We start from the raw sequence: 43,601 nt of genomic DNA on the forward strand, positions 1-43,601 counted from the left end.
GGAAAATACCGTGAAGATGATCGATACCGCCATGATGATCACCACGATGACTTCGTAGATCGTCAATTCTGTCAATTTAGCGAAGTCAATATAAAGATTGACACCTTGGTAAAGCCTGTAACCCAACAGCAAGGTGAGAAATCCCAATATGGTAATGACATAATTTCTCAGGTAGCCATTTTGGAAAAATCCAGTCCAATACTGTGCAAGAATGATAAATACCCCCCTGAATTTTTCTGCCAAAGTTTTTGGGGAAATGATTTCGAACTTTAAAGTTCTATTGAACAGGGTCTCGGATGGTTTGAGTCTCCAATACAACATCGCACCAAGAGTCAAGGTCAACATACTCAAACCTAAGACGACATTGAACCCATGCCAGAGTTTGATATGGATGATAGTGTCATTATTCACCAAGCTTGTGAATACCGGTTGGATAAGACTCGTTTCAATCAATGTGGGGAACAACCCAAAAACCAATCCCAATCCTGCCAAAATCAAAGGTGGTACCCACATGGTAGGGTGGGGAAGGTGTACTTTTTCGAATTGCTTTGGAAGTGCGCCCACAAAAGGTTTGTACCCAGCCAATAGTCCTGCAAAAAGCAAGCAGACATTGGTAAGTATGGCAGCCCCAGTTAGCACATAAGCCCAATCACCTAAGTGGAGCGTTGCCTCATAGATCAGGTCTTTTCCTATAAAACCAAAGAATGGAGGGGCACCGGCATTGGACAATGCTGCAAGAAATGCTGCAACCGCTACTGGCATCATTACTTTTCCCAATCCTGAAAGGACACTGACATCCCTTGTTCCTGTCTCATGGTCTACGATTCCCGTCACAAGGAATAGTGTCGCTTTATATAAAGCGTGCACCAAAATAAATACCCCGGCAGCAAGTAGGGCCTGATCTGTACCCAGTCCGATCAAAAACACCAAGATCCCTAAGGCTGAGATTGTGGAATATGCCAAAATCCCCTTCATGTCTAGTCTAAACAAAGCATGGATGGCAGCATATGTCATCGTTACGGCACCCACAATGATCAATGTCGTATTCCATTCTGCCGTACCGCCCAATACAGGTGTGAATCTTGCCAAAAGGTAAATACCTGCCTTTACCATCGTGGCGGAATGTAGGTAAGTACTCACTGGGGTGGGAGCTTTCATAGCACCTGGCAACCAGAAATGGAAAGGAAACTGTGCTGACTTGGTGAAAGCGGCAATAAATATCAAAAATATAATCCAGCCATAATTCCCCGAACTTTTCAACATTTCTGATTGGGAAAGCAGCTCCTGGATAGAGTAGGATCCTCCTGTAGCACCCAAAAGTAATACTCCTGCCAGAAGGAATAATCCTCCCAACCCAGTTATGCTTAAGGCTAGCAAAGCTGATTTTCTTGAGCTTGGATCTTCGTTGTTGAAGCCGATGAGGAAAAACGAACTGATACTGGTCAATTCCCAAAAGATGAATAAGGTGATGATATTATCAGAAAGTACCAATCCCAACATGGATGCCATAAACATGCTGAGGTAGCCATAGAACCTATCCAGATATGGATGCCCTTTCAGATAACTGTAGGTATAAAAAAACACAAGCGCACCTATTCCTGTTATCAACAAAGCAAACAATAAAGAGAGTCCATCCAAATGGAAAGAAAGGTCGATTCCAAAACTGGGAACCCAAGAGTAGATTACATCTACAGGCTTTCCGTTGCTGACCTGGGGAATGAAACTGATAAAATATGCAAAGAGGGCCAAAGGAAGGAATGGTAATATAATAGATCCTTTGCCTTTGATTGATTTACTCAAAATAGGAATCAATGAAGCAACAATGAATCCTGACAGTATAGCTATGATCATGTATCTCGGAAATTTCTTTTTGGGGTTAAAAACCCTAAATTACAAAAAAATGGCAAAGGTGCTTTCACCATTTGCTTTAATCTGACTTTATTTCCCTTTCAATGAAAATCAATGAATATTGTGTTTTTTGATTGATTCAGTAAGGAAGCGGTGTTTTTGATGATAAAATGTCATAAAAAAGTCAGATTCTCTGAAAATAATATAAAATTTATGTAATTTCACGTCTCTCAAACCATTAAACCTAAAAATGTCAAAGAATAATTATCAAACCGAAGTAGCCAAAAGATTTACAATTTACAACAGTCTTTTTCTGGACTTGCCATTCAGCGATATCAACAGAACAGGGACTTTGTTGCCAATTCTTGCGACCAAGTGTGAAGAAGGATATCAAAAGGACAAGAAACCCAATGAAATAATCAGGGGATTTTTTGATGAATTGATGGCAAAACATTCTGAGGAAGAACGTCACAACCTATTGTTCAAGATGGTGCAATATGTGGAACGCCAAGTTGTATTGTTTGATTCGATAGAAGATGCTGCATTTGACAAAATCCATGATGCCAAAGGTAAGGGGACTGTGAATGCACTCATTACCAGAGTGGACAATGACAGGAAAAGGGAGGCTTTGATTGAAAAATTGAAGAATTTTTCTGTTAGGCTTACTTTGACTGCGCATCCTACGCAATTTTATCCAGGAAATGTACTTGGTATTATTACGGATTTGGAAACAGCGATCAAAAACAATGATCTGGGCAGTATCAACCTATTGCTACAGCAATTGGGGAAAACTGGATTTATCAATAAAGATAAACCGTCTCCATTGGATGAGGCTGTGAGTTTGATCTGGTTTTTGACCAATGTATTTTACAAAAGCATACCGGATATCCTCACCCGATTGCTCAACAGTCTTGAAATTCCGCTGCATGAGTGGGACAATCCTGGTCTACTCAAAGTAGGTTTTTGGCCAGGTGGTGATAGGGATGGGAATCCATTTGTGACACATGATATTACAGTGAAGGTAGCTGAGAGACTTCAAAAATGGATTCTTAGATGTTATTATAGAGATGTGAGGGTTATCAGGAGAAGATTGACATTCAAACATGTCGAGCCGATCATGTTAAAGGTGGAGAATGGCCTTTTCAATTCCCTCTTTGAAGAAAAAAGTTACTACAATGCCAAAGATGACTTGCTGAATGATCTGATGGAGGCTAGAAGATGCCTTGTCGAGTATCATGATGGGTTGTTCTTGGAGCAGTTGGATGAATTTATCCTTAAAGTGAAGATTTTCGGATTCCATTTTGCAAATATGGATGTGCGTCAGGATAGCAGAAAGCATGATGGACTTTGGGATGAAGTGATTGAATTGAAATTTGGAGCCGAACAACTGAAGGCATACCATCAAATGACAGACGATGAGAAAATCAGTTTCTTGTTTGATATTGATAAGCTTCCGGAAGGAACTAAGCTTCAGGATGATTTCCATAAGGAAATGCTGAAGAGTTTTGATGCAATCCAGACTGTGCAGAAAGAAAACGGGGAAGATGGATTACATCGTTATATCATATCCAATTGCCAATCTGCTTTGCATATCCTAGAGGTATTTCAATTGGCCAAATTGAATATTGATCACAAAGAGGGGGAATTGCCGTTGGATATTGTACCATTGTTTGAGACGATAGATGATCTTGCCCAAGCTCCAAAAATCATGGAGCAGCTCTATAAAAACAAAGCTTACGCCGAACACCTGAAGTTCAGGAAGCAGAAGCAGACGATTATGCTAGGCTTCTCGGACGGTACCAAAGATGGCGGCTATATCAGGGCCAATTGGTCTATACTTCAGGCAAAAGAAGAATTGACAAAAGCCTCAAGGATTCATGATGTTAGCGTTGTCTTTTTTGACGGAAGGGGTGGGCCTCCGGCAAGGGGTGGAGGAAATATGCATAACTTCTATGCTTCACTTGGTCCACAGGTTGAGAATGAAGAGATCCAGATCACCATACAGGGACAGACAATCTCTTCAAATTATGGCAAGCCGATTTCCTGTACCTACAATTTGGAGCAACTTCTTTGTGCAGGTGTAGAAAACGAACTTTATCCATCCTCAGAAAAAACGCTTACGGATGATCAAAGGGAATTGATCAATAAAATGGCCGATGTTTCCTATCAGTTTTATAAGGACTTCAAAAATCACCCACAGTTCTTGCCATACTTGGAGCATGTCACTCCTTTGAAATATTTTGGTAAGGTGAACATTGGTTCCAGACCATTGAAAAGGGGCAAGGATTCCGGTTTGAAGTTTGACGATTTGAGGGCGATCCCTTTTGTGGGATCTTGGGCTCAGATGAAGCAGAATATCCCTGGTTTCTTTGGGGTAGGTGCAGCATTGGAGGCTTTGGAAAAAGAAGGGAAGTTTGAGCAGACAAAAGCTTTGTACAATGATTCCCTATTCTTTAGGTCTCTTTTGGGGAATTCTATGCAATCACTTGCCAAATCCTTCTATAAGTCAACTGCATACTTGAAAGACAACCCTAAATATGCGGATTTGTGGAATTTGATGTTCAGTGAGTACCAGAGAACACTCCATTACATATTGGAAGTGTCTGGGATGGAGCATTTGCTACAGGATAACCCTACTTCCAAAGAGTCAATTGCCATCAGGGAGAAAATTGTGTTGCCGCTGATTACCATTCAGCAATATGCAATCCAAACGATGCTCGAAACGGGTGAAGATGATCCGGTTTTACAAAAACTGATACTCAGAACCATGTTTGGTATCATCAATGCAGCCCGAAACGCAGCTTGATCTTAATACGGAATACAATATTGTTTATAAAAAAACCCGCCGAAAGGTTGGGTTTTTTTATTGTTCCTCTTCCGTTTCAGGTTGAGGGATTTGTAACGTCAAGTAGACATTGGTTAGGCTTGTTTCATTTTCAGCCAGTACCAGTAGTTGATCGTTGGCCAAGATTTCGGTCGTCCCTTTCGGGGTGATAAATTCTCCCTCTCTTTTCAGCATGGCAATGATGGCGTTTTTTGGGAATCCCAAATCCAATATTTTTTTGCCAACAATATGGTGGTTGAGAGGGATGTCAATTTCAGCCATGGCTGTTTTTGGCGCTTCATTGGTAATGTAATCTATCGGTGATTTCGGTTTGAGTTTTTCAGGCAAAGCGACTTTCAGCCATTTTGCAACCACAGATAAAGTTGTTCCTTGTACCAAAACAGAGGTAAGGGATATGAAAAATACAATATTGAAGATTGTGGAAGCTTTGTCAATCCCCGCAATCAAGGGATAGGTAGCGAACACAATCGGCACTGCCCCTCTCAGGCCGACCCATGATACATACCACTTTCTTCGGTTTTTCATCTTGAAAGGCAATAAAGTCAAAAAGACACCAAATGGTCTGGAAACAAAAATCAGAAATGCCGAGGCAGCCAATCCCAGTCCCAACAATGGAATAATGTCCGTCGGGTTTACCAAAAGCCCCAAAGTCAAGAAAAGAACAATCTGCATCAACCAGGCAATCCCATCAAACATTTTCAGAATGGTATTCTTGTGGATCAATTCCTGGTTTCCCAAATACACAGCACAGAGGTAGACTGCCAAGAAGCCATTTCCTCCAACCAAGTCGGTGAATGAAAAAGTGATGAACATCAGGGAAATCACCAATACAGGATAAAGCCCCTCAAATCCAAGATTGATTTTATTGACAGCCATTTTACTTAGCCAACCAAAACCCAATCCCAGTGCAGCTCCAAGCAGCATTTGTTGAAAAAACAATACAATCAATGATCCGAACCCCATGTTTGGGTTGAGTACCAAGCCCAAACATGCAATGGTCATGACATAAGCCATCGGGTCATTACTGCCGCTTTCCAATTCCAGCGTGGATCTCAACCTATATTTCAAAGCCAAACTCTTCGATCTTAATATTGAAAATACTGCCGCTGCATCTGTGGATGATACGATAGCACCCAAAAGAAGCCCTTCATATATCGTAAAGTCTGAGATTGCCCATACAAAAATCCCCAATGAAGTGGCGGTCAAGAGTACCCCCACTGTAGATAATGCAATCCCTTGTCCCAGTACGGGTTTGATTGATTTCCAGTTGGTGTCCAAGCCACCGGAAAAGAGGATGAAATTCAAGGAAATGATACCTATAAACTGGGCATTTTCGGGATTGTTAAACTGTATGCCCAGACCGTCAGAACCTGCAAGCATCCCAATCAAAAGAAACAATACCAATGTAGGAACACCGAATTTATAGGAAGTCTTGCCGGCAAGAATGCTGAGAAATAGCAGGAGGGATCCTATGAAAAGGATGTTTTCAATGGTGAGGGTCATAACATGCAATTGGTTTAATTGATTGTAGAATAGGTGATTCTTAGATTGTAGTCTTATTTCATCTCAATAAATACTGAATAGATGAAGCAAATTTACACTAAATAAAAGTCTGATCTTTCTTACCATATAAGTAATTTGGATGATAATTATTTATATTTATCCAAAATCATGCAATTAAACCACAAATAAAAATATTGGAAAACATGAAGTTATTTGTCTTTATTGATTTTTCGGATTTTCAGGATACCCAAGTAAAAATCGCCAATGATTGGTGTGTTAATTTTGGGTTGAAGATGATTCTCGTACATAAAGTAGACTTGACGCTTCCTTCCTTGACAAATGCAGACGCAAGGCTTAAAATAGAATATAGTCTGAAAAGGGAAGTTTTTCAGAAAATGGAGAAATTGAAAAACGATTTTGTAAACCCGAGTGTGGATGTCAGTTATGAGATCATCGCAAGTCCACTTGTAACATATTTTAAAGATGAATCAAGGGTTGGGCAAGGTGATGTCTTTCTTTTGGGTTTGAAAGGTACGGGAAAATTGAAGCAGATTTTCATTGGTAGTACAGCAACCAGATTAATTGACGAATTCAATCAATTGACGATAACTGTTCCCCTGAAAACAAAGCATCATTTACCCAGAAAACTAATAGTTGGTGTGCACTATCTCACTCCAATCAATGAAGCTGAATTGGAGAGATTGCTGATTCTTACCAATCCGGTTGTGGATGAAGTCGAATTTGTGACGATTGTTCAAAGCCAATCAGAAATGAAGGATGCAGAATCTTATTTAGGCTTACTGAAATCAAAATTCGGCAAGTCGATCCCATGTATTGCCATGGTTTTCTCAGGCGAAAATGCCATGCAAAAGCTTAAGGATTTTTCTTCACCCCAAGAAACATCTTTTCTTGTATTGCAAAAAGGGTCTCGGGCTTTGGTTGATAGGGTGTTTAGAAAATTTATGATCAATGAGATGGTATATGATGCATCCATCCCACTAGTTATTTTACCGTCATGAGTTGGCTGGTTGACTTGGCGCAAAACCCATTTTATGAATTTGCAATTATCCTTACGCTGGCAGCAATATTAGGTGGTGTTGGGCAAGTTTTAAAGCAGCCATTGATCGTCATGTTTATTGCATTGGGGATATTGGTGGGGTCATCAGTTCTTGGTGTGGTTCAGAGTAAGGAAAATATTCAATTATTGGCTGAAGTTGGGATTGCAATATTACTTTTCATTGTAGGGCTTAAGCTGGATTTTCGATTGATCAAATCAATTGGGATTATAGCTTTGACCACTGGATTGGGACAAGTGGTATTTACTTCGTTGATTGGATACTTTATTGCTATTGCCTTGGGCTTTTCCAGCTTGCATAGTTTTTATATTGCAGTAGCATTGACTTTTTCCAGTACGATTATCATCGTGAAGCTTCTTTCGGACAAGAAGGAAATAGACTCGCTCCATGGTCAAATTGCCATCGGGTTTTTGATTGTCCAAGATATCGTAGTCATTATGGTGATGATCGTGCTATCAACGATCGGAAGGGGAGGAGAAGAATCCCAGCTGCTCATTGAGATTGGAAAGACATTATTGTATTCTATTCTTTTGTTGGCGATGACCGTCACCATGATGCGGTTTATTATTCCGAAACTTAGTTTTTTCCTTGCCAAGTCAGTTGAGTTGTTGACTCTGTTTGCCATAGTTTGGGCAGTTCTGTTTGCTTCGGTCAGTGAGTTGATTGGGTTTAGTGCGGAGGTAGGTGCATTTTTGGCTGGAGTGAGTTTGGCAGCATCCCCATTCAAAGAAGTAATCAGTGGTAGATTGGTCAGTTTGAGGGATTTCTTGCTCTTGTTTTTCTTTGTAAACCTTGGGGCAGGTTTGAATATGGCAGTGATTGGTGCACAGATACCTTCTGCATTTGTGTTTTCAATATTTGTTCTGATCGGCAATCCTATAATTGTGTTGATCATTATGGGGTTGATGGGATACAGGAAAAGGACTTCTTTTTTAGCTGGCTTGACAGTAGCCCAGATTTCTGAGTTTTCTTTGATATTTGCAGGTTTAGGGATGACTGTTGGCCATTTGAACGAAGAAATTGTTGGTCTGATAACCTTGGTTGGTTTGATTACAATTGCGCTTTCCACATATATGATATTATATTCAGACAAGATATATAGATTTTTAGCTTCAAGGTTGACAGTTTTTGAGAGGAAAAACCCCTTTCGTGAGTTGGAAATAAAAATGGAGGGTAAGAAGGATTTTGATATACTTCTATTGGGAATAGGTAGGTTTGGACAAAAAATCGCCGAGATACTGGACGAGAAGGGGCACGATTCTTATGTCGGAATAGATTTTGATCCACAGGTAGTGAAAAGATGGGTTGATCTCGGTAAACATGTTTTCTATGGGGATATGGAAGATCCTGAATTACTGGATCATTTTCCTGTGGAAAAAGTGAGATGTGTCATCAGCACAATCCCCGACTATCACCACAACTTGAAATTGGTGGATTCACTATCAAAATCCGATTTTAAAGGGCAGATATATCTGACTGCAATGAACATGGAAGAAAAATCCTATTTTGATCACCTGATCCATGTAAAGGTGTTGCTGCCTTTTGAGTTGGCCGCAAATAATTTCTTTACCTCACATTTACAACCAATCTTATAAAATAACCAAAATGGAGAATATGAATTCCATCATAAAAAAAATCAATAAATTTTGGGTGTCAGATGTGAGCTTTCCTGCCCTCTTGATTATGTTGATTTTTACTGTTTTTATTCTTCCGGTATATATTGAATATCAAAAGGACGCTACACTTTTTCTAAATATCATGTTGATATTATTGTTCTTTGTAGGGATTTTTTCTTCTCATGAAAAGCCATACCTGATTTTATCTTCAGTTCTTTTGCTGCTTCATATTTCCTTGCGATTGATAAGGTTTGGCGACAATCCGTATGATTTTTATTTGTTAGAAAGGGTAGTGGCAATACTCAATTTGATAGCGCTGGTGACTATCAATATCAGTTTGTTGTTTAGGAATGATGAGGTAAATATCCACCGGATAATTGGATCTATCAATGTATATCTTTTGGTCGCAATGATCGGGGCTTTTGGTTTTGAAGTCATGCATTTGATCACAGGGGAGTCTATTGAGGGAAATAAAGCTTTGGAAGGATTGGATGCTGATTTTGGTGAGTATATTTACTACAGCTTGTCTTGTATCAGCACACTAGGTTTGGGGGATGTCTTTCCTGTAAACCTTCCTGCCAAAATGCTCTCAGTACTGCTTTCGGCATCAGGGATACTTTATCCAGCTGTAGTGATTGCGAAGTTGGTTTCATATGCTTCCAAAGAAAAGTAATGGAGCAATGGGTTTTCCTTTTTGGATTTTATATACACTGACAGAATTTACGGGGTTTAAGAAAATAAAATATCAAAATGGTTATACACTTTCTTGCCAGTATTCAATTGAATTAATGTGCCCATTTTATTTGCAACTGCTGTTGACTACGCCACGGTCATAAGTTGTTGACGATTATCCGCTAAAATCCACGTACTTAAATGTATCAATCTGGGGGGTAATCCCTCGCTTTTAGGCTAAGACTTTAGTGTTTTTTCTTTGTGATCCTTGTGGTAAAAATTATAACCACAAAGATCACCAAGTTTTTCACAAAGAACACTAAGTCTCGGATGCACTTTAGTCGCCTTTAGGTGAAACCAAACCTAACGGTCTTTTACTGGCATAATTACGGATAATCATTTCAACAAATAACTTCTCCGCAGGGACGGATCTAATATCAATCAATATCCTTTATCTAATCTGATATCATCGGCGCCAATGTAGCAGTTGGTAATATTTCCTTTCATCCCAATTCTCCAAAGGTTTGTGTAAAATCAAGGTGCTGATAGGAATAATCATTTAATTTAGTGAAAAATAAATCCAATTATGATGATGAAAAAATATTTACTGGGTACATTTTTAATGGTTCTTTGTTTAAATGTAGCAAAAGCACAGGAGATTAGACAAATCGAGATCGAATCGGCAGAAGTTACTTCCCACGAGGTCACGATAAATGGCAAAAGGGTTCCCTACAAAGCTACTGCAGGTACAATGCCTGTATGGAATGATGAGGGCAAACCCATAGCCTCTCTGTTTTATACCTATTATGAAAGAACGGATGTTTCCGATAAGGCAAAAAGACCTTTGGTGGTTTCTTTTAATGGTGGACCTGGCTCTGCCTCGCTTTGGATGCATCTTGCTTATACCGGTCCCTACAAGTTGAACATTGATGATGAAGGTTATCCTTTGCAGCCGTATGGCTATAGTGAAAATCCACATTCAATTCTGGATGTAGCAGATATTGTCTTTGTAGATCCTGTCAATACAGGTTATTCAAGAATTGTAGACAAAGAAACTCCAAAATCCACTTTTTTTGGGATCAATTCCGATATCAAATATTTGGCTGATTGGGTCAATACATTTGTGACTAGACAGAATAGATGGGCTTCGCCAAAATATTTGATCGGGGAAAGTTATGGCACTACTCGGGTAGCGGGATTGGTTTCACAGCTACAGAATTCCCACTGGATGTATTTCAATGGCGTGGTGTTGGTGTCTCCAACTCCGATGGGGCTTGACAGGGAAGGGCCAGTGGCATCTGCAAATTATCTCCCTTACTATGCTGCGACCGCTTGGTATCACCAAGCTCTCCCTTCTGATCTGCAAGCAAGGGATCTGGACGATATTTTACCGGAAGTGGAAGCTTATACTATTGATGTGGTATTGCCTGCCATGGCAAAGGGTGGTTCTTTGGATCCTGCCAAAAGAAATGAAATTGCCAAGAAGATGGCATATTATTCTGGTTTAAGCGAAAAAGTGGTTTTGGAACATAATCTTGCCGTACCGACCAATTTCTTTTGGAAAGAATTGTTGCGGGATCAGGGGCTGACCATCGGGAGGTTGGATAGCCGGTATAAAGGAATTGATAAAGCTGGAACGGGTGCACGCCCTGATTTTGATCCAGCACTTACGGCATGGAACCATGCTTTTGCGCCAGCTTTCAACCTCTATGCTAGAAATGTGCTGAAGTATACCACCGATTTGACCTACAACTTGTTTGGACCTGTTCATCCATGGGATAGGAGTAATGAAAATACCGGTGAACAACTTGCAAATGCCATGCGTCAGAATCCTTACCTGCATGTGATGACCCAATCAGGGTATTTTGATGGGGGTACGGATTATTTCAACGCCAAATACAATTTGTGGCAGATGGATCAAGGTGGAAAGTTGAAAGATAGATTGTCGTTTAAAGCCTACAGAAGTGGACATATGATGTATTTGAGGGCGGAAGATCTCAAAACTTCAAACGATGATATCAGGGAATTCATCAAAAATAGCTTGCCTGGAAAAGATGTGCCTGCGAAGTATTAAATTTTGCCAAGAGTTAACAAAAATTGGTTAAGAGATTTAATCCCAATTCAATGCCGACTGGTTGAGAAACGGGGCCTGCTAGGTTTGAACCTTTTACTCTGGGGAGAAAGCCCTTGACTTTAGACTAATATTTTAGTTTAATGTTTTTGTGTCCTTTGTGTATTCAGAGTGTTCTCCTTTGTGGTTAAGTTTTTTCACCACCAAGTCCACCAAGCCCACATAGGTTTCACAAAGTCCGCAAAGTCCAGATTTTATCCCTAGTGTTTAAGATTGTTGTAGTTCCTGAAAAAGCTGAAAGTTTATTTGACTTCCAGCTTTTTTTTCGCATTTTCAAAATAGGCAAAAGAGAAATCACCAAGGTTTCTTATCGCTTCTTTATAGCCCAGCATTTTGCCCAATAGGAGAAATATATCCTCTTTTTTCATTCCTTTTTTACGTAAGTACTGAATGGAAGTAGCACCTGCTGACTTGGATAATTTTTCTTTTTTATTTCCCATAATCAGCTCATGATGATGAAATGTGGTGTCGGAAAATCTGTTTTCACCAAAGCGGGTGGCCAGGTAAGTCTGCGCTAGAGACGAGTCCCATAGGTCTTTGCCTCTCACAATCAAATCAACTCCATAATGTATGTCATCAACCACAGACTGTAATTGATATGCAGGGAGGCCATCTTTTTTTCTGATGACAAAATCCCTCAAAATCCCTGAGATTTTTCTGATAACCTCACCTTCAAAAGTATTTATCTTGATCTCTTGCTTAGCGGGAAGCTGAATGCGCAGATTGGTGCCAGGCATGGTCAGGGGAAGGTCTCTGTTGAGGCAATACCCAGTATAAAAACCGCGAGGGTGCATTTTTTCAATTTTATTTCTACTGCAATCACAGCTGAATACTATTTTCCTCTCGATCAATTCATCAATTTTCCCTTTGTATAAGTCCAAACGTTTGTGTACTGAAAAGTTTTTTTCAAAATCATTCAGGTTCTTCGGACCGATATCGTAATTGATGTCAAGGAAATCCAATGTATCGAATATATCTTGAATGTATTTGCTCTTTACTCTTTGTTTGTCAAGGTCATCTATTCGCAGGAGGATTTTGGAATTGTGTTTTTTAGCCAAACTTTGTGTGACCAAAAACGAATAGACATTGCCAATATGCAAAAAACCACTTGGGGTAGGGGCGATCCGTGTTAAATTGAATTTTTCCATCTTCAATTTTAAAGTTAATGTATTTGTGCACTTAAAGTTTTTTAACAGCCAAAATTTTTAACAACCATATTTGGGCTTTACCTTCGAACTGTGAAAACACTTTTCCTGATCTATATATTTTGTTTGGCATTTTGCTTTGGCTTGCGCTCACAAACCATCACCGGAAATGTGATTGATGGTTTTGATAAAGTCTATTTGGAAGATGCAATAGTCATTAATCTCGCAAATGGAGACAAAAGCACGACCAATTCACGTGGGTATTTTCGAGTCAAAGGGCATACCGGGGATTCGCTTTCCATTGTCAAGGAACATTACATTCAACACGGTTTTACGGTTGGAGAAGAGACACATTTGGTGGTGGAGATCCATATGAATGCGAGGCTTATGCCACGTTTTGACGTATATGGGGACAAGTATAGGATGACCATGTCTTTGGGGGAGTTTTCCAGTCCTACTGGCATGAAAGGTCTATCGGATAGAAAAGCCGGTCCTGGAAAAGTTTACCTTGGAATGGCTGACAATCCTGGTTTGGTTCCTGCACTTACCATAGATGGCCCAATCTCATACTTTATGAAAAGTGAGAGGCAAAAAAGACAATATGCAAGAAAATTGGCTTTTTTGGCACGCCAACAAGATTACCTGGAATTGATTCAGTCTGATTCAGTCATGACGGCACTGAAAGCCGAATACAACCTTTCGAATAAGGATTTGGATGATTTGATCATTGAGTTCAATCTTCAAAATAGAGACCACCAGTTTTTGGATATGAATTGGAAAATGGTGGAGCAGCGCCTCATTGATTTTTTTGACAGAAGAACTGGAAGGAAATGATAGGAGAAGTAGTATAGTTCTGACGTTGGTTTGAAATCCAAATGTCATTTTATTTTCTCTTAAATGACCAGGTGACAAAAAACCTCGCTACGATTTCACCTTGAGGATTGAAACCGGTGGAAACCATGGTCAGCTTGTCGCTTTCACCTGGTTGAAGCTGATCGATGATTCTTTCCAATTCAGCCCCTTGATCACATATGAAGGTGGTTTTTTGGTTGGCTTTTTTATGGAACTCGGCTTTGAAATCCACGACCAGCATGCTGTATTTTCCTTTTCCTGCCATCGAAAGCTGACAGAGTGCGCCAGTACTCAATTCCGCTGCTCCAGCAAGCGCTGCAAAGTAGATGGACTTGAATGGGTTTTGGCTTCTCCAAAAGTATGGGATAGTCACTTCACAAGATTCATTGTCAAGTTTCTTGATTTTCAATCTCCAAAACACAGCCGATGGAAGTTTGAATAACATCGCCCACCAAAAAACAATAGGGTTGTTCATTTTTTTCGAATAGTCACGTGCTTCTGGAGTCATTTTGATAGGGTTTATGAATAATAATCTTCAAATTAATCAAAAAATACAAATGGGCTTTTGAAATGGCATCTTTTTTGGGCAATTTCGCAAAAATATCAACACTGTTATGCTAAAGAAAATATCAATTTTGTTGCTCTTGGGAATAATTACCTATTCCTGTGCTAAGGTTCCTTTTAGCGGGCGAAACCAGCTTAGTCTGGTAAGTAATGCTGAGATACTTCCGATGTCATATGATCAATATGATGAAGTTCTGAAATCAAGTAAATTGGTGACCAATACTGCGGATGGCCAAAAAGTGGTGAATGTAGGGAAAAGAATAGCGGCAGCTGTTGAAAAATATATGAGGGAGAAGGGTTATGAAAAAGAATTGGATGGCTTCCAATGGGAATTCAACCTGATAGAAAGTGAGCAGGTAAATGCCTGGTGTATGCCAGGAGGGAAAGTAGCTTTTTACACTGGTATCATGCCGATTTGCAAAGATGAGGCAGGGATTGCAGTGGTAATGGGGCATGAAGTTGCCCATGCAGTGGCAAGTCATGCCCGTGAGAGGATGTCAAATGGCTTGGTGTTGAATGGATTGTTGGGAGGTGTACAAGTAGCGATGGGACAAAATCCAACTTTGACACAGGGGATCTTCTTGCAGGCGATAGGATATGGTGGCCAGTTGGGGATGCTGAAATTTTCGAGACGACATGAATTGGAAGCGGATCAGTTGGGACTTAATTTTATGGCGCTTGCAGGCTATGACCCTAGGGTAGCTCCGGCTTTTTGGGAAAGAATGAATGCCGGTGCTGAAGGAGCTAGGCCACCTGATTTCCTGTCAACCCACCCAGGTCCTGACAGAAGGATTCAAGAACTGAACAAGCAAATGCCGGAATCCTTGGCATACTATGAAAAAAGCAACAAACAGTAATATAAAAAAGCCGGATCTGAACGATCCGGCTTTTTTTGTACCAAGTACGAAGTACAATATACCAAGAGGTAGGAAGGTGGGGGCTTCTCATGCGTCAGCCAACTTTCCAACCTTGCAACCTTCCAACCTTGCAACCTTTGAACCTTCAAACCTTACATCCTTTGTACCAAGTACGAAGTACAATGTACCAAGAGGTGGGAAGTTAGGGTCTTCTTATGCGTCAGCCAACTTTCCAACCTTGCAACCTTCGAATCTTCAAACCATACATCTTTTGTACCAAGTACGAAGTACAATGTACCAAGAGGTAGGAAGATGGGAGCTTCTCATGCGTCAGCCAATTTTTCAATTTTATAATTTTCCAATTTCTTTGAAAAAGGAATTGCAAAGAAAGGTAATAGATCATGCGTCAACCAACCTTCCAACCTTCCAACCTTCCAACTTTCCAACCTTGCAACCTTTAAACGAACTCTCTAACCTCTATTAAAACTTCTCAACTTAACTTGGGTAAACTTCCTTTTGGTATCCAACGGGAAATCACCTTTCATCATCCAATCATAGTAGGAAGGTTCTTCTTTGAGTACTTGGGCAATGGTTTTTCCCTTGTGCTTGCCAAAATTAAAGCATTCTTCTCCTTCTCCGTTGAATATAAACCTACCTGCCAAATCAACCATTTTTTCGTTGAGGAGGGTGTGGATTTTCTTCATGTCATTTTCAAAGACACCTAGTTTGTTTCCCAGCAAATCGGCAGCTTCTTCACCATTGTACCGCTCAATTTGAGCCTTGAAAACCTCATAGGTAGCAATGGTATCGGCTTCAGCACTGTGGGCATTTTCAAGTGTTTTGCCACAATAGAATTTGTAGGCGGAGCTTAGGTTTCTTTTTTCCATCAGATGGAAAATTTTCTGTGCATCCAGCAAGTTTCTCTTTTCAATATCAAAATCAATCCCAGCTCGCAAAAACTCTTCTACCAACAGAGGAATATCATACTTTAGGACATTGAATCCAGCCAAGTCGGCACCAACAAAAAACTGATGAAGTTCCTGGGATGCTTCTTTGAAGGTAGGTGCATCCTTGATGTCTTTGTCATAGATGCCATGGATCAAGGAAGATTCCAAAGGGATTGGGATCGTCGGATTGATTTTCATGGTTTTTATTTCTTCTTTTCCTCCAGGATGTACTTTTACGATAGAAATTTCTACAATCCTATCGGTTGAAATATTGACGCCAGTAGCTTCCAAGTCAAAAAAGGCAATTGGCGTTTTTAGGTTTAAATTCATTTTATTGTTTTTGATTGATTTTATATTTTAACGTATCCAAGTCCATGTCGTCGTAGTTGCCAGAACTCATGAGGAGTAGGTTTGTATTGACATAGGTTTGGCTTTCAAGGTAAGCTTTCAAAAGGGAAATATCAGTAAAAAGCTTCAGGTCTTTTCTTTGGAATCCAGCTCTCAATGTTTCTTCATCCATCAATTCCAACTTTTTCAAAGATACAGCTTTTGGATTTAAATAGATAATCGCATCATCAGCCATGTCGATGGTATGGGCATAGTTGTCGACAAACTCCTTGTTCAACGAGCTATAGGTATGCAATTCCTGCACCGCTATCAGTCGCCGCTCCGGGAATTGGTTTTTTACAGCTTCCACTGTAGCTTTGAGTTTGGAAGGTGCATGTGCAAAGTCCCTGTACATAATCCCCGTTTCGGATTGTGCCAAGATTTCCTGTCTTTTTGCTGCTCCTTTGAAGCTTTGGATATGTTTATAAAATATGGAATCACTTACGCCTATGCTGTTGCAGATATACAATGCACCTTGTAGGTTTTGCAGATTGTGATCCCCAAAAATTTGAATAGGTATTTCTCCATTGTCGGTTAGCAGAAATGTATTCCCATCTTTGATTTTATTGGGGTGGGAACTGTACGGTTGGAGTTTCACTCCTTCTATTTTACAATTCTCTCCAATCTTTTTCACGATGGGGTCTTTGTCACAATAGATAAATACCCCATCGGAAGGAGTCATTCCGACCAACTTTTCAAACTGCTCGGTATAATTCCCAAAAGTTGGGAAAACATTGAAATGATCCCAAGCTATACCTGACATCAAGAGTATATCATGCTTGTAATGGAAGAATTTTGGCGTCCGATCCAGGGGCGAGGTCAAGTACTCATCTCCTTCAATGATGATGATTGGTGCATCAGACAGCTTTACCATCAAGTCAAAACCTTCAATCTGGGCTCCAATCAAATAGTCAAAATCAAGCCCTTCACTTTTCAACACATGCAAAATCATGGCTGTAATACTGGTTTTTCCATGGCTTCCAGAGATTACAATGCGTTTTTTTTCTGTGCTTTGCGCATAGATGAATTCTGGAAACGAAAATACAGGGACACCTAGTTCCTGTGCTCGGATCAATTCAGGATTATCTTGTCTTGCATGCATGCCGAGAATGATCCCATCAAGACTTTTTGAGATTTTTTCGGGAAACCATCCTTTTTCTTCTGGCAAAATCCCGGCTTCATACAACCTTGTTCTTGAAGGTTCGTAGATCTCATCGTCTGAGCCAGTCACGATATACCCTTTTTTGACCATGGAGAGTGCTAGGTTATGCATCACTGCACCTCCAATCGCTATAAAATGATACTTTTTAGACATTGTTTTTAATGGGTTAATTTAGAAGTCTTTTTACAATTTCAAGGGTAGTTACAGATCCAAGATTTAGTGTGGAATTACCATTGGGTTTTCCACTCTTGTGTATGGGACTGCGTACAGGAATCGACTGATGGCTTTTATCTTACTGGCCATTGGTTGGTGGGGATTTCCCTAAAGATAGGGTTCAGGGTTTTTCCAGAACTTTGATCATTTTGAAGGATTTCATTAGATGAAACAACCCGGGTAAAATCACAGTGCCCCCTATGATCAACATCCAGCCCAAGTTTGTAATGGTTGACTCGGGAGCAATGTTGTCAAGCAAACTGATTTCCTGATCAGCAGTGATGATAAAATACGGGAAATGGGTGACGATTGCTGCAAACAGAATAAGGATTACTTGAATTCCTGCCATATAGCGACTCGCAATCCGTCGTTGTTGCCTGATGAATTTCCATAAAGGAAGCAGTAGTATACCGGAAAGAACCACGCAGAGGATGGCTATTGGGTTTTCTATAAAGTCCCTGACAAATTTTATTTCATAGATATAGCCATAGGTCAGTAAAACAAATCCCAATACGACAAGCATGATTGTGAAAATTGCAGAACTTCTGCTAAAATGACTTTTTTCCATACCATCTGATTCACCGATCAAGAGTGTTGCTGCTAAGAAAGCACAGAGTGCGGCATAAAACAAGCCCACCAACAATCCAAATAAGTTAAACCATGGGTTTATAAAAAAGTCGTAAAAACTTGATCCTGCATATTCCTCCATGGTAATGATTTTTCCACCAATCAAAGCTGAAAAGGATAGACCCAAGAAAACCGGAGTGACAAAACTCCCAATTCTGAATAGCCAGTTGTACCAAAATTGGGATCGGTCGATAACAGCATCGTAATGCCTGAACACAAAAGCTACACCCCTGATCGTAATCCCCAATAGTACCAAAGTCAATGGGATGTGTAAATAGATCACCATGATGTTGAAATAAGCTGGGAATGCGACCCATAGGATTACCAGCATGATGATCAGCCAAATATGGTTGGCTTCCCAGACAGGACCTATTACCCTGTAGATGATATCTCTTGTGTGGGATCTGTTTTTCTTTGAAGCAAACAACTCTACAATTCCGGCTCCGAAATCAGCACCGCCAAGCATCACATATAGCAGCAAAGAAAAAAGGAGGAAAAACAGAACTACGTACAGCATGATTAGTTAGGGTTTTGGTTCAGGGATTTGATTTGACGGTGCATGAGCCAAGTTACTGTTATGGCCAAAAGCGTATACAAAAACAAATAGAAAAAGAAACTATACTTCATTCCCGGCATAGGGGTGACGGCATCTTTAGTGAGCATAATCTGATGGATTATCCAAGGTTGTCTTCCTACTTCAGTGACAACCCAGCCAGCTTCGATGGCAACAAAACCCAAAGGTGCCATGACAACAAAAAGCAACCAATAGTACTTGTTTTTCTGCCAGTTCTTCTTTTTTAGGCTAACAAGATATACGATGCCAGCCAGCATCAACGCAACACCCAAACCAACCATGATCTGAAAAGCATAATGCACAATAGCTACTGGTGGATGCTCTTCTTTTGGGAAATCATTCAACCCTTTTACTTCGGCATTGAAATCACCAAAAGCAAGGAAGGAAAGGGCTTTAGGAATTGCGATTTTATGCGTCACAGTCTGTTTTTCGACATCCACAATGCCCCCGATATAAAGTGGTGCGCCTTTTTTGGTTTCAAAGTGTGCTTCTAGGGCGGCAAGTTTGACAGGTTGTCTTACAGCTACATCTTTTGCCGAGATATCCCCACTGATCGGCTGTAAAAAAGCTGCAACCGTACCGATTATAATTGTTATCTTAAAAGCCTTGAGATGTAAATCGACGTTCCTGTTTTTATATATCTGATAAGCATGGATTCCTGCGACACCGAAGCTTGTCGCAACAAAAGCCGCTAGGGTCATATGCAGTGCTTGTGTAAACCAAGCAGGGTTCAAAAATGCTTTGACAGGATCAATATTCGTAAACTCCCCATTGATATAATCAAAGCCTGATGGCGCATTCATCCAACCATTTGCCGAGACAACAAGAATCCCGGATGCCACTCCTGAGATGCCAATGATCACCCCTGTGAACCAATGGAATTTCTCTGGCAATTTATCCCAACCATAGAGATAAAAACCCAAAGCAATGGCTTCAACAAAAAATGCAGCCCCTTCCAGTGAAAATGGCATTCCAATAATAGGGCCGGCATGCTTCATGAATTCCGGCCAAAGCATTCCCAATTCAAAAGATAATGCAGTTCCGGAGACGGCTCCAGTCACAAAAAAAATCGCTACACCTTTAAGCCATGATTTGGTAAGCTTTTTATAAACAGGGTTTCTGGTTTTGAGATATTTGTAATGGGAGACTACCATAAAAAATGGCATCACCATACCTATACATGCAAAAATTATATGAAAGCCCAGGGTGAAGGCCATTTGTAATCGAGCATAATCAAGATTTTCCATAAGCTTGGGTTTTCAGTCAATTTTCCAATCCCGATAAAGTCCGGGCAGGCTCTTCAAACAACCCTTCAAAAGTAATAACTAAAACCAAGACGTGACATAGTACGGGAAATTTGTTTTAAATTAATTTAAAGAAAAATGCACTATAGGATTGATCCTCCGTTAATTATAGTGCTGTTGATAATATCGTGCATAACTTGTGTAAAACCTTATTGATAAACAGAGTACATTTGTCTATATGGCAGATAATAAAATACAAGGAAAAGATAGGTTGTCGGGTAGAAGGAAACCGGATCTTGCGGGGATTTCCGGTGTAGGGAAATTGCCACCACAAGCAGTGGAATTGGAAGAAGCAGTTTTAGGTGCATTGATGCTCGAAAAAGACGCATTGACCCAGGTTGTTGATATCTTGAGACCGGAGAGCTTTTACAAGGAAGCACACAAGGAAATCTACAATGCCATTATCGATCTTTTTACAGAAAGTCAGCCTATAGACTTGCTGACCGTTACCAATCAACTCCGTAAGAAGGGAAAATTGGAAATGGCAGGAGGGGCATTTTTTATTACCGAATTGACTTCCAAGGTTTCTTCTGCGGCCAACCTTGAATTTCACTCCAGGATTATCACGGAGCAGGCAATGAAACGGGATATGATCCGCATTGCTTCCGAAATCCAAAAAGAAGCATTTGAGGATACTACGGATGTTTTTGAGTTGTTGGATAAAATGGAGCAATCACTTTTTGAGATTTCTGAAAAGAACATTAGGAAGAATTATTCTGATATGCGCTCTATCATGAAAGCAGCCATCATGGAATTGGAAGCGAGAAAAGGTCAGAAAGATGGGCTTACAGGGGTTCCAAGTGGTTTCACTGCCCTGGATAGGGTGACCTCGGGTTGGCAAAAATCCGATTTGGTGATCATTGCGGCTCGACCTGCGATGGGTAAGACGGCATTTGTACTGTCTGTGTTGCGGAATGCTGCTGTGGATCACGAAAGACCGGTAGCTATTTTCTCATTAGAGATGTCCTCTGTTCAGTTGGTGAACAGGTTGATCTCCTCTGAAGCAGAGTTGGATTCTGAGAAGATCAAAAAAGGAAACCTTGCGGATTATGAATGGGAGCAGCTAGTACATAAAACTGCGAAGCTCTCAAAATCACCTCTCTTTGTCGATGATACACCTGCATTGTCCATCTTGGAGTTGAGGGCAAAATGTAGGAAACTAAAGGCTCAACATGACATTCAAATGATTGTAATTGATTATTTGCAGCTCATGTCCGGAGACTCCAAATCCAGTGGGGGAGGTAACCGTGAACAGGAGATCGCAAGTATCTCCCGATCATTGAAGATGATTGCAAAAGAATTGGAAGTTCCGGTGATCGCCCTTTCCCAGCTTTCAAGGGCTGTGGAGACAAGGGGTGGTGACAAAAGGCCTCAGCTTTCGGATTTGAGGGAATCAGGAGCTATCGAGCAAGATGCCGATATGGTTATGTTCCTCTATCGACCGGAATACTATGGTATCAATGAAGATGAAGATGGTAATTCTACCATGGGTGTAGGGGAAGTGATCATTGCCAAACACAGAAATGGTTCTCTGGAAACAGTGAAACTAAGGTTTATCGGTAAATACACAAGGTTTACTGATTTGGAGATGAATGTTCCCTACAAGCCGCAAGACGCACTTTATGGAAGCAAATTCCCAAGCAGTGCCGGAGGCCAGGACTTTGAGGCTGGAAATACCATCCGACTCCAATCAAAAGCCAATGGAGGGGATAACGATGCACCATTCCCGGGAGGATTTGGCAGTGATGAACCAGCTCCTTTTTAGAAGCGAGAGGCGAGAAAAAAGAGACGAGAGGCGAGAAGCAAGATATAAGAAACAAGACAGAGAGAAGTAAGTGTTTCGGAGAGTGCAAAGTTGCAGAGATACGCTGGGGATAGTAGAAACGATAGACGAAAAAGGTGAGTGATAGAATCATATCGATCATAGGGAGATATCCCCCCGCAATTCGGGACAGGCTCCTCGCGGTCAATATGACATAAAGGCTTGCTTAATCCTAATAACTAATCAACCAATAACTTATTAACTTCATAATGAATTACCCATCCAACAACCTTTCAACCTTACAACTTTTATAACCTTTTCAAAATAATGAAATCAATAGTTCTAAATACTGCCCTGGAAGATAAAATAGCAATTACTGAGCTTGATGTTCCTACTTTGGAGGCTGATGAGGTTTTGGTAAAAATCCATGCTGCCGCTCTAAACCATAGAGACGAATGGTGTAGACAGGGCTTGTACCCTGGGTTGAAAGATGGTGTTGTGCTGGGATCGGATGGTGCTGGGGTTATTTCCAAAGTTGGGAAGGATGTCGATGAATCAAATATTGGGAAAGAAGTGATCATCAATCCTGCGATGAACTGGGGTGATAACCAAGCGGTCCAATCGAAGGACTTTACCATATTGGGAATGCCCGAAAATGGCACTTTGGCAGAATTTGTCAAAGTGAAGTTCGACAGAATCCACCCCAAGCCTACAAGTTTAACTTGGGAGGAGGCAGCCGCATTGCCTTTGGGGGGATTGACAGCTTACAGGGCAGTGATGGTTCAAGGCAAGCTTCAAAATGGAGAAAAAGTATTGGTAACAGGTTTTGGGGGAGGAGTGGCACAGTTTGCGGCACAATATGCATTGGCTACTGGAGCAACAGTCTATGTGAGTAGCAGCTCGGAGGAGAAGTTGGGCGCAGCACGAAAATTGGGAGCTAAAGGTGGATTCAATTATAAAAAAGAAGATTGGTTCAAGGAAGCATTGGAACTGACAGGGGGCTTTGACTTGGTCATTGACAGTGCGATGGGGGATACTTTGGGCAATTTGATCAAAGTCACTAAACCTGGAGGGAGAATTGTATTCTATGGAGCAACAAAAGGGAATCCACCTGAGTTGGATGCCAGAAAGGTGTTTTGGAGCCAAATTCACCTTATAGGAAGTACCATGGGGTCTGACAAGGACTTTGGGAAAATGTTGGAGTTTGTAGAGGAAAATAGGATAAGACCGGTAATAGATCAGGTTTTCAATGCCGACGACGCCGTAGCGGCATTTGATCGGATGAAATCTGGACAACAGTTGGGGAAAATAGTCATCAGCTTTAACCGATAGTAGTTTATCTATTAGGTGAAGAAGAGATTGACCATCACATGGGATTAATCATTTTCGAACAAGAAGTTTTGGTAGGAGTTTTGAAGTTCTCTCAAAGCGTGCAAATCTTGCTGTTCTTTGGCTAGCGATATGCCATCTTCATATATCTTTTTTGCGTCCTCTATCAAGTTTAATTCAGAGCATAAAGAAGCTGCATGGTAATAAGTAGGCAAGTATGTCCTGTGGTTGGTTAAAAGTTGCTTGAAATATAGGAGTGCTTGGTGTGGATCATCATTTCTAAACTCCAAAGCAAGGGCGTACCAATTGAAGGGATTATCAGGTTCCTGATCAGCATAACTTTTGAGTGTTTCGATTCGGGACAAATTGCTCATGAATTCTTTTTTTAATTAAAGGCTTAATCACTAAATTCACGCAATTTAAATAAATTAAATAACCTAAATATACATAATGAAAATTCTTGTTTGTATAACACACGTACCGGATACTACTTCGAAAATTCAGTTTACTGACAATAACACGAAGTTTGACAAAAATGGTGTCCAGTTTATTATAGGGCCATATGATGATTATGCCCTCGCAAGAGCTGTAGAGTTGAAGGAGCAGTTAAGCGCTACTTTGACAGTTTTGAACGTGGGTGAAGCTGAGACAGAGCCTACTTTGAGAAAAGCTTTGGCGATAGGTGCTGATGATGCGATCAGGGTAAATTCATTTCCAAAAGACTCATTGTTTGTAGCAAAGCAAATTGCTGCTATCGCAAAGGAAAATAGTTATGATCTCATTTTGATGGGAAGGGAATCCATAGATTTCAATGGGGGCATGGTTCATGGCATGGTGGGAGAGCTTTTGGGGATTCCGTCTATATCACCAGTTATGAAGTTGGAAGTAGAGGGGAATACAGTGAAAATGGCTCGTGAAATAGAAGGTGGAAAAGAGTACTTGGAAGCAAGCTTGCCACTGATTGCGGGCTGTCAGGAGCCTATAGCGGAATGGAAAATCCCAAATATGAGGGGGATTATGTCTGCAAGGACAAAACCTTTGAATGTGGTAGAGCCTTCTGATGACAGCACTGCTACCGAAGTATCAGAATTCCAATTGCCGGCACCAAAAGGTGCAGTGAAATTAGTAGATAAAGATAATGTTGAAGAATTGGTCAGATTGTTGAAAAACGATGCGAAAGTACTTTAATCAATCTTTTTAAAAAACAGTAAATCAAGAAAATATGTCAATTTTAGTATATATAGAGCACGCCGAAGGTGCAATAAAGAAAACAAGCTTGGAAGCAGTTTCCTATGCAAAAGCATTGGCAGGCAAGACTGGTGAAGGTGAAGTGGTAGCAGTGGCTTTGGGGGCTATAGAAGAGGCTGAGTTGAAAAAGGCTGGCTCAGCTGGTGCCAGCAAAGTGATACATGATGGCAATGAAAAACTTTCTGCCGGGGTCATCCAGGCGCATGCCGATGCAGTGGCGCAGGTTTATGGCCAGGTGGGGGCAAAGACACTTGTGTTGGCAAAATCGTCTTTGGGGGATGCTGTTGCTGCAAGACTAGCGATCAAACTTGATGCTGGCTTGGTTTCCAACGTGATAGAGCTTCCCGACACCAGCAATGGTTACAAAGTGAAAAGGAGTATTTATACTGGAAAGGCATTTGCTGACACGTCCATCAAAACGGAGAATAAAATTTTGGCTGTAAAGAAAAACGCAGTTGATTTATTGACCGATGGTGCCGAAGCTTCTGTAGAGACAGTAAGTCTTACCATTGGGGAAGGTAATTTCGCTACCAGCATTACATCGACAGACAAAGCAACCGGAGAAGTGTTGCTTCCTGAAGCTGATATAGTTGTATCTGGAGGTAGGGGAATGAAAGGCGCAGAAAATTGGGGGATGCTGGAAGATTTGGCGAAAGAGCTGGGAGCCGCAACCGGTTGTTCTAAGCCTGTATCTGACATTGGATGGAGACCTCATCATGAGCATGTGGGCCAAACAGGTGTAAAAGTTGCCCCAACTTTGTATATAGCAGTTGGAATTTCGGGTGCGATTCAACATCTTGCAGGTGTAAATTCTTCAAAATATATAGTCGTTATCAACAAAGACCCTGAGGCTCCATTCTTTAAAGCCGCAGATTATGGTATTGTCGGTGATGCATTTGAAGTGATTCCCAAACTAACTGAAGCTATCAAAGCGATAAAATAAATCTTGTGGACAATACTATTGAATTAGAAATTCTTGGGCTTACCTCTAACAATTCCCAATCGGGGTCATTTACACTCGTTTTGGGGGAAGTGGAAGGACGAAGGAGACTTCCAATCGTCATTGGTATGTTTGAAGCACAAGCAATTGCTATAGAGATAGAAAAGATCATTCCCAACAGGCCAATGACCCATGATCTGTTCAAATCTTTTTCTAGCAGCTTTAACTTTTCCATTGAACAAATACTGATATCCGAAATGCAAGAGGGGGTGTTTTATGCAAAAATAATGTGTAAAAATGCTTCTAAAGTCGTAGAGATAGACGCACGGCCTTCGGATGCCATTGCAATTGCCGTTAGATTTGAAGCGCCTATTTACAGCACTTCCAAAGTAATGTCAGAAGCAGCCATCGAGGTGAACGAGGAGGATGGAAAGATTACGCAACAGAAATCTTCCAAAACCGCCAAAAGCAATCCTTCTTCGGCTTCCAAAACATCTAGTTCTGATTCTTACAAGGATTTCAGTCTGGATAAGCTAAACCAGCTCTTGGAAAAGGCGATTGATAGTGAAGATTATGAAAAAGCAGCAAGAATAAGGGATGAGATCAACAAGAGGAACTAAAAAAAGAAAGTCTGGTCAATGCCAGACTTTTCTTTTTTAGATTATTGTTTCAAATCAAGTATATTTATCGCGTATTTATTCAAAAAGTTAATTTAGCCAAAATTCATTCGGATGGATTATTTCAGAGGTTTACTGGGGATAGTAGTCTTGCTACTTGTAGCATTTATTTTTTCTTCAAACAAAAAGGCAGTCGATTGGAGGCTTGTTGGTATTGGAGTTTTATTACAGGCTATATTCGGGTATTTGATTACAAAAGTGGAGGTTGTCGCATCTGTTTTCGCTGCAGTCAGTAGGGGATTTGTTAAGTTTTTGAGCTTTTCTGAAGCTGGGGCGACATTTATTTTCGGGGATTTGGCTACAAATTCATTTGGGTTTATTTTCGCCTTTCAAGTACTTCCCACGATCATTTTCTTTTCAACGGTATCTGCTGGATTGTATTATCTGGGGGTATTGCAAAAAATCGTATTTGGAATTGCTTGGGTCATGTCAAGAACCATGAGGCTTTCTGGGGCAGAAAGCTTGTCCGCAGCAGGTAATATTTTCTTGGGACAGACCGAAGCACCTTTATTGGTAAGGCCGTTTATCCCTACCATGTCCAAATCCGAGTTGATGTGTCTGATGACAGGAGGGATGGCCACCATTGCAGGAGGAGTCTTGGCTGGTTACGTGGCATTTTTGGGAGGGGAAAGTCTAGAAGAGCAAAGCAGGTTTGCCGCTTATCTTTTGGGGGCAAGTATCATGAATGCCCCTGCTGCCATTGTGATGTCAAAGATCATGATCCCCGAAACCCAAAAAGAAAAAGTGAATGACAAGCTGGAGGTGAACCAGGAGAATATGGGGGTGAACCTTATTGATGCAATGTCTATAGGTGCTTCCGAAGGCCTCAAGCTGGCCTTGAATGTGGGAGGGATGTTGTTGGCATTTATTGCCGTGATTGCAGCCCTGAACTATATCCTTTCAGGTATGATTGGTGAATGGACCGGATTGAATGCTTTTGTTATTTCTTCGACGGATGGTCAGTTTTCAGGGTTTTCTTTGGAATACATATTAGGGCAGGTCTTTAGGTTGTTCGCTTGGGTGATAGGCGTAGAATGGAGCCAAACCCTCCAGGTAGGATCTTTGCTTGGACAGAAAACAGTCATCAATGAATTTGTGGCTTATTTGAGTTTGGCTGATATGAAAGAAGCGGGTGGTCTTTCCCCAAAATCGATCGTGATTGCAACTTATGCACTTTGTGGTTTTTCGAACTTTAGCTCTATAGCGATCCAAGTAGGAGGGATAGGAAGTATTGCTCCGAATCAACAGGGAAACCTTTCCAAATTGGGAATGCAGGCATTGTTTGCAGCTACCCTTGCTTGCATGATGACAGCTACCATCGCGGGTGCATTATTTGCATAATTCGGGGTGAAAAAAATGTGAGGATAAAAAAAAGACCTGAAATTCGATTCAGGTCTTTTTTCCTTTTTGATTTACCCTAGTAAATAGTATTGATCACCAGAAGCTATTTTTTGAAATAAAATGATTGCAACCAATGCAATAGCTTGTCTAAACCTATTCAGTCTCGTTGATGACGATTTTGTCAATTGAGTCACCAGCCCTGATCTCATCGATAATGTCCAGCCCTTCCACTACTTTGCCAAAACAGGTGTGGTTTCTGTCCAAGTGACTGGTGTTGGTACGGCTATGGCATATAAAGAATTGAGACCCTCCTGTGTTTCTTCCAGCATGTGCCATGGATAATACACCTCTGTCATGATATTGATTGTCTCCAGTCAATTCACAGTCAATTTTGTAACCTGGTCCACCAGTCCCGTTGCCATTTGGACACCCACCTTGAATCACAAAATTTGGAATTACCCTGTGGAAAGTTAGGCCATCATAGAATCCTTTTTTTGAAAGCGTAATAAAGTTTTCAACTGCCTTAGGAGCATCTTTTTCATAAAACTCTACTTTCATCACTCCTTTTTGGGTATGTATTTCTGCTGTCTTCATGTATTTGATTTGTTTTCCCCAAAAATAATAAATCTTTGGCGCTATCTTATAACCTGAGTTCGACTATTCTCACTTTGTCAAAACGGTTTTAAATGGTGAGAACTACGAAAAGAAGGTGCGTGAAGTAATATTGGCATATTGTAGATTGAAAAAGTGAAGTAGATTGCCGTTTAAAGCCGAATAGTCGGCTCAGTCAATAAAAACACCCATTTACTGCGTTAAATTTCTGAGCGATAGCTTAGGCTATCCCTCAAAAATTTGCCTTGTAACTGGATATTTTTATTGATTTTGACTTTGTGATAACAATCGAACTCAGGTTTATAGGAAAAAAAGAAAAGGAGTGTAAAAACACTCCTTTGTTTGGGTCTACTTCTTCAAGGGTTAGCTAGATTTATAGGTTTGGGGATCCTGCAAGGATATCATCCGTTGCAAAGTCTTTGTATTTCTCGAAATTTTGGATAAATGCAGCTCCGAGTTCCCTCGCTTTTTTGTCATAAGCATCTTTATCATCCCAGGTAGCTCGGGGACTCAAAACTTCAGCAGGTACATTTGGGCAAGATTGGGGTATTTCTACTCCAAAAACACTGTGTTTTTTGTAGGATACATCATCCAGATTTCCTTCTAATGCAGCAGTGATCATTGCCCTGGTGTATTTTAGTTTCATTCTTGAACCAATCCCATATGGACCACCAGTCCAACCTGTGTTGATCAACCATACGTTTACCTGGTGCTTCTCCATCTTTTCACCAAACAGCTCGGCATATTTGGTTGGATGAAGAGGTAGGAATGCTGCCCCAAAGCATGCGGAAAATGTTGTCTTTGGTTCAGTGACTCCCACTTCAGTGCCGGCTACTTTGGCTGTGTACCCAGATATGAAATGGTACATCGCCTGGCTCTTGTTGAGTTTGGATATTGGTGGGATGACGCCAAATGCATCTGCTGTCAAAAAGAATATATTTTTTGGAATTCCGGAAATGGATGGTTCTATTGCATTTTTGATATAATTGATTGGATATGCTGTTCTTGTGTTTTCAGTTACACTGTTGTTGCTGTAGTCCACCGTTCTGGTGCCTTCATGAAACCTCGTGTTTTCCACAATCGAACCAAATTTGATGGCGTCCCATATCTCCGGCTCTTTTTCGCGGGAGAGATCGATCACCTTTGCATAGCAGCCACCCTCAAAATTGAAAATTGTATCTTCCGTCCATCCATGTTCATCGTCACCAATCAATCCTCTGTTGGGATCTGCCGAGAGTGTGGTCTTTCCTGTTCCTGAAAGTCCAAAGAAGATTGCTGTATCACCATCGGCGCCGGAATTGGCAGAACAATGCATGGAAAGTACTCCTTTTTCATACGGAAGAAGGTAGTTCAGTACTGAAAAAATCCCTTTTTTCATTTCCCCTGCATAAGCCGTACCGCCTATCAAGATGATTCTTTTTGTCAAATTGATGATCGCAAAGTTTTTTTGTCTGGTGCCATCAATTTCCGGGTCAGCTTCGAATTCTGGAGCACAGATTATAGTGAAATCCGACTCAAATACCTCAAGTTCTGAGACCGTTGGTCTCAGAAACATGTTGTAGCAGAAGAGATTTTGCCAAGCAAGGGTATTGACTACGGTAAGATTGAGTCTGTGGTCTTTATCTGCACCAGCATAAGCTTCACGGATGTAAAGTTTTTTGTCGGTCAAAAAATCAAGCATTTTGGTATGTAGCCTATCAAAGCCCCCTTCATCAAAAGCGATATTGACATCACCCCACCAGACACTCTCAGCGGTGTTGGAATCTTTGACAATAAACCGATCCTTAGGAGATCTTCCGGTAAATGCACCAGTGTCAGCCATCAAGGCACCATTGTCTGTAAGTACTGCCTCTTTGTTGAAAAGTGCCTGCTCGACCAACTCTGCCGGTGTAAGGTTCCACATTACACTTGCATTTGTACGAATACCTAGTCCAGACAAGCTTTTATTGGCGGGCTTGAGCTCTAGTTCTTGCATAATTATATAGTTTTATTTGGGTTATTTTCAATGCCCAAAGATATGTAATAATGTTATGAGATTTTACTTAAAAATCCCTTTTTTTTACTTTTCAATCGATTACGCTGACCGTAAAGGGCTGTTTTTGTTTTGGGGGGAGTGTCAAATAAAAAATGCTGAATTTGTATAGGGTTTAGAAATCAGGTGATAAGTGCAATAATTCAAAGTGCCTTTAGTAAGAGTAAAAAAATTCTCTTATAATTGCATTTGTTAAAAATAAATTCCTTTCACGTAATTTCATAAAATTGGAAAAAATCCCAAATGATTCATTAAAATCTCTTGGTCAAGATATAATAGAAGGACCCACCATTTTCGGGCATCCCAAAGGCCTTATGACGCTTTTCTTCACGGAGATGTGGGAGAGGTTTAGTTATTATGGCATGCGTGCTTTGTTGATACTTTTTATGACAACCCCCATTATCGGTGGTGGCTTAGGGTTCGATGATCGTACCAGCACGGCAATCTATGGACTTTATACCATGGGGGTTTATTTATTGGCTTTGCCTGGTGGATGGTTTGCAGATAGGTTGTTTGGATTGAAAAAGTCCGTGTGGTATGGAGGGATCATTATTACAATAGGTCACTTTACAATGGCAGTACCCGGTATGGTTTATTTTTTCTCTGACCATACTTCCGAAATCACAGAATTGTCAAGTTTGGATATTAATTCTTTCTTTATAGGTTTGATTTTGATAGTAGTTGGTACAGGGTTGTTGAAGCCAAATATCAGTTCTATTGTAGGTCAGCTCTATCCCGCTGGAAGCAGTAAAAGAGATGCTGGTTTTTCGATTTTTTATATGGGGATCAATTTAGGTGCTTTTATTGCACCAATAGCATGTTCCACGCTAGCAGTTTACAACTGGCATTTGGGATTCGGTTTGGCTGGATTGGGGATGTTCATCGGATTAATTCAATATAAGCTAACTGGAAAGTATCTTGATGGAAAAGGGGAAGATGTCAAGGCAAGTTCTCCAACGGAATTAGAATCAAGGGCAAGAATGATCAAGTACTCCACGCTTGCCATGATGATTTCTATTGTAGTGGTAATCTTGATGTTTATGGGAGTGATTCCTATTGATGCTTTTGCAATATCAAAGTTGGCATACAATATTATTGGTATAATTACAGTCTTGTATTTTGGATATATATTTTTGTTTGGGGGATTGAACAAAGACGAGTTTAAGAAGACTTGGGCTATAGTAATTGTAATCATATTTTCCGCATTGTTTTGGTCTGGCTTTGAACAGGCAGGATCTTCATTGAATTTGTTTGCAGAAAGATTCACAGACAGGAGTTTTATGGGTTGGGAGATTCCTACGGGCTATTTTCAGTCAATCAATTCCATGTTTATTATTTTGTTTGCACCATTTTTTGGAGCAATGTGGGTTTGGTTGGGAAGGAAAAATTTAGAGCCAAGTTCCCCTTTGAAGTTTGCCTTTGGTTTATTGCTTTTAGGAGTTGGGTTCTTGGTTATGTTTTTTGCGGCCAAAATCGCTGCTTCAGGAGATTTGGCAGCACCAACTTGGTTAATCTTCACCTACCTATTACATACATTTGGGGAATTGAGTTTGAGTCCTGTAGGCCTTAGCTTGACTACCAAGTTGGCTCCAGAAAAGTACCAAGGACAGATGATGGGAATGTGGTTTATTTCTGTGGCTTTAGGGAATCTTATTGCTGGTAGAATTGCAGGAGAAGTAAGTGGTGGTTCTGAGGAAGCATTGCAAGCGATGCCAAGTCAATATATGATGATTGTGGCTACGGTTGTTGGAGCTGGCGTTTTATTGCTTCTCCTTAGCAGACCGATAAAAAAATTGATGGGAAATGTCCATTAATCAAAAAAGGCTCCAATTGGAGCCTTTTTTTTATCATTATCCGAAGTTTGATCAATGCTTTTCTTCCGATTTTTTCTTGAATAATGTGCTTCTAACATCTACAGCTGAGATACCAGCCCCAAGTCCAATTAAAATACAAACGATTAAAAGAAATAGTTGGGCTCCTGGTGCGATAGGCGAGTTGAATATTTGTAATAGCATAGTATATTAATTTGAGAAGTTTCCGTGAAATTTTGTGCAAGATAGCACACAGAACCATTTCAGCAAAATATGGATAAAAAAAAGCAGAACCCAAATTGGATTCTGCTTTTATTGGGGACGGTCAATCTATTTCATCGTCCAAATCCTCGAAGCCATCATCAAAGTCGTCATCTTCGAAGTCGTCATCATCATCGAAGTCTAAAAGGCTGTCTTCGATTAATTCACTGTCTTCATCAAGGTCGTATACTTCGTCTTGAAATTCTTCAGTAAACTCATCATCCTCATCTTCGAAATCGTCAAAATCCTCAAATTCGTCGTCTAAATCGTCCATTTTCAGAATTAATTTGTTGCTTAATTGATTGAATGTTTTTGGTGGATACTAAATACAGTAAAATTTTCATTTAAGCCAATACCCCAGCTTTATTATTTTTTTGGTATGTAATGATCTAATTGATAATCAGGTTGATATTTTGCAGATATACTTACTGTGCAAGTGGGATTTTTACACAATGATCCAAATTAGGAAATCACACCCCCCCATACATATGTGCATGGTGTGATGCGCCATCCTGGATCCAAAATATTGGAATTATGTGGGTTTAAAAAAATATATTAAGTAAGAGGAAAACCAGAGTGCATTTAATTGAATATTGTTTTGATATACTTTTTGACTAATGGTTTTGAGAGGTATTGCTTCACAAGTGAATATTTGCTTGCTTTGGTGATATCCCTCTCATCCACAGAGCTACTTAGTATATACACCTCTGGTTTGTAATCTGACGGTTCGAATTCTTCGAGGAAATCCCATCCAGTCATCTCAGGCATATTCAAGTCCAAAAACAAGTAATTTGGATGGATACTCGATATATCCTTCAATGCATCACTTGCACTCTGGAATTTAAATATCCTGAAAGGGACTTTAATGTTTTTGGAAATAAGTTTTTCAGTCACAAAAGTGCTGATAGGGTCGTCATCTATAAGTACTATCTTAAGCATTAAAGTGCATAATAGTGGTTTTGAAATACATTAAAATTTATACAAAAATACATTATTCAGCTTATAAAACAATATTCTTGAGATATAAAAATTTAATGTTGACAAATTAATTGGCTTTCACATGCTCTTTATAGGTTTGTACTACTTTTTCGGCAGACTTAATCAGTTTTTTGCTCTTTGTTTTGGCACTACTTGCTTCACTGACCGCAGTGATGGTCATCAGCATTTTATCCTGTTTTGGGTCTATATAGTCCACTATGAGTTGGAGCAACTCATAGTTTTTGGTTGAGACCATATTTTGTCTCCCCATAAATCTGGGGTCAAACATCCATGGATCCCAAACCCTCATTCCCCACATCGGATATTGGTTGTTGTATACTTCTTTTTGGCGTGGATCTTCATTCGAACTGTATCTGATGACCAAATCAGGGGAGTCTCTGTCGTAAACCAAACCGAGTTCTTTCATTTTGATCTCCAATTCATTGGAGACTTTTGCATCAATCAGTTCATCCTTGAAGCTCCTTGAGCCAATTTCCTTGTTGACTATTACAAATGAAGTATACTCTTTGTAAGGCCGTATTTCAGTTCTTTCCTTGAATATTTCGATAGAACTGCAAGAGGATAGAAAACCAATTAGCAGTAAAAAAGATGTGACGTTTTTTCTTGACATAATATTGAACCTTTAATGAATCCTTTCAATGTAAATATAAACGACAAGCTAATAGAATAGATGTCCTTATTGGAATAATATGCTATGCCGTATAGAAAAGACCTGGCTGTTTTTTTAAATAAGTACAGGTTCCTTTTTTGACAAAAAAGGGCATTGAAAGATTTCCATCTGGCAAGCCTCATTTCTTAACTAAACGGGATAGAATATAATATTCAATTCGTTTTTGTAATACGGTATTTGAGATAGTTCAATAGCTGCTGCTATTTTTACATCGTAAAAGACAAACTATGCCCAAATTAATTTTATTCTTTATAATAAATCATCATTTTTGTTTCAATTTTAACTTTAATTTTCTTGTAATGAAAAATTTATTTACTATTCTGATTAGTTTAATCTTTCTAAATCAAGCGTTTTCCCAAGATTTAGACACTTTAGACACCGTTGATTCGCTGGCACAATTGATCGAGAAGGACACAACATATTGGACAAATGAGTTCAGTGTAGGCCTGAACTTCAACCAAGCGGCATTCAGTGGTAATTGGAAAGCAGGAGGTGTAAACTCCATCGCATTCGGTTCCATTGCGGCTGGTAAAGCAAACTATGCCAAAGGAAAGCTAAGCTGGGACAACCAACTTGAATTGATGTACGGAATTGTCAAAAATGAAGGACAACAGGTCAGGAAATCAAATGACAGGATTTTCTTCGATTCCAAAGTGGGCTATTCCGCAGGTGGGAACTGGTCTTATTTTGGGTCTTTGAACTTTATGACACAGTTTACTGATGGTTTTGAATATGGTCCAGATGATCAAAGAACCTTAATATCTGGATTCTTTGCCCCTGCATTCCTGACTTCGGGTATTGGTATGGAATACAAGCCAAACAAAGATTTTGCTTTAAGGATTGCACCGTTTTCACCAAGATTCACTTTCGTAACCGACCCCACAATTATCCAGAATGTCCCTACCAATTATGGTGTTCCAGAAGGTCAGACTGTCAGAACCGAATGGTTGGCTTTGCAGCTATATGCCACCTATGATAAGGAAATTACTGAGAATTTAACCATCAAATCCAGGTATCAAATGTTTGCCAATTATGAAACTTTGGCATTCAAAACCATTGACCATAGATTGGATGTGACTTTGATTGCAAAAATAACCCGATTTGTGGATGTTACCTTCACAAGTATCAATGTCTACGATTTTGATATGGATCCAGGTATTCAGTACTCGCAAGCCTTGGCTCTAGGTATTTTGTATAAGGTGAGCAACAAAAAGTAGGTCTTACTACACTTTTTTTGTGAAAAATTTTGTTTATTATTTTTTAATACTATTTTTGTTCTAATTGTGGTAGTTAAATAATAGTTGGTTTAGTTTTCATATAAAGAGCAGGAGAAATTCTCCTGCTTTTTTATTTTCATTCCAAAGTCCAATTTGGGATTACCCACTATCTTAACAGAATCCAGTCAAAATAATGCCTCCGGATTGTTTGGAGAGGCAGCTGACTAGGTCACACCTGTCAATCTATGGTAACAGGACAAGTGTGATCCGTTGACGATGATCCGCATGAATTCAAGTTTTGGATTTACAAACAGATGTAGCTGAGGGTATCCGAAAAGCGTGTCTTTTTTGGGGATGAAACCACAGGATGGTTTTGTTTTATCTTATGTCTATTTTTAAAAACCTGATATTACTAAAGTCTGTCTTGATTTTGTCGAATGTTTGGAATGTTTAGGATAATCAAGCTATTTTGGAAAATCAATCAGTAAACTTAATTCCAACCTATATAACCTACGTATGAAAATTTATTTGTTGTCTATTGTTTTACTTTCAGCCCTTTGTTTCCAGGCTCAAAGTCAAACCCGGGAAATTCAAGCATTGAAAGATTGGAGATTTTATAATGGCGATGCCGAATTGGCGAGCCAAAGTGGATTTGATGACTCGTCTTGGGAGAAGGTAACTGTTCCCCATGATTGGGCTATCAAAGGACCTTTTGACAAAGATATAGATAAGCAGGTCGTCAGGATTGAGCAAAACAATGAAACAGTAGCAACCGAAAAAACAGGTAGGACAGGAGCATTGCCATTCATTGGTGTGGGTTGGTACAGGACAAATGTCTCTGTGGCAGAAGTAAATTCCGGTAAGCAAATCATCTTGGCATTTGATGGTGCCATGTCAAATGCAGAAGTGTTTGTCAATGGAAAGAAAGTGGGAAATAGACCTTACGGTTATAGTTATTTTTATTTTGATATCACAGATGAACTGCAAGCAGGAAAAGAAAATGTGATAGCTGTCAGACTTGAAAACCAAGCCTTTTCTTCAAGGTGGTATCCGGGTGCAGGGATCTACAGAAAAGTCAACTTGATCATCAAAGATGCGGTGAGTTTCAAGCACTGGGGCCATTATATCACAACTCCCTACATTGGAAATGGGCTTGCCAAAATCAATATCAAGTCCCAGGTTCAAGGTGACAATGTGGTGATAAAAACAACCTTGAGAGATGCAAATGGAAAAGTGGTAGCTGAGAATATGGTATCGCAGAGATTTGGGGATGAAATTGAGCAAAACATTTCTTTGGACAACCCAGAGATTTGGGGTACTGACTCTCCTTATTTATATACAGCAACTTTAGAACTCCATCAGGGTGGGGTATTGAAAGACACTGAAGAGATCAGGTTTGGGGTGCGTGACATTAAATACAGCCGAGAGAATGGCTTTGAGTTGAATGGTGAAGTAGTAAAGTTCAAAGGTGTCTGCTTGCACCATGATTTGGGTCCTTTGGGTATAGCGATCAATAGGGCTGCTTTGAAACGACAATTGACAATATTGAAGGATTTGGGAGTGAATGCCATCAGATCATCCCATAACATGCCTTCGATAGAGCAGTTGGAGTTGTGTGATGAAATGGGCTTTATGTTTTTGGCAGAAAGTTTTGACGAATGGAAAAAGCCTAAAGTAAAGAATGGATACAATCTATATTTCGATGAATGGGCTGAAAAGGATATCGTAGATTTGGTCCATGCGACAAGAAACCATCCAAGTATCGTGATGTGGAGTGCTGGGAATGAAGTACCTGACCAGCATGGAAGTGCAGGTGTGAAACGTGCAAAGTGGATCCAGGATATCTTCCATAGGGAAGACCCAACCCGTCCGGTGACAGTGGGTATGGATCAGGTCCAAAATGCGATGGCTAATGGATTTGGTGCCATTTTGGATGTCCCTGGGTTGAACTACAGATTGCCACTGTATGAAGAAGCATATGAATTGTTTCCACAAGGGTTTATCTTAGGTTCAGAAACTGCCTCTACCGTGAGTTCAAGAGGGGTGTATAAGTTTCCGGTAGAGAAAGGTCCGAACAAAACCTATGATGACTATCAGAGTTCTTCATATGATTTGGAATATTGCAGCTGGTCCAATATCCCTGAAGATGATTTTGTATGGCAGGATGACAAACCTTGGGTGATTGGTGAATTTGTATGGACTGGATTCGATTACTTGGGAGAACCTACTCCTTATGATGATTATTGGCCTTCCAGAAGTTCTTATTTTGGGATTTTGGATTTGGCTGGCATTCCCAAAGACAGGTACTATCTCTACAGAAGTCGTTGGAATACGGAAGATGAGACATTGCATATGCTCCCGCATTGGAATTGGGAAGGAAGGGAAGGGGAGAAGACTCCTGTATTCGTATACACAAACTATAGCAGTGCGGAACTTTTTGTAAATGGAAAAAGTCAAGGTATCCAGAAGAAGGACAGTACTTCGAACCTACATCGCTATAGGTTGATGTGGATGGATGTTGTGTATGAGCCAGGAGAAATCCGTGTAGTTGCTTTTGATGATTCAGGAAATGAAGTTGCCGAAAAGTCCATTAAGACTGCTGGTAAACCGCATCGTATTTTGCTTGAAGCTGATAGGGAGACGATCAGTGCAGATGGTGAGGATTTAAGTTTTGTGACTGCCACTATTGTTGACAAAGATGGGATCCCTGTACCCCATGCAATGAACAGATTGGATTTTGAAGTTACCGGAAATGGTTCATTCAAGGCTGTTTGTAATGGAGATGCGACCTCATTGGAAATGTTCCACCTGCCTACCATGAAAGTATTCAATGGCAAACTGGTTGTGATCGTTCAGGCATCTGAAAAAGCAGGTGACATCAAGCTTAAAGTCAAAGGAAAAGGATTGAAGGCAAGTGAACTCAAATTGAGTTCACAGAACTAAGCCAAATGAAATAATCAGTAAAAAAATAAGCCATCTAAAGTTATTTAGATGGCTTTTGTGCGCTCGGAAGGATTCGAACCCTTATATTAAATATTTGATTATCAATTAATTGAGTTGGTTGTTTCAACAGACTCCACGGATGACGATTTGTTGTTTTGAACTGTTAGTTTAAAGTTAATTAATATCCATAATGAAAACAAAATAAAAGCATAATTTGTGCTTGATAAATAAGTAGGGGGGGACATTTCAATAAATTTTTAGAACTACTATCTGCATATTCAATACAATCAATTTAATTGTCGGACTGTTTTTAAATACTATTTTTGTGTACTTCAAACAAACTGAACCTCACTTCCCAGCCTTGGATGATAGGAGGGACTGTAGATAATGATGTTTTTGTTGACCAAATCTTTTATGCATTTGTGATAGGTACTCAATGATTTGACCTGCGAGTTTTGCATAATCATTTTTCTGGTGATCCGAAAACTTCCCATTCCCTGGTTTTTGAGAAATTCACCGATAAGAGCCATGCAAATAGCCATGTGGGAAAGTTGAATTGAGTCATCCAATTGCAACTTTTTGAAAATATCCAGAATCTTTCGTTGGGTAGGGTTTGTATTCTCAATAGCCATAATTTATTGTTTGAATAGGTTTTCGACTTCCTTAGTCTGATAGTAGTATGTCCCCCCGATTTTCTTGGGGTTCAAAAGCCCCCGAATCCTTAGGTTCTGTAAAGATCCTGGAGATATTTTAAGCATTCGCCGGACTTCATCACTCTTTACCCAGTCCTTATGCTCTTTTTCCTTGGGCTTCATTAATTTTTGGAGATCATCCAACAGTTGCCGTCTCAATTCTTCCAGATCCTGCCTGGTGATCATTTCTATTTTTGTCATGTTTGGAGTTTTATGATATTGGAGTAATTTAGATAGGAAAAGTAGATGGAATTCACACTACGATGACACTTGGGGTGTGGTTTTTCTGATTTAAAAAAGGTAATCTGTTAATGGAATTAGAATGGAAAATCAGTTTTTTTACTGGTGAAAACTGTTTTGATTTAAAACTTTGGATATCTATGCTTTTCAAATTCTTTAGGTTGAAACATAGTACAGGTTGACCCCAACTTTTAACCATTAAAAGTAACCGCTTTTCAAACACTAGTACCAGAGGCCGAATGGCCTTGGACTGCGGCTTTCCCGCAGTCAGCAAGATGTAGGATTGTCTACGACATTCCTTCTTTGACTTTTGTTCCGAAGTCACAGTCCATGGGTTTACTCGGAACTCGTAAGTCTTTTTTTACTTCGTTATTGAATCTTTATTTTAGAAAGGAATATACTAAAAATATGAAAGATGAATATAGATCAAGAAATGGGAACCTAGGAAGTAATGTATTTTAAGTTTAAGATAAAAATGCTGCGAAAATTATACTCAATCTGAACGTAGAAGCGATAGAGAGATAAAATATTATTCGAATGATAATGTGCTCGATAGAAGTAAGGTAGCAACTTTTGAACTTGATGCCTAGTAGACTGTCCAAATATGAATTAATTAACAAAAAGCCTATTTCAAACAGTTTCATCAAGTAGAAATCAAGTTTTAAGTCACATTTTTGCGCTTTCTATCGAATGATTTCTGAACTGGCAGATAGTGAAAAAAACAAACTGGAGTTGAATATGAACATGTGATTTTTTGCTTTAGCTTTTCAAGTGCTGGTCTTAAAATTTTGATGAAACTGGGACTTCTTAGTTTTGTTTACATTGTATTCATGTCAACATGATCATACAAAAGACATATTTCTGTTGGGGAAGTTTGACAATCCACTTGATGTTACCTTTGGTGATCCTTACATTCTGGACGATGGAAAAGGATTATACTATATGTATGGAACTCAACCCCGATGATATAAATCATTAAACTTTCAAAGCTGAAAGAGACACATTGATGATATCATTAAATGTATTGTGATTAGTATCAAATTTGACAGTAACCCTAAGTCCATTGAGAGCATTAAAAACAAATTTTGCCAAGGCTCTTGCAGAAAATTTTTTTGTGTAAATACCTATTTGTTGTCCTTTTTTTATAGCCTTGTATAGTGCTTCTTCAGTATCAATCATGATGGCATTCGCAATTTCTGCTATTTCCGGATCAACAGGAGCTAATTCGACGGCTGAATTCACCAAAAAACAGCCAATAGAATTTGGTTCTCCAAATTGCTCTTTTCTTATGAATTCGAAAAAATCATTGACATAGTTTTCAATGTATGGTGTAGTATCCACAGCTTTCAAAACAGGATCTATACGATCAGTCCTGTATTTTTTGAGGGCTTTTACAAATAAGCTATGTTTGTCTCCATAAGTGTCATACATGCTTGATCTGCTTATACCAAGGTTGTCAACCAAATCCTGGGCGGAAGTTGCATTATATCCTTTTTGCCAAAATAGATACATAGCCTTTTCCAAGACTACTTCCTCATCAAATACTTTTGTCCTTGCCATAATAAGAATCTTTGTAAAGTAGCGTACTACTTTACAAAGATAATGTTTTAGGAACGAATGTTCCAAATTTAGGCAAATTTTTAAAGCCTTACTGCGTTTACAGAAGCACCACTATCGATCGTATATTCAGAACCTGATATAAACGAAGCATCATCAGAGGCTAGAAAGGATATAAGCTTTGCAATTTCTTCAGGTTTTGCAAATCGCTTGAAAGGCATAAATTTGGATTTTAGGAAATTATGAACCTCTTCATTACCTAGTGCTCCCCTGTTGATCATGTCTGTTTCAGTCATGGAAGGGGCTACAGTATTCACTCGGATTTTCCTGTGGGCTAATTCTACCGCAGCAGATTTACTGTATGCTGTCAGCGCTGCCTTACTTGCAGAATAAATACTGGTGCCTGTTGCATAGGTATAAGCACTAACAGAAGTAAGGTGGATTATTGAAGCTCCATCATTAAGGATAGGGATGAATTTTTCAGTCGTAAATACAGCCCCTTTGAAATTTATGTCTGAAATAGTATCAAAAATTTCCTCGGTAAGCTCACCTATGGGTTCCTGGTAAGACACGCCTGCATTTACCAACAATACATCCAACTTGCCAAATTCTGAACTTACAATGGAAACAAGGTTTTCAATTTCGCGAATATTAGAGACATCTGCCTGAAATCCTGTAGCGTTGCTTCCTAAAAGATTTATGGCATTGTCAATTTTTTGCTGGTCACGACCAGTAATAATTACCTTCGCACCTAGTGCAATAAAATCTTTGGCAGCAGCCAATCCAATACCTGTATTACCGCCTGTAACTACTGCAACTTTGTTTTTTAATTTACTCATTTTTTCTTTGTTTTATTTTAAACGGAACAATCATTCCGTAAAGGTAATTATAACGGAATGTTTATTCCAAATAAATTTTATGATTTTGATTTTTAGAAAAAAATGGATGGATATGATGCTTCGATTATTCGATTATTTGGAAGTTTCATATTTTCCCAAAACTTAAAATCAGATATTTGATTTTGCATGAATGAATAGTAGATTGTGGGTGTATTTCAACTATTTTTGCAATAGACTTTTTTGATTAATTTTTATCGTCATTTGTCGACGTTTTTTTGTTTTTTTTGAAATAAGTTTGTTTTGGAAATTAATAATAACACCAGAAAGTAATCCCAATCCAAATACCACATTAGAGATTAATCCAGTTTTACCTCTTGGTTTTCAGGTCTATAGTATTTTGTAATTAGAAGTTGCAAAACGCTAAAAGTAGAATTCTCGAGTCACCACTAAAACTGGCTGTAATTTGACGCAAGTTGAAGGCCTTTCCTATTTTCAGGGTTGGGCGATGCCACTTCAATTAAATCTTTTGACCAGAGGCTGATTTTATTTGTCAGGGTCAAATGAAATTGTTTTCAGATTATATGTTAGGGATGTTTCAATTTATATGAAAAAATAGTAATGGTTGAATTAAATATTAAAAGTTTAGTCTTAGATAATTTGCCGTATGAAATAGTATGGTTAGATTCTAGTGGAAATGTTGTGTATGCCAATGAAGCATTTTGTAAAATATTAGGTTACAGTAAGAAAGAGGCTACTCAACTTACAATCACAGATATCAATGTTGCGGTAACACCTGAAAGCTGGCAAAACCATTGGAAGGAAGTTGTAGAAAAAAGAGTTGTTAATTTTCCAGCAATACACAAGACAAAAATGGGCAAATTCTATAATGTTGGTGTATTTGCACAATACTTTTCATACAATGGAATGGAGTTTTTATGCGGGATTGGCCATGAAATAACTGAATCTAATTTTTACAAGAATTTAGTTGATAATACAAAAGATATAGGTAGTGTCGGCGGCTGGGAGCTAAACTTGCAGAGCGGATCACTTTTGGCTACTACCTGCGCTTTAGAAATATTCAATACCGTAAATTCTGACGATTTAACCCCTTCGAAAATCATACACAAATTTAAAAATGGCAAGAGGCTTGAATCTTTGTTTGGACAGTTAATCAAAAAAGCAGCCGATTTTGATGAAATATTTGAAACTACTGATTTTCCTCCCAGGTATATCAGAGCTATAGCAAAACCAAGCCTGAAAGGAGATGAAATTTACAAAGTTTCAGGAGTTTATCAAGATGTTACTGAAATAATACAAAGGGATAATGATTTGGAACTCTATAAAACCATTATCGATAATGCCCAAGATCTTATTTATGTATACAATGATAAAGCAGACCTGCTGCATTACAGTGAGTCATTGATCGATAAATTAGGTTATTCAAAATCAGAGCTTGACAATTCTAATATGTTTGTGTTGGATCCATTTATAACACAGGAGTTTTGGGAGTTTCATTTCGATGAGCTTAGGAAAAAGGGGATTCATCGATTTGAATGGCTGACTTCCAGAAAGGATGGGACAAAATTCCCGGTTGATATAACAGCAAGTCATTTAAGGTACAATGGTGTTGATTACAGTTGTGCTGTAGTAAGGGATATTACTGTAAAGAAGAATCGAGATTTGGAATTGTGCGAAGCATTGGAAGAAATCAAGTCCTTGAAAGATCGGCTTGAAAATGAAAACGAGTATTTACAGGAAGAAATCAGTAGAAAAATCAATTTCAACAATATTATTTACACCAGTGATTCTTATAAAAAGGTACTGACCAAGATAGATCAGGTAGCTTATACTGACACCACTGTACTCATTACAGGTGAATCTGGAACAGGAAAGGAATTGCTGGCAAGTGCAATACACAGTAACAGCAGAAGAAAAGATCGTCCTTTGATAAAAATAAACTGTGCTACATTACCCAAGGAACTTATTGAGAGCGAATTGTTTGGACATAAAAAAGGTGCTTTTACCGGAGCTGTGACCAATAAAATGGGTAAATTTACACTTGCAGATGGGGGGACAATTTTTTTGGATGAAATAGGCGAGATGCCAAT

Annotated in this window: 35 protein-coding genes (1 of these 35 only partly in view); 17 read left to right on the forward strand and 18 right to left on the reverse strand. The window is 39.5% G+C overall.

Going from position 1 to position 43,601, the window contains the following annotated elements; genetic code table 11:
- Positions 1-1,851 carry the 5' portion of a putative monovalent cation/H+ antiporter subunit A gene (locus ACFSKL_RS11100; RefSeq protein ID WP_376886255.1) on the reverse strand. 456 nt of this gene lie to the left of the window's left edge, so only the first 1,851 of its 2,307 coding nucleotides appear in the window; its start codon is at positions 1,849-1,851; its stop codon lies beyond the left edge, outside the window.
- Between the two features lie 247 nt (positions 1,852-2,098).
- Between ACFSKL_RS11100 and ACFSKL_RS11105 the strand changes: the two genes are divergently transcribed.
- Positions 2,099-4,654: a phosphoenolpyruvate carboxylase gene (locus ACFSKL_RS11105; protein WP_376886258.1), complete on the forward strand. Its 2,556-nt coding sequence runs from the start codon at positions 2,099-2,101 to the stop codon at positions 4,652-4,654.
- A 57-nt stretch (positions 4,655-4,711) separates the two neighbouring features.
- Here ACFSKL_RS11105 and ACFSKL_RS11110 read toward each other — a convergent pair whose 3' ends face one another.
- Positions 4,712-6,196, reverse strand: coding sequence for a potassium/proton antiporter (locus tag ACFSKL_RS11110; protein WP_376886261.1), 1,485 nt, complete (start codon positions 6,194-6,196; stop codon positions 4,712-4,714).
- A gap of 203 nt (positions 6,197-6,399) precedes the next feature.
- Between ACFSKL_RS11110 and ACFSKL_RS11115 the strand changes: the two genes are divergently transcribed.
- The 4 genes from ACFSKL_RS11115 (at position 6,400) to ACFSKL_RS11130 (ending at position 11,634) form a co-directional block, all read left to right on the forward strand.
- Positions 6,400-7,215 (forward strand): hypothetical protein, encoded by an 816-nt coding sequence (locus ACFSKL_RS11115; RefSeq protein ID WP_376886263.1) that lies wholly within the window; start codon positions 6,400-6,402, stop codon positions 7,213-7,215.
- Complete coding sequence (locus tag ACFSKL_RS11120) at positions 7,212-8,867, forward strand: cation:proton antiporter (RefSeq protein WP_376886266.1); 1,656 nt, start codon at positions 7,212-7,214, stop codon at positions 8,865-8,867. Before ACFSKL_RS11115 ends, ACFSKL_RS11120 begins: the two co-directional genes overlap by 4 nt.
- Positions 8,868-8,886: 19 nt before the next feature.
- Entirely contained in the window at positions 8,887-9,561 is a 675-nt protein-coding gene (locus ACFSKL_RS11125) for a potassium channel family protein (RefSeq protein WP_376886267.1), read from the forward strand.
- A 591-nt stretch (positions 9,562-10,152) separates the two neighbouring features.
- Entirely contained in the window at positions 10,153-11,634 is a 1,482-nt protein-coding gene (locus ACFSKL_RS11130) for a S10 family peptidase (RefSeq protein ID WP_376886434.1), read from the forward strand.
- Positions 11,635-11,933: 299 nt separating this feature from the next.
- Here ACFSKL_RS11130 and ACFSKL_RS11135 read toward each other — a convergent pair whose 3' ends face one another.
- A complete protein-coding gene (locus tag ACFSKL_RS11135) occupies positions 11,934-12,839 on the reverse strand; it encodes a glutamate--tRNA ligase family protein (protein WP_376886269.1) in 906 nt (301 codons plus the stop codon).
- Between the two features lie 90 nt (positions 12,840-12,929).
- Between ACFSKL_RS11135 and ACFSKL_RS11140 the strand changes: the two genes are divergently transcribed.
- A complete protein-coding gene (locus ACFSKL_RS11140; protein ID WP_376886271.1) occupies positions 12,930-13,670 on the forward strand; it encodes a hypothetical protein in 741 nt (246 codons plus the stop codon).
- A 49-nt stretch (positions 13,671-13,719) separates the two neighbouring features.
- On the opposite strand, the gene ACFSKL_RS11145 is transcribed toward ACFSKL_RS11140, so the two are convergent.
- The gene (locus tag ACFSKL_RS11145; protein WP_376886274.1) at positions 13,720-14,196 is read right to left on the reverse strand and encodes a DUF4442 domain-containing protein; all 477 of its coding nucleotides are present in this window, start codon (positions 14,194-14,196) and stop codon (positions 13,720-13,722) included.
- A gap of 106 nt (positions 14,197-14,302) precedes the next feature.
- On the opposite strand from ACFSKL_RS11145, the gene ACFSKL_RS11150 reads away from it, so the two are divergent.
- Entirely contained in the window at positions 14,303-15,109 is an 807-nt protein-coding gene (locus ACFSKL_RS11150; RefSeq protein ID WP_376886277.1) for a M48 family metallopeptidase, read from the forward strand.
- 470 nt (positions 15,110-15,579) lie between these two features.
- Here ACFSKL_RS11150 and ACFSKL_RS11155 read toward each other — a convergent pair whose 3' ends face one another.
- The 4 genes from ACFSKL_RS11155 to ACFSKL_RS11170 all read right to left on the reverse strand — a co-directional run bounded on the left by ACFSKL_RS11155 (position 15,580) and on the right by ACFSKL_RS11170 (position 20,266).
- Entirely contained in the window at positions 15,580-16,386 is an 807-nt protein-coding gene (locus ACFSKL_RS11155) for an exonuclease domain-containing protein (protein WP_376886279.1), read from the reverse strand.
- A 1-nt stretch (position 16,387) separates the two neighbouring features.
- On the reverse strand, positions 16,388-17,758 hold the full coding sequence (locus ACFSKL_RS11160; protein ID WP_376886281.1) for a UDP-N-acetylmuramate--L-alanine ligase: 1,371 nt from the start codon (positions 17,756-17,758) through the stop codon (positions 16,388-16,390).
- Positions 17,759-17,939: 181 nt separating this feature from the next.
- Positions 17,940-18,962, reverse strand: a complete 1,023-nt coding sequence (locus ACFSKL_RS11165; RefSeq protein WP_376886283.1) for a cytochrome d ubiquinol oxidase subunit II — start codon at positions 18,960-18,962, stop codon at positions 17,940-17,942.
- A gap of 2 nt (positions 18,963-18,964) precedes the next feature.
- Positions 18,965-20,266, reverse strand: a complete 1,302-nt coding sequence (locus ACFSKL_RS11170) for a cytochrome ubiquinol oxidase subunit I (protein WP_376886284.1) — start codon at positions 20,264-20,266, stop codon at positions 18,965-18,967.
- Between the two features lie 235 nt (positions 20,267-20,501).
- On the opposite strand from ACFSKL_RS11170, the gene dnaB reads away from it, so the two are divergent.
- Both dnaB and ACFSKL_RS11180 read left to right on the forward strand, forming a co-directional pair.
- Positions 20,502-22,088 (forward strand): replicative DNA helicase, encoded by a 1,587-nt coding sequence (gene dnaB, locus ACFSKL_RS11175; protein WP_376886287.1) that lies wholly within the window; start codon positions 20,502-20,504, stop codon positions 22,086-22,088.
- A gap of 324 nt (positions 22,089-22,412) precedes the next feature.
- The gene (locus ACFSKL_RS11180; protein WP_376886289.1) at positions 22,413-23,417 is read left to right on the forward strand and encodes a quinone oxidoreductase family protein; all 1,005 of its coding nucleotides are present in this window, start codon (positions 22,413-22,415) and stop codon (positions 23,415-23,417) included.
- Between the two features lie 44 nt (positions 23,418-23,461).
- On the opposite strand, the gene ACFSKL_RS11185 is transcribed toward ACFSKL_RS11180, so the two are convergent.
- Entirely contained in the window at positions 23,462-23,788 is a 327-nt protein-coding gene (locus ACFSKL_RS11185) for a tetratricopeptide repeat protein (protein ID WP_376886291.1), read from the reverse strand.
- A 76-nt stretch (positions 23,789-23,864) separates the two neighbouring features.
- On the opposite strand from ACFSKL_RS11185, the gene ACFSKL_RS11190 reads away from it, so the two are divergent.
- The 4 genes from ACFSKL_RS11190 to ACFSKL_RS11205 all read left to right on the forward strand — a co-directional run bounded on the left by ACFSKL_RS11190 (position 23,865) and on the right by ACFSKL_RS11205 (position 27,620).
- Positions 23,865-24,602, forward strand: coding sequence for an electron transfer flavoprotein subunit beta/FixA family protein (locus ACFSKL_RS11190; RefSeq protein WP_376886293.1), 738 nt, complete (start codon positions 23,865-23,867; stop codon positions 24,600-24,602).
- Positions 24,603-24,636: 34 nt separating this feature from the next.
- Positions 24,637-25,605, forward strand: coding sequence for an electron transfer flavoprotein subunit alpha/FixB family protein (locus ACFSKL_RS11195; RefSeq protein ID WP_376886295.1), 969 nt, complete (start codon positions 24,637-24,639; stop codon positions 25,603-25,605).
- A gap of 5 nt (positions 25,606-25,610) precedes the next feature.
- A complete protein-coding gene (locus ACFSKL_RS11200) occupies positions 25,611-26,222 on the forward strand; it encodes a bifunctional nuclease family protein (RefSeq protein WP_376886298.1) in 612 nt (203 codons plus the stop codon).
- 111 nt (positions 26,223-26,333) lie between these two features.
- A complete protein-coding gene (locus ACFSKL_RS11205; RefSeq protein ID WP_376886299.1) occupies positions 26,334-27,620 on the forward strand; it encodes a NupC/NupG family nucleoside CNT transporter in 1,287 nt (428 codons plus the stop codon).
- Between the two features lie 153 nt (positions 27,621-27,773).
- Here ACFSKL_RS11205 and ACFSKL_RS11210 read toward each other — a convergent pair whose 3' ends face one another.
- On the reverse strand, positions 27,774-28,214 hold the full coding sequence (locus ACFSKL_RS11210; protein ID WP_376886301.1) for a peptidylprolyl isomerase: 441 nt from the start codon (positions 28,212-28,214) through the stop codon (positions 27,774-27,776).
- Positions 28,215-28,605: 391 nt separating this feature from the next.
- On the reverse strand, positions 28,606-30,207 hold the full coding sequence (pckA, locus tag ACFSKL_RS11215) for a phosphoenolpyruvate carboxykinase (ATP) (protein WP_376886303.1): 1,602 nt from the start codon (positions 30,205-30,207) through the stop codon (positions 28,606-28,608).
- 284 nt (positions 30,208-30,491) lie between these two features.
- Here pckA and ACFSKL_RS11220 point away from each other — a divergent pair, with 284 nt between their 5' ends.
- Complete coding sequence (locus ACFSKL_RS11220) at positions 30,492-32,078, forward strand: peptide MFS transporter (RefSeq protein ID WP_376886305.1); 1,587 nt, start codon at positions 30,492-30,494, stop codon at positions 32,076-32,078.
- 322 nt (positions 32,079-32,400) lie between these two features.
- On the opposite strand, the gene ACFSKL_RS11225 is transcribed toward ACFSKL_RS11220, so the two are convergent.
- From ACFSKL_RS11225 to ACFSKL_RS11235, 3 genes are all read right to left on the reverse strand, one after another.
- Positions 32,401-32,610, reverse strand: coding sequence for a hypothetical protein (locus tag ACFSKL_RS11225; RefSeq protein ID WP_376886307.1), 210 nt, complete (start codon positions 32,608-32,610; stop codon positions 32,401-32,403).
- 308 nt (positions 32,611-32,918) lie between these two features.
- Positions 32,919-33,275, reverse strand: coding sequence for a response regulator (locus tag ACFSKL_RS11230; RefSeq protein WP_376886309.1), 357 nt, complete (start codon positions 33,273-33,275; stop codon positions 32,919-32,921).
- A 106-nt stretch (positions 33,276-33,381) separates the two neighbouring features.
- Positions 33,382-33,945, reverse strand: coding sequence for a DUF4136 domain-containing protein (locus ACFSKL_RS11235; RefSeq protein ID WP_376886311.1), 564 nt, complete (start codon positions 33,943-33,945; stop codon positions 33,382-33,384).
- A gap of 359 nt (positions 33,946-34,304) precedes the next feature.
- Between ACFSKL_RS11235 and ACFSKL_RS11240 the strand changes: the two genes are divergently transcribed.
- Positions 34,305-35,222, forward strand: a complete 918-nt coding sequence (locus tag ACFSKL_RS11240; RefSeq protein ID WP_376886314.1) for a DUF3078 domain-containing protein — start codon at positions 34,305-34,307, stop codon at positions 35,220-35,222.
- A 516-nt stretch (positions 35,223-35,738) separates the two neighbouring features.
- Positions 35,739-38,165, forward strand: a complete 2,427-nt coding sequence (locus ACFSKL_RS11245; protein WP_376886316.1) for a DUF4982 domain-containing protein — start codon at positions 35,739-35,741, stop codon at positions 38,163-38,165.
- Positions 38,166-38,497: 332 nt separating this feature from the next.
- Here ACFSKL_RS11245 and ACFSKL_RS11250 read toward each other — a convergent pair whose 3' ends face one another.
- The 4 genes from ACFSKL_RS11250 to ACFSKL_RS11265 form a co-directional block, all read right to left on the reverse strand.
- A complete protein-coding gene (locus ACFSKL_RS11250; protein ID WP_376886317.1) occupies positions 38,498-38,797 on the reverse strand; it encodes a hypothetical protein in 300 nt (99 codons plus the stop codon).
- A 3-nt stretch (positions 38,798-38,800) separates the two neighbouring features.
- The gene (locus ACFSKL_RS11255) at positions 38,801-39,058 is read right to left on the reverse strand and encodes a helix-turn-helix domain-containing protein (RefSeq protein WP_376886319.1); all 258 of its coding nucleotides are present in this window, start codon (positions 39,056-39,058) and stop codon (positions 38,801-38,803) included.
- 1,014 nt (positions 39,059-40,072) lie between these two features.
- The gene (locus ACFSKL_RS11260; protein ID WP_376886322.1) at positions 40,073-40,657 is read right to left on the reverse strand and encodes a TetR/AcrR family transcriptional regulator; all 585 of its coding nucleotides are present in this window, start codon (positions 40,655-40,657) and stop codon (positions 40,073-40,075) included.
- An 80-nt stretch (positions 40,658-40,737) separates the two neighbouring features.
- On the reverse strand, positions 40,738-41,493 hold the full coding sequence (locus ACFSKL_RS11265) for an SDR family NAD(P)-dependent oxidoreductase (protein ID WP_376886324.1): 756 nt from the start codon (positions 41,491-41,493) through the stop codon (positions 40,738-40,740).
- A gap of 618 nt (positions 41,494-42,111) precedes the next feature.
- Here ACFSKL_RS11265 and ACFSKL_RS11270 point away from each other — a divergent pair.
- The coding region (locus ACFSKL_RS11270) for a sigma 54-interacting transcriptional regulator (protein WP_376886327.1) at positions 42,112-43,601 on the forward strand (1,490 nt) is incomplete at its 3' end.

Source organism: Belliella marina, assembly GCF_042682445.1.
Classification (GTDB): Bacteria; Bacteroidota; Bacteroidia; order Cytophagales; family Cyclobacteriaceae; genus Belliella; species Belliella marina.

Coding starts and splice junctions, on each gene's coding strand:
- ACFSKL_RS11110 (WP_376886261.1), bottom strand. CDS start 6,196: ATGACCCTCACCATTGAAAACATCCTTTTCATAGGATCCCTCCTGCTA.
- ACFSKL_RS11130 (WP_376886434.1), top strand. CDS start 10,153: ATGAAAAAATATTTACTGGGTACATTTTTAATGGTTCTTTGTTTAAAT.
- ACFSKL_RS11210 (WP_376886301.1), bottom strand. CDS start 28,214: ATGAAGACAGCAGAAATACATACCCAAAAAGGAGTGATGAAAGTAGAG.
- ACFSKL_RS11190 (WP_376886293.1), top strand. CDS start 23,865: ATGAAAATTCTTGTTTGTATAACACACGTACCGGATACTACTTCGAAA.
- ACFSKL_RS11180 (WP_376886289.1), top strand. CDS start 22,413: ATGAAATCAATAGTTCTAAATACTGCCCTGGAAGATAAAATAGCAATT.
- dnaB (WP_376886287.1), top strand. CDS start 20,502: ATGGCAGATAATAAAATACAAGGAAAAGATAGGTTGTCGGGTAGAAGG.
- ACFSKL_RS11255 (WP_376886319.1), bottom strand. CDS start 39,058: ATGACAAAAATAGAAATGATCACCAGGCAGGATCTGGAAGAATTGAGA.
- ACFSKL_RS11115 (WP_376886263.1), top strand. CDS start 6,400: ATGAAGTTATTTGTCTTTATTGATTTTTCGGATTTTCAGGATACCCAA.
- ACFSKL_RS11230 (WP_376886309.1), bottom strand. CDS start 33,275: ATGCTTAAGATAGTACTTATAGATGACGACCCTATCAGCACTTTTGTG.
- ACFSKL_RS11265 (WP_376886324.1), bottom strand. CDS start 41,493: ATGAGTAAATTAAAAAACAAAGTTGCAGTAGTTACAGGCGGTAATACA.
- ACFSKL_RS11225 (WP_376886307.1), bottom strand. CDS start 32,610: ATGGACGATTTAGACGACGAATTTGAGGATTTTGACGATTTCGAAGAT.
- ACFSKL_RS11135 (WP_376886269.1), bottom strand. CDS start 12,839: ATGGAAAAATTCAATTTAACACGGATCGCCCCTACCCCAAGTGGTTTT.
- ACFSKL_RS11245 (WP_376886316.1), top strand. CDS start 35,739: ATGAAAATTTATTTGTTGTCTATTGTTTTACTTTCAGCCCTTTGTTTC.
- ACFSKL_RS11105 (WP_376886258.1), top strand. CDS start 2,099: ATGTCAAAGAATAATTATCAAACCGAAGTAGCCAAAAGATTTACAATT.
- ACFSKL_RS11165 (WP_376886283.1), bottom strand. CDS start 18,962: ATGCTGTACGTAGTTCTGTTTTTCCTCCTTTTTTCTTTGCTGCTATAT.
- ACFSKL_RS11120 (WP_376886266.1), top strand. CDS start 7,212: ATGAGTTGGCTGGTTGACTTGGCGCAAAACCCATTTTATGAATTTGCA.
- ACFSKL_RS11250 (WP_376886317.1), bottom strand. CDS start 38,797: ATGGCTATTGAGAATACAAACCCTACCCAACGAAAGATTCTGGATATT.
- ACFSKL_RS11170 (WP_376886284.1), bottom strand. CDS start 20,266: ATGGAAAATCTTGATTATGCTCGATTACAAATGGCCTTCACCCTGGGC.
- ACFSKL_RS11235 (WP_376886311.1), bottom strand. CDS start 33,945: ATGTCAAGAAAAAACGTCACATCTTTTTTACTGCTAATTGGTTTTCTA.
- ACFSKL_RS11160 (WP_376886281.1), bottom strand. CDS start 17,758: ATGTCTAAAAAGTATCATTTTATAGCGATTGGAGGTGCAGTGATGCAT.
- ACFSKL_RS11155 (WP_376886279.1), bottom strand. CDS start 16,386: ATGAATTTAAACCTAAAAACGCCAATTGCCTTTTTTGACTTGGAAGCT.
- ACFSKL_RS11205 (WP_376886299.1), top strand. CDS start 26,334: ATGGATTATTTCAGAGGTTTACTGGGGATAGTAGTCTTGCTACTTGTA.
- ACFSKL_RS11195 (WP_376886295.1), top strand. CDS start 24,637: ATGTCAATTTTAGTATATATAGAGCACGCCGAAGGTGCAATAAAGAAA.
- ACFSKL_RS11145 (WP_376886274.1), bottom strand. CDS start 14,196: ATGACTCCAGAAGCACGTGACTATTCGAAAAAAATGAACAACCCTATT.
- ACFSKL_RS11185 (WP_376886291.1), bottom strand. CDS start 23,788: ATGAGCAATTTGTCCCGAATCGAAACACTCAAAAGTTATGCTGATCAG.
- ACFSKL_RS11260 (WP_376886322.1), bottom strand. CDS start 40,657: ATGGCAAGGACAAAAGTATTTGATGAGGAAGTAGTCTTGGAAAAGGCT.
- ACFSKL_RS11240 (WP_376886314.1), top strand. CDS start 34,305: ATGAAAAATTTATTTACTATTCTGATTAGTTTAATCTTTCTAAATCAA.
- pckA (WP_376886303.1), bottom strand. CDS start 30,207: ATGCAAGAACTAGAGCTCAAGCCCGCCAATAAAAGCTTGTCTGGACTA.
- ACFSKL_RS11125 (WP_376886267.1), top strand. CDS start 8,887: ATGAATTCCATCATAAAAAAAATCAATAAATTTTGGGTGTCAGATGTG.
- ACFSKL_RS11150 (WP_376886277.1), top strand. CDS start 14,303: ATGCTAAAGAAAATATCAATTTTGTTGCTCTTGGGAATAATTACCTAT.